Genomic DNA, 57671 nt, shown 5'->3' with positions numbered 1-57671 from the left:
CTAATATGAAACAAAATAATCCTGAAAATCTTTTGACCGATTATTTCAGTTCAGTAGTATTCTATGATGATAAGGAGAGTAAAGATGGTTTGCATCATAAAGAACCAGAGAAATACATAGCCGATAATAAAGAGGAATTAGATACACTAGTTAGCTTTCATAGGTAAATTAGGAGATTCTATAGTTTTTGTGCGGTTAAACGATTTTTTCATACGTTTGGTCGACCAAAATGACTACTTGTTTCGTATATAGGCTCGAACCTATCTATGAAAAATAAATTTCCCCAGATTACTTATGAACATTAGCCCCAAACGAACGTTCGCTTATATTTCTTTTTGTGCAGTCTTTACTTTTTTGTTAAACCTTGCCTGTAGTAAAGACGTAGAAACTTTAAGAGAAGCTGTAATTAGCAAAGATATCAGTCCTGTTGTAGATCAAGGAACACCTTCCGGTAGTCAGCAAGATAGTCTTGAGGTAGAAGTTGAAGAACCACAGGTTAAGGACTCGGTTATAGTTGAAACCGAAATTAGGACATTTGTTTTTTATCCAATAAACGATGCATATCTACAGAATGGTAAGGGGTATAATGAGCCAATTGTTAGGCTCGAAGAGGAGCGAAGAACAAGCTATCTAATGTTTGATTTTAGCCCAATAGATTCTATTGGGGGTACTATTAATGCGGCAACCTTGATGTTCACGATTAATACGGATGATGGAAATGGCGAAGTAGATGTTTATAGGGGTGAGTCGAGTAATTGGTCGGAAACTGATCTTAGTGAAAAATCTGCTCCCGAGACAGGAGGTTTGTTAGGGGTTGCCAAGCAAGAATATAGAATAGGAACGGAAGTTTCAATTGATTTGGAAGTTGGGGAACTTCAGTTGGAACCTGTTACTTTTATATTAGATCATAAGGACGGTGATGATTTGGCATTTGCTTCAAAAGAACATGAAAGTCAAGCAGGAAGTAGTTTAGTAGTTGAATATGAAGTGCCAATTGATGCAGATGATATTGCATTATTTGTAACGTCTCCGAAGGAGGTTGACGATGAGACTCAAAATCCGAATAACATAGAAGAAGATAATACTACTGTAGAAGAGGCCCCAAAAGAGGTTCCTGCCGAAGAGGAGGAAGATAGTTCAGAGCAAAATGAGCCTACAACAGAAGAGGAGGAGGAAGTAGATGTTGACGAGGAAACTCCACAGGAGGTTCCTACCGATGCCTCTGAAAACGAGCCGGACCAAGATACGACGACAGACAATAAGGGAGAGGACAATACAGATTCTAATATTGATGCGCTTCCAAACACTCCATTTCCAAAAAATGAACCTCCTGTGGCAATAGCTAACGCTTCTCCGGTAAATGGGCAAGCTCCTTTAAAAGTTTCTTTTTCAGGTATTGATTCTTCAGATGATAAAGCTATTGTTTCTTACAAATGGAATTTTGAGGATGGCCAGACAGGTAATACAGCGGAAATTGAACACACTTTTGATAAAGCCGGCTCTTATGAGGTTACTTTGGTAACAAAGGATAAAGAGGGAATCTCTGCTTCAGATGTAGTAATGATAACCGTAGAAAAATCAAAGGAAAATACAGCTCCTGTAGCTAAGTTAAGTGCAAGCAAAACCTCTGGAGTACTTCCTCTAACGGTGGACTTTACGGGAAGCGGATCAACCGATGATACTGGCGTTACCGCTTATTCCTGGGATTTCAAGGAAGGGAATAGTTCGGATAAGCCAGACCCTTCGCACACTTTTGAATCTGCTGGCTCATATGAGGTAGAGCTAACGGTTACGGATGCAGAAGGCCTTAAGAATAAGGAAACTGTTTCCATTACTGTAGAATCAAAGGAGAATACAGCTCCTGTAGCTAAGCTAAGTGCAAGCAAAACCTCTGGAATACTTCCTCTAATGGTGGACTTTACGGGAAGCGGATCAACCGATGATACTGGCGTCACGGCTTATTCCTGGGATTTCAAGGACGGGAATAGTTCGGATAAGCCCGATCCTTCGCACACTTTTGAATCTGCTGGCTCATATGAGGTAGAGCTAACGGTTACGGATGAAGAGGGCCTTAAGAATAAGGAAACTGTTTCCATTACTGTAGAATCAAAGGAGAATACAGCTCCTGTAGCTAAGCTAAGTGCAAGCAAAACCTCTGGAACACTTCCTTTGACGGTGAACTTTACGGGAAGTGGGTCAACCGATGATACTGACGTTACCGCTTATTCTTGGGACTTCAAGGATGGGAATAGTTCTGATAAGTCCGATCCTTCACATACTTTTAAATCTGCTGGCTCATATGAAGTAGAGCTAACGGTTACGGATGCAGAAGGCCTTAAGGACACGAAAACTGTTTCTATTAGGGTTGATGCTCCTGCAAATCAACCACCTATGGCAAAAGTTGGGGCAAGTACGCAATCGGGTCAGGCACCTTTAACAATTAATTTTACTGGAAGTAACTCAAGCGATGATATAGGGGTTACAGCATATATGTGGGATTTTAAGGATGGTTCAACATCTAATAAATCCAATCCGTCACATACGTTTGATTCAGCCGGTACATACGAAGTAGAACTAACAGTTGCTGATGTTGACGGACTTCAAAATAAGGAAACCATAACTGTTAATGTTCAGGCACCAGTCAATAACCCTCCGGTTGCTGTAGCACATGTAAACACCCTTTCAGGTGAAGCACCGTTAACAGTAAGTTTTACAGGTAGAGACTCGTCAGATGATAAAGGAGTTACTCGTTATGATTGGAATATTTCAGGAAATTATTCTAATGAAGTAAACCCATCACATGTCTTTACCACTCCTGGGTTTTATGATGTTTCACTAACTGTAACTGATGAAGAAGGGCTTACGAATACTACCTCTTTAGGCGTGAATGTAACTCAAGCGCTTCAGAGTAAAATTGAATGCAGTGTTGGAGGTGGGTTTGCAAATGAAACGGGAGAGAAGATATGGTGTTGGGGTAATGTTAATGTTCCTACTTATTCAGGAGGGAAAGGAATTGCATTTAGTAATGGGGAGCTACATATTGACTCGGAGTGTTATGAAAGACAAGTAACTAAAAGTGGCAACCGAATAAGGTTTAAAGTTGACCCAACAGTTCCGGAAACTAAAAGTTGGTGTTCTAGAGATTATAATTTAAGAGCAGAAATTAGAACGGGTCCATGGGATGTTCATCATCAAAGTGGAACAGAAGAATGGTTTGGTTGGAGCTACACTTTTGGAAATAATTACATTATTGATAAAGATTCGCAATGGAAATTTTTTCAAGTCCATAATGGTGTTGTAGGTAAAGCTCCTCAGATTGGTTTGGAAATTATACACGAAGGGCAATTTATAGGTCATGAAGGTGGTGAGATTTATGTTACTAATGCTGCGGGAGGGGAGAAATTTAATCCAACCGGAATTGTGCCTCGAGCAGGACAAACAATTGATGTGGTCGTTCACGTAATATGGGGGAACTCTTCAAATGGTCTTCTAGAAGTGTGGATTGATGGCAAAAAAGTTTATGATCAACGTGTGTCTACAATGCTATCAGGCTATCCTTGGGCCGGAAATGCTAAGTGGGGCATATACAAGTGGCCTTGGGCAAACAGTGAAAACGTCCAGTCTTCTAAAAACCAGGGAATTGGGTATTTAGAAACTTTTATGGGCGATTTAAGAATAATCACTAGAAATCCGGGAGATAATAACTACGGAGTTGATTCATATGAAAAAGTCGCGCCAAATTAATATTTGTTTTCCCTATAATTTGGCTTCGGTTTTTAAAAGAATTAGATTGAAACTTATAGTGAATCGGTATTACTGTATTAAATTCGCTCTAAAATTAGATTAATTTGAACCGAAGGATTTCTTCATGCGAGTAGATTTTGTAATTAGCAATTTAGGTAGTGATGGGGCTCAAAGGGTAGTTGCTACTTTGGCAAATTATCTGTCCGAAAATAATTATAAAGTAAGAATAATAACCTTTAGAGAAGGCGATCGTTACAGTTTGAATCCCTCTGTAGAGCGTATTAGATTACACAAGCACCTTCGTTTGTTTGATTCTAATTTAGCTAGAGCTGCTTGGCACTTGGCAAGATTTTATAAGAAAAAGACGAATAGACCCGATATAATAAGTTCGCATATTCATACGATGGGTTTAGTGACTATACCTATCTCTAGACTATATGGTATAAAGTTGGTTGTTTCGGAGCATAACAATTATTTAGCAACGAAAATGACTCCTAAGAAGTGGTTTTTATGGAACTTTTTATATCGGTTTCCGGAAAAGGTTACAATCCTGACATCATTTGATAAAGTCTATTTTGATAAAAAAAGCGAAAATGTTGAAATTATGCCAAACCCTTTGTCTTTTGAACCAAATCTTGGCCTGCGAAATAGAACGGATAAAACGATAGTGTTAGCAGGTAATCTTGATAGGTATCACCACAAAGGTTTTGATAATTTAATGCATATAATAGCGGGTGTAAGGGAAAGACATAAAGATTGGCAGTTTAAGATTGTGGGAGATGGGAATAAAGGTCTCCCGATATTAAAAACAAAAGCAGAGAAATTAGGAGTTTTAGACGCAATTGAATTCGCGGGATATAGACCTGACATAAAAGAAATTTTACAGACTTCAGAAATCTTTATGTTATGTTCTAGGTATGAAGGGTTGCCAATGGTTTTGTTAGAAGCGGCGTCCCAAGGGATTACTTGTATAGCTTATAATTGTATATCAGGGCCATCTGAGATAATTGAGGACGGGGTGTCAGGTATATTGGTAGAAAATCAGAATATTAGTGATATGGTCGGTAAAACTATTGGTTTAATAGAGGATAAGGAACTCAGAGAAAGACTTTCAAACAATGCCGTAAAATACATTGAAAAATTTTCAATTGAAACAATTGGAAATAGATGGCACGAAATTTTCAAGGAACTACGTTCAAATTAAAAAATCACAACTTTTTTTCAGGTTTATAGATTTTTATTTTAATTGAATTTATAAAAATATATCCGAAAAAAAGTATAAGTACCGGTGCCATTACTACAAAATTTCGGCCTCTCCCATCCAACAATATGATGCCTCCGGCATAAATTAGGCTAAAGACCATTAAGGCCTGTATTGAATAGGGAAATGTTTTCCTGACTAAAAAAAACGGGTATAAGCTAAGCCCCCAAAGCATCAGTAAAAAAGCATTGGGAATCATAAAGCCATAGGTGTTAAAATTCTGTGGCCGGTACGAAAAGGGATAATGAAACGCAAAGCGTCCTGCACTGGCTATGGTGTTTTTTAAATACTTAATTGGGTACATTTTCATATTCTCAATAGCGGCAGATTTAAAAGCACTATCTCGCTCAATATGACTCATATTTTCGATTGACATATAAAATTCGCGATGGTTTTTAGAGAGTTCAGTCAAATCTTCGTAAACGCCAGAGGAAGGTATGTATTCTGGGTTCTGCCCTTTAAGTATATCTTCTCTAGAGAACCAGCTGCCAAATTCGTTTTCAAATGGAGTAGATCTATGATAAAGTATCTCTCCACCACCAGTGCCCACATAGAGCGGTTTTCCTGTTAGAGTGTAAGCATAGAACAAATAGGGGGTAATAAACAAAAAACCACTAACCAGAACCAAAAGTGATACTTTGACCTCAATGTTTCGTCTCCAAATAGAAAGAATTCCTAAAAAGAAAAGACTTGCCAAGATAACTTGAAGGTATATTATTTTAGTGAGCACCAACAGACCTAGATATGCTGCGGCTATGAGTATGTTATGCCAATCATAATGTTTTTCAATTGTAGCCTTACAGTAATGATAGGCCATTCCACAAAGAGTTAAATAAGTTAAAGGTTCTGAGTACAATAAAGGGGTATATCGTATAATTGGGGGATAAAGCCCAAGCATATACACAAAAAGGAGTGCCAGGTTGTTTTTGGTAAAGAGGTCTATCGTTTTTTTAAAATAGACAAGAGCTAAAAAGAGTAAGAGTGCGTTTAAAAGTTTTGGTAAAATAAGGTCTGTGCCAATTGCAATGAATGGAGCAAGAATCATAGGGTAACCCGGTCCATTTCTGAAACTGGGATTGTCGGAACTCTCATAGAACCCGTTAGTAATATTTTGGGCATAATGGTAATGTCTACTTTCATCACCAAAAAAATCGTTTTTGGAAAATAAAAGAACCACTATGATATAAACTCCTAATAAAGGAAGTAGTTGAATTATGTTTTTGGGGAACAATATTTTAAGCATAGAATATGGTGCCTAGATTTTTTTTGTTTTTTTAAGGATTTCAGAGTTTAGATGAAACAATTCATCAAAATACCTTTTCTTTTGGAGGGATATAAACCCAAGCCCTAATAGTTGAATAGAAATTATCATTGCGGTACCGCCTACAATAAATGAGTATGGCCTTTGGCGAAACACCTCAGAAATAGCAGCAGCAAATCTATGTCCGAAACCTTTGGTTAGCTCGGCCGTCATTGGATAAAGTTGAATTGCATCAATAACAATCCATAAAATCATGTAAAAGGAAGGGAGAAAGATAAGTAGCCCCAATATCCAAAAGAACATATAAGGCCTGAACATAAAACTGTTGGCCAAACCATTAAATATGCCCATAACAATACGTAAACTTGAGGTACGTATCTTACCAATTTTTTGTTGTTCGGACCAATCTAGATGCGCAGGTATTTCTATAACTCGGGCTCTTAAAATATATGCTTTCAATAAAATCTCAGTATTTATATCAAAAGTACTGGATTTTGTGTTTAACGAACGTATAAAATCGCCATTATAGGCTCTTACCATACCTGTAAAAGTGTAGATGTTAAGCCGTGAAGCTTTTCGCATCATAAAGTTTACCGTCTTGCTTAACAATAATCTCAATTTTGGAACAGCGGTGTTCTTGCCCCCTTTCATATAAGGAGAGGCAATAACCATATCAGCCTGAGTGGTCTTTATTTCAGATAATAATTTTTCTATATGGTCTGGAGAATAACTTAGGTCAATATCCAGAACAATAACATATTCGCCGTTGCTATGCTTGAAACCGGTTCTCAACGCAGTTCCTAAATTTCTATTTACGATATGGTGATAAGCGCTTAAATTGGGTTTTGATTCCGCTAAAGCATCGGCTATGGATTGCGTGCTGTCCGTGCTACCATCATTTACGATAATAATTTCCCATGCGTATAGACCCTCAAGAGTTTCTAAATAGTCATAAAGGAGGGATACGTTATTTTCAAGTATTGCTTCTTCGTTAAAAGCAGGCAATATGATAGAAACAAGAGGTTGTTTTAAATCGATTTTATTGATGGTGGTAGACATATTGGTATCTAGTTTTCAGGTAGGTACAGGCACACAATAGTATAGGTTTTACGTATGTGATAATGGTAACAAGTTCAAAATTATGAAAAATTACTAGGGAAAGTGTACGAACACCGACAAAGAGGGGTCTCAACACGGTAAATTCCCATTATTGCTTAGAAAGAGTTATGATATTTTTTTTTCACTTGTTAATCAGGTACTCGCTCTGTTTTTAACCCCTTTTTATCGAGTATGCTATTTACATGCCCGTTCATATCTGTCAGGGTAAAGTGTTTGCCCAATTTTTTCATTACTTTCTTAAATAAGAACACCTTTCTTTCGCTAGAAACATTCATTCCGGGGAAAAAAGCCAAACTGGTTATTTGATCACCTCCTATTAAATCTAACGGGTGCAATAAAAAGCTAGGTTGAGTCTTAGTTATCTTACAAAGGAAAATAGCTATATTCAGGTAAAGCGACATCAAATGGATTGAGATATTGCTTATGTAAATAAGATAGCTTAGGTGAAAGGGAATTCTAAATATAGGCATGGTCGTTACCGGTAATTCCAACAACCGTTGGTTTTTTTTGGTCTTCCAGTAATAAGGCTTCAGCTTTTTAAATCCATCGGAAAATTTGCCAAAAATTTCTTTCCTATCCTCTTTTTCTTCCTTGGAAAGATTAGATGTGCTAAAATAGTACAGTCTGGCTAAAGGGCCTATGACGGTTGGTAATGTGGATGCATCGTATACATAACCTTTATCTGCGAGAACTTCCAGCAAAGTGGGACTCCAACTAAATCCAGGCCCTCTAAAACCCGTTGGGGCTTTTCCTGTTACTTGTTCAATAATATCGTGGGCTGTATCTATTTCGGTGGTCATTTCTTCTCTAGAGTAGAGATGAAGCCATGTTTCATGTACAAAAGAATGGTTTCCTATGTCATGACCGGCATCTGCAATATCTCTTAAGTACTTATGATTCTTTTCAAAAGCAGCATCTTGGCCCACAATAAAAAAAGTAATCTTCAGATTTAATTCGTCCAAGACTTTTAAAACATGTGGTACAAAGATATCCAAGTATGAAGGGTAGCTTTCCCAACCCTCTTCACCATGTATCTTCATATAGGACCATTGGTTGTCCATGTCCAAAGAAAGACTCGCAAAAGGTTTACTCATTTTATTGGGCTATACTTTTTTCTGAATACGATTCTATGTCGCTTTTGAAATTCTTCATGAATTTCTCCACGTGTGTAACTACCGAATTGTTGTTGACGGACTCACTTACAAACTGTGAGGTGTTAAGAACATAAAAATCTGGATGAGGTGTATTCACCTTGGGAACAATTTCAGAGTAATTAAGCACCTGCATGGGCTGAACTTTAAAAGCTCTGTGTACATGGGAGGAAATCATATCGGCTTCATCAAAATCAGGATATAGATATTTAACCCCATCTAGGAAGTCGGCTGTAATTTCTTCATCTGATTTTGACCAAAGTTCGTTATCCTGGCCCACATATTTTGGAAAATAAGTAATATGTTGGTTTGCGGTCTCTTCTAAATCTACCAAAGAACTCATACCGATTACGCCCGTAAAAGGAGTGTCATTATCTCCAATATTCAGCACGTAAAATGGTGTAATGGGTTTTTTGGTAACTAAAATAAGACAAACTACACCAAGATAATCTATAGGTTTCGTGCTTTTTGAGATGTTATAGAGCTCAGGAGAGGTTACCTTTTCCATCACATTAAGTGGGGAAGTAAAAACTACTTTATCAAAATGTTCAGTAGTGCCGTTATAGCTTATATTCATTCCTCCGTCTGGATCTGGAGAGATGTTTTCAACTTTGCTGTCTAAAAGCAGATTAGAACCTTTTTGCTTTAAATTTTCTTCAAGACGGTCAAAAATAGTCTTGTATCCACCGTTAACATAGGCCATGTGCTCTTTTTTGGCTGCAGAGCTTCTGGCTTTGAACAATCTTTTAATGTAAGTCCAGATAAAAACGGCTGAAACTTTCTTGTGGTTTTCTCCTAATTTGGCGTGTAACATGGGAGCCCAGAACTTGTCATAAGTCTTTTTGCCACCCAATTTAATTAGCCAATCGGTTACGTGAATTTTTTCAAGGGCTTTCCAATCATCAGTTCTGGAGCCTTTTAGAATCGTATACCCTAACCTCATTTTATCAATAGGGCCAAGAAGGGGAAATAGTAGAAATTCAAACGAACTACTTACGGAATGAAACTTTTTGTTTTCGTAAAATCCAGTAAGTGAACGGCGCCATTGTATTTGGTCCTCCAAACCTATCTCGTTTAGAAAGTCAATTAAATCTGTATCCGTTGGTGTAATGGCATGATAAAACTTATCCCAAGTAAAATCTCCATAATTGTGATATGTAGAGAGTCCGCCTGGTAAATTATCCTGTTCTAGTACTTTAACGGTTGCTTTGGTTGAGGAAGATATTTTCTGGGCCAATACTAGTCCCATTAACCCTCCTCCAACTATTGCTATTTTCATAAAATTTATGCTTTTTGCAAAGAAACATTTTTCTGCCAATTAAACGTAATCCGTAGCCCTTCTTCTAACGAAGTCTTTGCTTTTATGCCAAGAATCCTTTCCGCTTTGGAATTGTCGGGTACACGTCTCATGACGTCTTGATATTTTCTGCCGGCAGATATTTCGTTATATGGAATCAACTTTACCTCAGAAGTTGTTGGTTCATCAGAAATTTCTTTTAACAATTTTGCAAGGTCTAGAATGGTAATTTCTTCGTTTGCACCAATGTTAAAAATTTCGCCGTTTGCTTCGGGCTTAATGGTTGCGGCGTAAATGCCTTCAACGGTATCGTTTACAAAAGTGAATGTCCGGGTTTGCTGCCCGTCCCCATGAATAGGGATTTCTTTATTGTTCAAAATACAATCAATGAAAACAGATTGTGGGCCTCCCCACCATGATAGATTTTGATTTGGTCCGTAAGAACCAAAAAATCTAAGGATAACTACAGGAAAATCGTAATCTTCCATATAGGCCAAGGCTAAGTGCTCATCAAAAAGCTTTGAAACAGCATAGGCCCAACGGGGCACTTTTGAATCGCCTATAAGACAGTTGCCGTCTTCTTTAAACGGAATATCCGGGCTCATGCCGTAAACGTCTGAAGTGGAGGCAAGAACAAATTTGCATTTCAGTTTTCGGGCAAATTCCAACATGTTTTCACTGCCCTTGGAGTTGATTTTCAGTGTGTCAACAGCGTTACCGTATCTTGGTATTTTAAATGCCGCTAAATGAACGATAACGTCAAAGTCATCGTCCAATCGGTTTATTAGTGTGGTGTCTAAAACATCGCCCTTGATAAAGTCAAAATTTTTGTGATCAAGGCTAGCTTCAATATTTTTTAGAGAACCCATAGAGAGATTATCTATCCCTACAACACGGTGTCCTTCGTTTAACGACTTAACTAAAAAATTTGAGCCCAAAAAGCCGGCAACGCCGGTAATAAGAATTTTTTTGCTCTCAGTAATCATATGGTTAGGTTTGATTTTGTACTGTACAATCGTTTGGGGGCGCAAGATACCGTAATAAAAGAGTTTTATAAAATGGAAACTAGGCGTTTGGTAGAGAAAAAGCGGGTCCATGTCGAAAATTCACGGATAGCTAATTTCTAAAAGGCTGTTTTATGAATAATTGATTGAAAGTAGAATATTTTGACATTTTTAAAGGAATTGTATAAAAACGCTATAATGTTGATTTTCAGAACTTGATATTTTTTCTCTTTTGGTTCGTATTTGAGGAGATATTGAAGGTTTTCAAGAGGATTTTTTCAGCGGAGACCCCTTAAAAATGTCTCAGATACACTTATACAAGGATTCTTTGCGTATTTTTGGAGGAACCATTAACAATAGTTTAGAATAAGATGGATAGAACATATAAGGATATACAACAAATTACATTGGCCGTAGATTGTATCATATTCGGTTTTAATGATAATAGGCTGGAGGTACTTTTGGTGCACAGAGGTTTTGAACCTGAAAAGGACAGGTGGTCCCTTATGGGCGGTTTTGTAGGAAACCATGAAGATTTGGATGATGCGGCGCACCGGGTTTTAAAAGACCTGTCCGGTTTAGAGGATGTGTACATGGAGCAGGTGCGTACTTTTGGCAAAGCCAACCGCGACCCCTATGAGCGTGTGGTTTCCACTACCTATAGTGCATTAATTCTTAAAGAAAAATATAACCAGGAGTTGATAGAGGAGTACCGTGCAGAATGGTTCCCTATAGATGAGTTGCCAGATTTGATTTTTGACCATAAGGATATGGTAGAATCGGCCATTAGGCGTCTTCAAAGAAGAGTGCGTACATTCCCGATAGTGTTTAATCTACTCCCTGAGAAATTTACCTTACCACAGTTGCAGAAGCTATATGAAGGTATTTTTCAAGTGGAAATGGATAAGCGCAACTTTAGAAAGAAACTTGCTACAATGGACTTTTTAGTGAAATTGAACGAAAAGGACATGTCGGAGTCTAAAAAGGGGGCTTTTTTATATCGTTTTGACGAAAAAAAGTACAATAAAACAAAAAACTTTACAATTTAGTTATTAAGTGTTTTTGAAACACTTGTAAAAAGTTCTATATTAGTCTCTTTTACAAGGTGGCCTATTCTAAAATGCTATCTGAATTTTAAAGTTAATACACATGAGGTCACAAATCGCCTATAGCTTAGGCTTGGATTTTGGTTCGGATTCTGTCCGTGCGCTATTGGTCAACACCCAAACGGGCGAAGAACTTACTACTGCCGTACATTATTATAAACGTTGGAAAGAGGGTAAATACTGCAATCCTTCCGAGAACAGTTTCCGTCAGCACCCGCTAGATTATATTGAAGGAATAGAATCTACCATAAAATCCGTGGTTGGCGCTGTAGGGCCTGAAATTGCTGCTCAAATCGTTAGTATAGGTGTAGATACAACGGGAAGTACTCCTGTGGCGGTAAACCGTAATGGTACCCCTTTAGCTTTGCTAGATGAATTTAAAGAGAACCCTAATGCTATGTTCGTGCTTTGGAAAGACCATACGGGTATTAGGGAGGCAAACGAAATCAATGAACTTTGTGAGAAATGGGATATAGACTATTCACAATACGAAGGAGGAATCTATTCTTCCGAATGGTTCTGGAGCAAGATATTACACGTATCTAGAACAGATACTGCGGTGCATAAAGCTGCCTATTCATGGGTGGAGCATTGTGATTGGATACCCTTTTTGCTGACCGGAGGTAAAGATGTTCGGGAAATGAAACGCAGTAGATGCGCCGCAGGACACAAGGCTCTTTGGCATGAAAGTTATGACGGACTGCCACCAAATGAATTTTTTGTGGCATTAGACCCGCTTTTAGACGGGTTAAGGGAACGGCTTTTTAATAAAACATATACTTCAGATATTCCTGTAGGTACCTTAAGTCCCGAATGGGCAGAACGATTGGGCATTCCCGAGAATACAGTGGTTTCCGTGGGGGCTTTTGATGCCCATATGGGCGCTGTTGGTGCAAAAATAGAACCATATTACCTAACGAAAATTATGGGTACCTCTACCTGCGATGTTTTGGTAGCTTCTATGGAAGGCGAGGAAAAATTGGTCAAGGGTATTTGCGGGCAAGTAGATGGTTCCGTCATTCCAAATATGTTGGGCCTAGAAGCTGGCCAGTCTGCTTTTGGCGATATTTACGCTTGGTATAGTAGGGTATTGGCATGGCCAATTGAAGAATTGATATCCAAGTCGTCCTTAATTGATGAGGATACCAAACAAAAACTGATTAAAGAGGCACTCAACAACCTTATTCCTGAACTTAGTGATGCAGCCAGTAAAGAACCTATTGGAGCTTCGGGCGAGTTGGCATTGGATTGGATGAACGGAAGGCGTACCCCGGATGCCAATCAGAATTTAAAAGGGGTCATTGCAGGTATTAACTTGGGTAGTACATCACCTAAAATATTCAGGGCTTTAGTAGAGGCTTCTTGTTTTGGAGCAAAGAAAATAGTGGACCGGTTCCTTTCCGAAGGTATTCCCATAAAAGGGATTATAGCGCTGGGAGGCGTGGCAAAGAAATCGCCATTTATCATGCAAATGATGGCCAATGTGCTAAACATGCCTATTAAAGTAGTGGCTTCCGAACAGGCTTGTGCATTAGGTGCGGCTGTTTTTGGTGCTGTAGCTGCCAAGGTGTACAACAGCGTTCCCGAAGCCATGGAGCAAATGGGAAGTCCTTTTGAGACGATATATGAACCTGACCCTACCGATGCACGAGCATATTTAGAGGTGTATGGCGACTACAGTAGACTGTGCGAGACTATGGAACAACATATTATGAACGAAACCAATAGAAATGGGTAAGTATACAGCGTTAAAAGAGGAGGCCTTTGAGGCAAATATGCAACTTCCGGAATTAGGGTTGGTCCTGTTCACGTTTGGTAATGCAAGTGCCGTAGATAGAGATAAAGGGGTTTTTGCCATTAAACCAAGTGGTGTGCCTTACGCTTCGTTAAAAGTGGAGGATATCGTTATTTGTGATTTTGATGCTAAAATTGTGGAAGGTAAAATGAGACCTTCTTCCGACACAAAAACGCATGCCGTTCTTTACAAAGAATGGGATAAGATTGGAGGAGTGGTGCATACGCACTCAACTTATGGTACGGCATGGGCACAAGCAATTAAAGATATTCCTATCTTCGGAACCACTCATGCCGATCATTTAATTGTTGATATTCCGTGTGCTCCTCCTATGAAAGATGAGTATATTCAAGGCGATTATGAGCATATGACGGGTTATCAAATAATTGATTGTCTAAAAGACAGAGGCTTGGATTATAATGATATAGGCATGATACTGGTTGGTAGTCACGCTCCATTTACCTGGGGAGCAACGGCAGCCAAGGCAGTTTATAATAGCGCAGTTTGTGAGGAAGTGGCTAAAATGGCACATCTAACTTTACAGATAAATCCCAATGCTGCAACGCTAAAGAAAGCTTTGAAGAAAAAGCATTTTGAGCGCAAGCACGGTAAAGACGCTTATTACGGGCAAGGATGTTAAGTTTTAATTGAAATATAGTTTATGGGAATAGCAACGTTCATCGGGTTTACACTTTTAGTGGCAATTATTGCCTATTTATCAACCCGAAAAACAGATGAGACCTCTTCAGACGGTTATTTTCTGGGTGGTCGTAGTCTTACCGGTCCGGTAATTGCAGGATCATTACTTCTAACAAATCTCTCTACGGAGCAGATTGTAGGTATGAACGGTATCGCATATAGCGAGGGGATTCTCATTATGGCTTACGAGGTTTTGGCCGCTATAGCTATGGTGTTTACCGCTTTGGTATTGTTGCCAAGATATTTAAAAGGGGGAATTGCTACCATTCCACAATTTCTTGAAAAACGATATGGTAAATCAACAAAGACATTGGTGTCTCTTCTGTTTTTAGGAGGTTATGCCATTTCAATGCTTCCTACCGTTCTTTATTCAGGTGCTTTGGCAATCAACACTATGTTTGATTTGCCGCAGGCAATGGGTATGGGCGAAGAAGGAGCTCTTTGGGTTACCGTCTGGGGAATAGGCTTAATTGGAAGTATCTACGCCATTTTCGGTGGATTGAAAGCGGTTGCTGTATCCGATTCTATAAATGCAATAGGCTTGATTATTGGAGGCTCCCTTATACCAATTTTTGGATTGTTGTATGTAGGTGACGGAAGTCTTTTTGCCGGAATGGACGTGCTTACGACTAATTTCCCTGAAAAATTCGACATTTTAGGAGGACCCGATTCTTCGGTGCCTTTTTGGACGCTTTTCACCGGTATGGTCATTGTAAACTTTTATTATTGGGGAACCAACCAAGCGATTATTCAAAGAGCACTTGGTGCCAAGAACTTACGTGAAGGTCAAATAGGACTAAGCCTTGCCGCATTCGTAAAGATTTTAGGCCCTTTCATTGTAGTATTGCCGGGTATTATTGCTTTTCAGATTTTTAATGGCGAATTGACCAATGCGGATCAAGCGTATCCTATGGTGGTTAAAAAGGTGTTGCCAACGGCTTTTATCGGTTTCTTTGCAGCTGTCCTTTTTGGAGCTATACTTAGTTCTTTCAATAGTGCCCTAAACAGTTCTGTTACCCTTTTTGGTCTCGATTTTTATAAAGAATACATCAATAAAGAGGCTACGGAGAAACAAGTGGTAAAAGCAGGAAAGATATTCGGAATGTTCTTGGCCATAATTTCTATGATTATTGCTCCATTATTATTTGGAGTTGAAGGTGGTATTTTTAACTATCTGCAAGAATTGAACGGTTCGTACAGTGTGCCAATTTTAGCTATAATCTTAGTAGGGTATTTAACTAAAAAGGTACCGGGTATTGCTGCCAACATTGGTATTGTTTTCGCCGTTGTTACGTATTTGGTAACCCTTTATATTGTTAAGCCGGATATTAGCTTCCTGCATGTTATGGGCATATTGTTCGTTTTGGTAGTGCTTTTAATGTTCGTAATTGGCAAGTTTTGGCCAAGAGAGAATGAGTATGTTCAGGTGTATACGGAGCAAGTAGATATTACTCCATGGAAATTTGCCAAGCCCGTTGGCTTTGTAATATGTTCTATTGTAGTGGGCATGTACGTGTATTTTTCTTAAGAATTAAAGTTTAAAAAATAATGATCGATTTAAGCAAGAACGAAATTTGGTTCGTAACGGGTAGTCAACATCTATACGGGCCGGAAACTTTGGCCCAAGTAGCGGAACATTCTTCTGAAATCGCCAAATATTATAATGCAAACCCAACAATCCCTGTTAAAGTCGTTTTTAAGCCTGTGGTAAAAACCCCAGGTGAAATTAGTGCTTTGTGCAAGGAAGCGAACAATACGGATACTTGTGTGGGATTGGTTATGTGGATGCATACCTTTTCTCCAGCAAAAATGTGGATTGCTGGTCTGCAAGCACTTCAGAAACCCTTTTTGCATTTGCATACCCAATATAACCGTGATATTCCGTGGAACGCCATAGATATGGATTTTATGAATCTGAACCAGTCGGCTCACGGAGGCCGAGAATTTGGTTTCTTGGCTTCAAGGATGCGTTTGAACCGTAAGGTAATAGTTGGATATTGGAAAAGTGAGTCCGTTTTGCTAAAAGTTGGTAACTGGTGCCGTGTAGCTTGTGCCGTTGCCGATTCAAAAAATATGAAGGTGGCCCGTTTTGGTGATAATATGCGCCAGGTAGCGGTCACGGAAGGCAATAAGGTCTCTGCTCAGTTAAAATTCGGTTACGAAGTAAACGGGTACGGCGTAGGTGATTTGGTTAAATATATAGACGGAGTTGCTGAGGGCGAAATTAATGCATTGATTCAGGACTATGAAGATTTGTATATCATTGCATCTAAAATAAAGCTTGATGGAAGCATGCGTAATTCTTTAAAGGATGCGGCCAAAATAGAATTGGGTATGCGCGCTTTTCTAGAGGAGGGCGGTTATACCGCTTTTACGGACACCTTTGAGGATTTACACGGAATGAAACAATTACCGGGTATAGCAACACAAAGACTAATGGCCAGCGGTTATGGTTTTGGTGGCGAGGGCGATTGGAAGACTGCCGCATTGGTACGTACAATGAAAGTTATGGGTTCTGGCCTTGAAGGAGGAAACAGCTTTATGGAGGATTATACCTATCATTTTGATCCTAGTAACACTACTGTTTTGGGTTCCCATATGCTGGAGATATGTCCGTCCATTGCTAAAGGAGATGTTTCTTGCGAAATCCATCCTTTGGGAATCGGAGGAAAAGAAGACCCCGTACGCTTGGTTTTTAATGCAGGCGCGGGTAATGCTTTAAATGCATCCATTGTAGATATGGGCAACCGTTTTAGAATGTTGGTTAATAAAGTAGAGGCTCTAGAAATTAAAAATGATATGCCAAACCTTCCCGTTGCTAGAGTGCTTTGGGATGCCAAACCTGACCTTCAAACGGCCGCAGCTGCTTGGATTTATGGTGGCGGGGCTCATCATACTTGTTATAGTCAGAATATCTCCGCAGAATCACTTGAGGACTTCGCCGAAATTATGGATATAGAGTTTTTATTGATTGATGAAAAAACAGACCTCCATCGCTTTAAACAAGAACTACGCTGGAACGATGCTGCGTATGGCCTAAAAGGGATTTAAAAACTCCTAATCCAGTTCCAGTTCCTTTACGTGAATTATTTTAGAGCTAAGCTCCATTCGGTCAATGCCGTTTACTTCCATGAAGACCTCAAAGAACTGGGGTATTTTCCCTAAGTCGGTTTTCATGCGGGATTCCAATTGCTTTACTAAAACAGGGTTGGTGAAGTTTTTTAGACTTTGTGATGCTCCCGTATCCCATAATCCGGCAAAAACATAGATGGCATTGTTGTTAGGGCCTGGCGCTTTAATAATTATGGCGTAATCTTTATGGTACGCTTCTGCATCTCCACTGGGGCGGTAAATAGTGTCCCCTTTGGGTGAAAAAGTATCGCCAAGAGGATTGTATTTCACACTACTCTTCTCAATATAGTCTTTAAATATTCCAAGGGTCTTCGCCATTCCTACAACCATAAAATCGTTTTCCGGAAGCTCTTTTGGACCAAAACGTAAAACCGTACGTACGTTAAAATCTTTGTTCTTAGAAGTAAGAACTTTGCTAATATCCTTTACCCATTCCGTACTATTTCTAATTAGAAAACTGTATTCCATAGGCTCGTATATATAACCTTCACTACCAATTTTAGGAAGTGAATCGTAAAGTTGGTTCTCTGAGTTTATGAGCGAATTCCTAATCACTTTCTCGCGATGGGAAGAAGTATCTATTTCTCTGTAAATAAAAAGGTCTCCTAAGACCAGGATCATCGGCTTTTTTGAATTGAAAATACCGTTCCAAATTACAGAATCGGAAAATTGGTCCACAGTTTTATTGTTTCTATATAGTATCCAATTTCCAATAACGGAGGTCAATAAGAGAAAGCCAAGTAGAAGTAGTATCTGTTTTCTAGATAGAAGTCCGTTGGATTCTTTCGGTGTCTTTTTTTTAGTTTCAAATTCTACTTTGTAGCTCCCTTTTGGTACACGCAACAAGATGGGGTCGTTTAACCCTTCATTTTGATAATAGGCCTTGAGTTTTTTCCTTAGGTTATAGACATAGACTCGAATAAGTGTACTTTGTGAGGGGTCAAATTCTTTCTTAGCAAATATTTCTGTGGCAATGGTAGTTTCCTTGGGTACATCATCTTCCAAAGTACACTGTACAAGGTATCGCAACAGGTTGGCGTAGGTAGTGGAATTGCCAAAAGACTTGCTTGAAATTATCTTGTTGACATAAAAAGTGTAATCCTTGGAATTCATTGCTTCAAAGAAGGAATTTTTTAAAGATAATTAAAATTATTAACAGTTAACGAAACAGTTTTTTAACGCATTAACAGTTAAAATGCGGTTGTATATTGATAAAAATTCCAAAACCAATGCGATTTTTATCGAGACTATTTTTAGTTATCTGTTGCCTGTGTTTGAGCAGTTGCGGATGGAACGCACCCGAAGAAATTGAGGAAGCAATGGCCAAACTACCGGAACGGGTAGATTTCAATTATCACGTAAAACCTATATTATCGGATAAGTGTTTTGCTTGCCACGGTCCAGATATGGCCAACCAAAAAGCTGGACTTCGTTTGGATATTGCCGAGAGTGCTTACGAAGCATTGGAAAGCTCAGGGAAGCATCCTATTGTACCCAAAAAACCCGGAGAGAGCGAGGTGGTAACTCGAATTTTATCCGATGACCCAGAACTGAAGATGCCACCTGTAGAGTTTAATGTGGCTTTGAGCAAAAGTGAAATTGCAACGATTACCAAATGGATCGAGCAAGGTGCCGAGTACAAACCCCATTGGTCGTTTATAAAGCCCAAAAAAGAAGAAGCTCCAAAAGTGACCCTCGCTGAATGGCCTAAGAATACTATTGACCAATTTGTTTTGTCCAAGTTGGAGCGTAAAAGTTTAAGCCCTTCTGAAAGGGCTACAAAAGAGCATCTTATTCGCCGGCTAAGTTTCGATATTGTAGGATTACCACCAACCTTGTTACAGATTGAGGATTTTGTAAACGACACATCGCCGGATGCGTATGAAAAAGTAGTGGACCGCCTTTTAGCCTCTCCGGCATATGGTGAGCGTATGGCTGCCGAATGGATGGATGTGGCCCGTTATGCGGATAGCGATGGCTATTTGGATGATAAACATCGCGATTTTAGTCCGTATAGGGATTGGGTGATAAAAGCCTTTAACGAGAACATGTCCTACGAGCAATTTGTAACATGGCAGTTGGCGGGAGACCTTGTTAAAAACCCATCGCAAGAAAGTATTTTGGCAACCGCCTTTAATCGCTTGCACAAAAAGAACTCTGAGGCGGGAATTGTTTTTGAAGAATATCGGGTGGAGTATGTGGCGGATCGTACCTTGTCTGTTGGTAAAGCATTTTTAGGATTGAGTGTGGAATGTGCCAGATGCCATGACCATAAGTATGACCCTATCAGCCAAAAAGACCATTATGAGCTTTTTGCCTTCTTCAATAGTACAAATGAAATTGGGACGCCAGTATACGGACCAGGTCAAGTGCCCGGACCATCACTTTTGCTGACAAATGATGAGCAGAAAGAAGTGTTGGAGTTCATGGATAGAAATATCGATTTAACACATAAACAATTGATTTCGGTTGAAAAAGAAACACCGGATGAGTTACACAATTGGTCAAGAAATCCTAAGGTTCTAGAGACTTCGCTGCAGAAAAGTTTAAAAAAGGGGTTGCAGGCCAGTTTAAATTTTGATTCGTTTTTACCTCGGGATAAGAAATCGTTCAGCACTCAAAACAACGGGGGAGACAGGCAGTCGGTAACCGTCAGGGAACCAATTATAGACAAGGGTCTAAACGGAAAAGCAGTTTTTTTTGGAGATTATACCACTATGAGAATGCCCGGAAAAGTAGGGTGGTTTGATCAATCTGATCCATTTACCATTTCCATTGCCGTAAAACCGGATAGAAACTATGAAGAGGCCGCAATTTTCACGCATTCCGAAGAAGTTAGGCAAGGATTAAAAGGCTATTCTATGCACCTAGAGGATAACAAGCTTAAGTTTATAATTGCGCGTTCCTGGCCATCCAATGCCATTCAGGTAAAAACAAAGGAATCTATTCCTGAGAAAGAGTGGAGCTCCGTAACCGTGTCCTATAATGGGTTGGGCAAAGCGGATGGAGTTCATATGTATTTGAATGGAAAAGAGGTGCCGGTAGAAATTGAAATAGACAACCTTTATAAGTCAATCTTATTCAAGAAAAATGCACATAATTATGCCTTTACCGGTTTTACTGTTGGCGTAAGTGGCAAGTTTAAATCCTTTAAGGACGGTGGGGTGGATAATCTCAAGATTTATAACAGACAGCTGTCCCCTTTGGAAGTGCTTTACAGCATGGCTCCAAAAACGGCAATAGAAGAAGCAGGGCGTAACGGTAAGGAATTATTGACGGATTTCTACTACCTAAGTATAGACAAGGAGGTGGAAAATACAAGAATTAAGTTGAAGGAACAACGAGAAAAACAGCTTAATGAATTAGAGCCTATAAAAGAAATTATGGTATTGGGAGATTTACCAAAGCCCAGACCTACTTATATTCTTGATCGCGGAATGTACGATGCTCCTACGGAAGAGGTGCAGCCCAATGTGCCGGAAGTTGTAATGCCCTTTGGCGATGATTTGCCCAAAAACAGGTTGGGACTTTCACAATGGCTGTTCGATAAAAATAATCCGTTAACAGCAAGGGTATTTGTAAACCGCTTATGGCAAATGCACTTTGGTCAAGGCTTAGTGTCCACTTCGGATGATTTTGGAAACCAAGGCAGCTTGCCGTCCCATCCCGAATTATTGGATTGGCTGGCCGTAGCGTTTATGGAGTCCGGTTGGGATATCAAAAAATTACACAAGCTAATTGTTATGTCCGCCACCTATCAACAAAGCTCGGAACTTACCCCGGAATTATTGGAAATTGATACAGACAATATCTTATTGGCGCGAGGCCCTAGTATGCGAATGACCGCAGAAATGGTAAGGGACAATGCTTTGGCTATCAGTGGGCTTTTGGTTTCTAAAATTGGTGGAGAAAGTGTTTATCCCTATCAACCAGAAGGCTTGTGGGACGAAATCAGCAACAAGCCCTGGCGCTACAGATACAAACAGGAGCATGGGGAGGGTTTGTACCGAAGAAGTCTTTATACCGTTTGGAAACGAACCTCGGCACCGCCGTCTATGCAAATTTTTGATGGTGGAGATCGAAGTGTGTGCACCGTTAAAAGAAGGGAGACCAGTACCCCGTTACAGGCTTTGGTGCTATTGAACGACCCTCAATATATAGAAGCTTCGTACGTCCTTGCCGAAAGTTTGATTGAGGAAACCGCCTATAACCCGGAACTACTATTGCAAAAGGCGTTTCAACTAAGCACGGGTAGAAAAGCCAAAAAGGAGGAAATGGGTGTTTTGAAGAAGTTTCTTGATGATGAACTCCACCGGTTTTTGGAGCATGAAGAGGATGCCATTGCCTATTTGAATATGGGCGAAACCAAAATAAAAAACACCTCGGACCCAGTGAAGGTGGCGGCATTGGCAACGGTTATTAACGGAATTATGAATACTACCGAAGGATTCACCATACGATAAGAAGAAGATTATGAGAGATATTCATGAACAAAAGAAGTTTGAAGATACCCGTAGGGGCTTTTTAAAGAAAGCGTCCTTGGGGTTTGGGTCCATTGCACTGTCCAGTCTTTTGGGTCCAACAGAATCTTTTGCCAATGATTTGCTGGTTTCTAAAAGGCCTTCGTTGGTAAACGCTCATGGAGGCGCATTGGGCGGAACCCATTTTCCCGCCAAAGCCAAGCGGATTATTTATTTGTTTCAGAGTGGTGGTCCGTCTCAAATAGAAACGTTCGATTATAAGCCTTCCTTGGCCAAATGGCATGGTCAAGAAATACCTGATTCGGTTAGGGGAACACAGCGTAATTCTGGAATGGTGACTTCACAAAGCACTTTTCCCTTAGTACAGTCCATTTTCGATTTTAAACAACACGGTCAATCCGGTGCTTGGGTGAGTGAGCTTTTTCCGCATACCGCTGGTGTTGTGGATGACCTTTGTATTATAAAGTCAATGTATACCGAAGCTATTAACCATGAACCAGCGGTTATGTTTATGCAAACGGGCTCTCAATTAAGTGGTAGGCCTTCAATTGGGTCATGGTTAAGTTATGGCCTTGGGAGCGATAATAAGGATCTGCCCAATTTTGTAGTGATGCTTTCCAAAGGAGGAGGTGCCCAACCCTTGAGTTCGGCGGCCTGGGGGAATGGGTTTTTGCCTTCCCACCATCAGGGAGTTCAATTTCGCTCGGGCAAAGATCCGGTGTTGTATTTGAATAATCCGCATGGGGTACACGATCACGACCGTAGGCGGGCGCTGGACTATATTTCGGATTTGAACAATCAGCAGTACGATATCTGGAAAGATCCGGAAATTCAATCTAAAATAAATCAATATGAAATGGCATATCGCATGCAGAATTCGGTACCGGATGCGGTAGATACTTCCAATGAGCCGGACCATGTGTATGAATTATATGGTGAGGATGCCAAAATTCCGGGCACCTATGCTGCCAATTGCTTACAGGCAAGGCGCCTAGCGGAAAAAGATGTAAAATTTATACAGCTATACCATATGGGGTGGGACCAACATGGTGGGCTCCCCAATGGAATTAAAAGACAGGCATTGAGCACAGACCAAGCTACTGCTGGGCTTATTACGGACTTAAAACAACGCGGACTTTTAGAGGATACTTTAGTAGTTTGGGGCGGAGAGTTCGGGCGCACCAGTTTCTCGCAAGGTAGACTAACTGCTGAAAGTTATGGGAGAGACCATCACCCGGGTTGTTTTACCATGTGGATGGCAGGTGCGGGCGTCAAGGCGGGAATGGTCTATGGTGAAACTGATGATTTTAGCTACAATGTTGCCCGGAACGGGGTACATGTTCATGATTTCCAAGCCACCATAATGTATTTGTTGGGTATAGATCATGAAAAGCTTACCTTTAAACACCAAGGTAGAAGATACCGTTTGACCGATGTTCACGGTCATGTAGTAAAAGATATTTTAGCTTAATGCGCATGCCAACAAGAAGAGAATTCATGAAAAAAACAACCATGGGTACGGGAGGTATTTTAGCCATGACCACTGTGCCGTTCTATATTAATAATTTAAAAGTTAACCTCAGCGAAGAGATAATTGGTCATGGTGATTTTAAATACCGGGTTGAAATGGGTTGGGGAGATTTGGACCCTAAGAAACACCCTGTAAATAATTGCCATGAAATGGTGATGGATAAAAAGGGTAGGTTGTTTATGCTTACAGATCATGCCAAGAACAATATGTTGGTATATGATAAATCTGGGGTATTGCTACACAGCTGGACATTAAACTTGCCAGGGGCACATGGCCTTACAATTCATGAAGAAGGAGGCGCAGAGTTTCTGTACATTACCGATCCGTCTTTGGGAAGGGTAATAAAGACCGACCTAGATGGAGGTGTGATACTAGAGATAGCATCACCCGCTTCAAAGGGTATATATGAACAAAATGCACCATTCAAACCCACAGAAACCGCAATAGGGCCCAATGGTAATATTTATATTGCCGATGGATATGGGTCACAGTTCATTCTGCAATACGACCCCAAGGGTAATTTTATTAGAAAATTTGGGGGAGACAGTTTTCTTTCACCCGAAAAATTTAAACAGGCACATGGTGTTGCTATTGATAATAGGGATCCTTCAAACCCAACGCTACTTTGCACCGCACGTATAAAAAATTCATTCAAGAGGTTTTCCTTGGAAGGGGAGTATATAGAAGATTACTACATGCCCGGTTTGTTTGTGAGTAGACCTGTCATAGATGGTGAAAATGTATACTCGGGAGTTTGTTTTGGTATGGAAGAAGGCAATTATAATATGCAGGCCAACAAGGGTTTTGTAACCATTTTGGATAAGGATAATGAGGTAGTGTCCAACCCAGGTGGCACGGAACCTACATATGAAAACGGGAAATTGAAATTAATGCTCCAAGAAAAACCGATTTTCAAACACTGTCATGATGTATGTGTAGATAACGATAAAAACCTATACGTATGTCAATGGAATGCGGGTGGAATCTACCCATATAAGCTCCATAGAGTTTGAAACTAGTTTCATATTTGAAACAAATTATTTTTTGTTTGTTGGCTATTTTCTGTTATTCAAGGTTTTAATGAAAGTTGTAAATGTGTATCTTGGGCATTCAACAGCGAATTGAAACTTTATGAAAATCTTCTTTGTAGTTGTAGCCATTGCCCTAATTATACCTTTTATGGGTAATGCTCAAAATGATGCCGAATATAATCCAGAAGCTAAACTTGCAGAACTTGGAATTGAACTTGTAGAGCCCTCCGCTCCAATGGCCAATTATGTAAATGCGGTACGTACCGGCAATCTTATTTTTCTTGCCGGTAAAGGACCAACAAAGGCAAATGGTGAGAATATTACAGGTAAGTTGGGGCAAGACCTTACTATTAAAGAGGGTTATGAGGCTGCAAGGATAACGGGCATCAATCAAATTTCGGTCTTAAAATCGGAATTAGGTGATCTTAAAAAGGTAAAGCGTATTGTAAAAGTACGCGGTATGGTAAATGCCGTTCCGGATTTTACCGATCAACCCAAAGTTATTAATGGATATTCGGATCTAATGGTCCAAGTTTTTGGCGAACGTGGCAAACATGCACGTGCTGCAGTTGGCATGGGTTCGTTACCCGGCAATATTGCCGTGGAAATAGAAATGGTGGTTGAGGTAGAAGATTAGATTATGCGCAATCAAGGAGTGTTAAGTTGTATTTTAAAGAAGGCAGTGCTATGTCTTTTTGCCCTGTTATGTTTCAATAGCTGTAAACCGGATAAACCTGAACCGGAATTTTTGTTGCGAACGGCCCTTTTGGTAAACGAAGAACATACCTGGTATAAGGCTTTTGTATATTTTGGGCAGATTCTAGAAGAACGAACCGAAGGACGAATAAAGGTAGAGATATACCCTTCCGAGCAGTTGGCCAAGGAGGTTGAGGCCATTAGGCTCATTCAGGCCGATGTGATAGATATGACTACCACGGGTTCTATCTTAACCAATTGGTTTGAGGTGGCCACTTTCTGTGAGCTTCCTTTTTTAATGCAGGATTCAACGGATATGAATAGGTATATTAATGGACCAATTGGTAAGTTGATGGAAGAAGAAATGATAAACAAGGCCGGCCTACGGTCATTGGGTCATTTTGAACGTGGCCCTAGGCATTTAACGTCAAACCGTCCTATCCGGCATCCGGATGATTTAAACGGGCTCATCGTAAGAATTCCCAATGTTCCTTCTTTTGTTACGCTATGGAAAGCCCTTGGAGCAAAACCCACGCCCATGGCTTTTTCCGAAGTTTTTACCTCTTTACAGCAAGGTACTATAGAAGCACAGGAAAATCCGTTTGCATTAATCAACAATGCGGGCTTTTCCGAAGTACAGCAGTACCTGAACTTAACGAGCCATGTTGTAAGTTGGGTGTACCCCGTAGTGGGTGAAAAGCAGTTTCAAAGATTACCTCCGGACTTAAAGAAAATTTTTATGGAAGCCGCCAAAGATATGCAGGCCTATGAACACCATCTTTTTTTGGAGAACGAAAAAAGTGTTCAGGAAGAACTAAAGGCCAAGGGTATGGAATTTATAGAGGTGGATAAAGATGCTTTTCAACAAAAATGTGAGGAAGCTATTTACAAAAGCCTTTCGCCTGAAATGCAAAAAATTTACAATCAACTGAAAATAGAGAAAGATGCTTCATAAAGCTATTGGACGTATTCTAAAAGTGGGTGCGTTACTAAGTACGTGGGGGCTGATTGCCACGGTGTTATTACAAATTTTTTGCAGGTTTACTCCGCTTGCAACTCCTTCTTGGACGGAAGAAGCCTCAAGGCTCTTTTTTATCTATGCTACATCTTTTGGTGCCGGTCTGGCCATGAAGAGCGAATATTACGTGCATTTAGATATGTTCTTTAGCAGGTTTCCTGTGCGTATGCAGCGTACGTTGGTTAAGGTTATTCCGGTAATAGTCTTGCTTTTGTTTGTGCTCATGGCTATTTATTCTATACAATTTGTAGTGTTGGGTATTCCTGAGAAGTCCCCCAGTATGGGTTTTAATATGGGCATTGCGTTTTTTAGTATGTTCATTATGTCTGCTTCTATTAGTTATTATCTGTGGAAAAGGATTCAAAGAAATTATAAAAATTCTAAAGTATGATTTGGGTTCTTGTTATTGTATTTATCGTGTGTCTTGTGCTGCGTTTTCCAATAGCCTTTGCGCTGGGACTTTCTTGTTTGAGCTATATTTTGATGAAAGGTATTCCGTTGATTATCGTACCTATGAAAATGTATGCAGGCATAGATGTGTTCGTGCTTTTAAGTGTTCCCGGTTTTATTATGGCAGGAAATCTTATGAACCAAGGCGGACTAACGGAAAAAATCATCACGTTTTGTAACCATTTGTTGGGGCATATTAGAGGAGGACTTTCTTTAGTGAACATTGGGGCGTCAATGCTGTTTGCCGGTATTTCCGGTACGGCTATTTCAGATACGGCAAGCATGGGGTCTATTATGATTCCTGCAATGAAAAAGGAAGGTTACGATACTGGCTTTTCATGTGCGGTTACTGCGGCTTCCTCTACTATAGGGCCTATAATACCACCAAGTGTGCCTATGATTATTGCGGCTACTTTAAGTGGACTTTCCGTGGGTAAATTGTTTCTTGCCGGTGCGTTGCCAGGATTACTTTTAGGAATAGGGTTATTGTTGACGGCTTATTTCATATCAAAAAAGAAAAATTACCCCAAACATGCCCGTAGCAGTTTTAAGCAAGTGGCACGTGGTTTTGTAGATACGTTTTGGTCGCTTTTAATGACTTTTATTATTCTATACGGTATTATCGGCGGAATTTTCACTCCTACCGAGGCTTCTATTATTGCCGTGGTGTACGCTTTAGTAATAGGTAAATTTGTTTATAAACGCTTGAATTTCAAGAACATTCAAGTGGTTTTTTTAGACAGCATGAAAACTTCGGCATCGCTTATGGTGCTGGTTGGTTTTGCCAATCTATTCGGTTATATATTGATTACGGAGCAGATTCCACAAAGTATCTCCAATGAGATTTTAGGTTTTACGGACAATAAATACGTAGTGCTATTGCTCATAAATTTGCTACTTATAGTGGTCGGGACTTTTATGGAAACTATTGCGGCATTACTTATTCTTTTTCCCATTTTGTTAAAGGTTGCTTTGGCAGTAGATGTTGACCCTATTCATTTTGCGGTAATAGCCGTATTGAATCTAATTATTGGTTTAACCACTCCACCTGTAGGTGTTTGTCTTTTTGTGGCATCTAGTATCGGTAAAATATCTATTGGGGAAGTAAGTAAGGCGGGTATGCCGTTTTTATTGGTCAGTTTTTTGGTACTCATTCTGGTAACCTTGTTTCCTTGGTTTTCGTTAGCTTTACCTAATCTGTTTATAGATTAAAGCTAGAGCGTATGATATTTAGTGTAAGGGTTGTTTTTTTTAGTTTGTTAATGGTGGTTACTACCGCCTTTGGTCAAGAGGGGTATATCCTAAAGGAGAATATTCCCTATTACCCGGAAACCGTCCAATCCCAAAATCAATACTTAAAAGAACGTTGCAAGTTAGATGTTTACTATCCCAAAGATAGTATTAGTGCTCCCGTTGTGGTTTGGTTTCATGGTGGCGGGCTGGAAAATGGACAGAAGAATATTCCGGAGGGACTGGAGGAAAAAGGTATTATAGTGGTGGCCGTTAATTATAGGATGCATCCCAAAGTAAAACACCCCGTCTATATAGAAGATGCGGCAGCGGCAGTAGCTTGGGTTTTTAAGAATATCTCTGAGTATAATGGTAGTTCTGATAAGATTTTTGTTTCCGGTCATTCTGCCGGTGGATATTTGGCAAGTATGGTTGGGTTGGATAAATCCTACTTGGAAAAACATGGTATAGATGCCAATAAAATTGCAGGCCTGGCTCCGTTAAGCGGGCATACCATAACGCATATGACCGTTCGTAAAGAAATGGGAATAGAAGGAACCCAGCCTATTGTAGATAAATATGCGCCCCTATTCCATGTTCGTAAAGATGCGCCACCTATGTTGTTGGTAACCGGCAATCGTGAGTTGGAGCTGTTAGGACGTTATGAAGAGGTAGCTTATTTTTATAGGATGATGAAGGTTTTGGGCCACCCAAATGTACAGCTCATGGAACTTGATGGTTATGGCCATATCATGGTCTATCCGGCCTTACCGTTGATTGTTAATTTTGTAAAAGAAATAACAGAGTAAGCGTCAAAGACTTTTTACCTGAAACGGTCTAAAATTAGTTGTCCGGTTGTTTCTGCACTTCTAAAAAAACTTTATTTTTGCCCTCTGGATTAATTGGCCCCGTAGTTCAATGGATAGAATAGAAGTTTCCTAAACTTTAGATGCAAGTTCGATTCTTGCCGGGGTCACTTTTCTTGGAAATGGTTTACTAGATCTTATAGACGTCAAATTTTTTCACCAATTCGTCTATCCTTTTTTTGTTTTCCTCTAGCTTTTCCTCAAGTTCCTTTATCTGTTCTTTCGTAAGGGGGTTCATACCATCATTATTATGATTGTCCGTTTATAACGGCGCATGAAGGCTTACATTGTGTTTTATTTTTATGAATTATGATATTTTTATCATAAGAATTGTTGATAACTTGTTTTAAGACCGAATAATTTCAATTTTTTCTCTTGGCCCAAATCTCATACATAGGTTCTCCTTTGCTGTTCTTTCCGGTATGGTGCCAGTCCGCATTCTTTAGCTCATAATTAAAATTTAGGGTAGCACCAACACGGGAATTATCTTTTGAGAAAAATTCAATATGCTCAACATACTTTCCGTTTTTAGAAGAAAAACTTCCGCCGCCGGTGCCAAAAAATTTCATGGTATCCGTATTGTAGGCTATCCATTGAAAACGACCGTTCTTTAGAAATTTCAGTGTTTTTCTGGGGTTTTCCTCACCCCTTCGTTCTTGTCCCGTATCTGGGCCACGGGTAACGAAAAGCCACTTGCCGTCCAGCTCTTGTTCTGACGGGGCAATGGGTTTAAAGGTTTGTTTGGATTTCATTTCAAGGATGAGATTTTCACCTTCGGTTTTAAAGGGAATATTGAGCGTTTTTAATTGGTCCTTTTCATAATTAGAGTTGAATTCCAATTGTAATACAAGTTCGTTATCTTTTACTTGAACAAAACCACCGCGCGTCATGATAAATTGGGCCGGTTTCTTTTCGTAGACGGTATGTGTAAAATAATCACCATCAATTTTGAGTTCATGGGTGATGTTTTTTGCATCAACTTCTTCCTCAAAAAAGTAAGTGTTTGAAGGTATTTGCGCATATAATATGTTTGTAAGGGCCAAGAGCAAGCATAAACTGATGCTTTTGAGATGGGGTATGCTGTTTTTTTTCATTTGTCAAGGGTGTTTTAATGTCTTAAAAATAAGATAATTAGATGATATTTTTTGATATAGTTGTAGTTGTAAAAACTTTTTTTCGCGTTTTATCGTAAATTTTTTGAAAACGCTTGTTTTTACAATTTTTTTGTTTTCATTTGTCCTGTCTTTAGCGACGTAAAACTGAAGGCATTATGAGCTTTTAGCTGAACAACATGCAGTGTGTTTCTATGTTCGGGCTATGGGAGATTAGGAAGTCAAATCTCATAGCAACCCATAAGATGGGCGACCGGATTTTAAAGCTAACTTCCGATTTTTTCACTTCTATTGTGCAAAGCCAGCACAACTACTTCTTTATTCCTACTACCCAGGAACAAATTCTTATATGATACCATCGGTAACAATTTCATAACGCGTACAAACGCATTACTTAAAAAAATATACCGATTTTCATTCACAAGAATTAACAATGAATAATAAATATATCGATCTAATCGATCAGACTTACTTTTTCCCTCAAGAAGAGTTTACGCTTGAGAACGAGCATTTAAAATTTCACGATATTCCGCTTAAAGAGCTGGTAGAGAAATATGGTAGCCCGTTAAAATTCACTTATTTGCCTAAGATATCTGACAATATTAATAAGGCAAAAAACTGGTTTGCAAATTCTATTGAGAAGAACGCCTACAAGGGTAAATACCATTATTGCTACTGTACTAAAAGTTCGCATTTTCAACATATTCTACACGAGGCTTTAAAGAACGATATCCATATTGAAACGTCTTCCGCTTTTGATATTAATATTGTAGAGCAGTTAAAAAGGGATGGTAAATTAAAGGACAATGCCTATGTAATCTGTAACGGTTTTAAACGTGAGCAGTACATAGAAAATATTGCTAGACTTATTAATAACGGTCATAGGAACTGTATACCCATTATTGATAATTATGAGGAGATTGACCTGCTGTCCGAAGTAATTGATGATACCTACAAAATAGGCATCCGTATAGCTTCTGAGGAAGAACCAAAATTTGAGTTCTATACCTCTAGACTGGGCATCGGCTATAAGAATATTGTACCCTTTTACGAGAACCAGATTAAGGATAATGAAAAGGTAGAGCTAAAAATGCTTCACTTTTTTATAAACACCGGAATTCGTGATAATGCTTACTATTGGAACGAACTGCTAAAGTGTCTTAAGGTCTATACACGTCTAAAAAAGATGTGCCCGTCTTTGGATAGTTTAAATATTGGAGGTGGTTTTCCTATAAAGAACTCTTTGGCCTTTGAGTACGATTATCAATATATGATCGATGAGATTCTAAATCAGATCAATATTACATGCCAAGAGGCAGATGTACCCGTGCCTCACATTTTTACTGAGTTCGGAAGTTTTACCGTAGGCGAAAGCGGTGGTGCCATTTACGAGATTCTGTACCAAAAGCAGCAGAACGATCGTGAAAAATGGAACATGATAGATTCTTCTTTCATTACCACTTTACCGGATACTTGGGCCATTAACAAACGTTTTATCATGTTGCCTATAAACCGCTGGAACGATGAGTATGAGCGTGTTTTATTGGGTGGTTTAACGTGTGATAGCGATGATTATTACAATAGCGAACAAAACATGAACGCCATTTATCTACCTAAATACAGGCGGGACAAGCCCTTGTATATAGGGTTCTTTAACACTGGGGCTTACCAAGAGACCATTGGTGGTTACGGCGGGTTACAGCATTGTTTGATTCCGCAACCCAAACACATATTGATAGATAAGGATGCCAATGGCAACTTTATCTATGAACAGTTCAGTCCGCAACAAAAAGCAGAAGACTTGCTTAGTATATTGGGTTACGAAACCGAAAAAACCGCTAAGAACGGTAGTGTTAAGACCATTTCACAAAAAATTACATCAAACCTATAAACTTCATTTAATCAAGATGAGCACAACAAAGAATTATGCGGGAATTCCCGATAAATTCGCACAATTAGAGACGGCCAAGGTAGTTTTAATACCTGTGCCTTACGATGGAACAAGTACTTGGGGAAAAGGAGCCGATAAAGGCCCTCAAGCATTTTTAGAAGCTTCTGAGAATATGGAGCTGTATGATATTGAGACCAATACAGAGGTTTATGAGCAGGGTATTCATTTAGCCGAAGCCATTACGGAAAACAGTTCTCCAGAAGCTGTGGTAAACGCTGTGCACAAGAGAACCAAAAAATACATTAAACGCAACAAGTTCGTTACCCTTTTTGGAGGAGAGCATTCTATTTCAATAGGTACAATACGAGCATTTAACGAGTGTTTTGATAATTTAACCGTTTTGCAGATAGATGCCCACGCAGACTTACGTGAGTCTTATGGGGGTACAAAGTATAACCATGCTTGTGCGGTACATGAAGCTAGCCAGACCACGAATTTAATTCAGGTGGGTATCCGTTCTATGGATGCCATTGAGAAAACATTCATGGATGAGGAAAAAACGTTCTTCGCACATGACATGGCCCAAGATGAATACTGGATGGACAAGGTTATTGAAGCAATGACCGATAATGTTCTAATTACTTTTGATCTTGATGCGTTTGACCCTTCCATTATGCCGTCTACCGGTACTCCGGAACCAGGCGGTTTGTTTTGGTATGAAACATTGGAGTTCTTAAAACAGGTGTTTGAGGAAAAGAATGTGGTAGGTTTTGATATTGTTGAACTTTGCCCTAACCCAGCCGAAAAATCTTCGGATTTCCTTGCCGCAAAATTGTATTATAAAATGCTTAGCTATAAATTTATGGGTGAGGCGGTAGATGATGAATATGATAACACCTATGATGTTGATAGCAAATCTGGCAATAACGGTTTAAAATTTGAAGATGACGAAGACTAAGGGAGCAATCTCAGAATTTATAGAAAAATACTATTTGCACTTTAATGCGGCTGCTTTGGTAGACGCAGCTAAAGGGTACGAAGCTCAACTGGAGCAAGGCTCAAAGATGCTCGTTTCTTTGGCAGGTGCTATGAGTACCGCAGAATTAGGTAAAATATTTGCCGAAATGATCCGTCAGGACAAGGTGCAAATTATATCATGTACCGGTGCCAATCTTGAAGAGGATATCATGAATCTGGTAGCACACTCACATTACAAGCGTGTACCTAATTATAGAGATCTAACTCCAAAAGAGGAATGGGAATTATTGGAAAAGGGCCTGAACCGCGTAACGGATACTTGTATCCCGGAAGAGGAAGCTTTCAGAAGGTTGCAAGAGCATATTGTTAAGATTTGGAAAGATGCAGAAGCTAAAGGGGAACGCTACTTACCGCATGAATATATGTACAAAATGTTGCTTTCCGGTGTTCTTGAAGAGCATTATGAGATTGATTTAAAAGATTCATGGATGTACGCTGCCGCGGAGAAAAACCTACCTATTGTTTGTCCAGGTTGGGAAGACAGTACTATGGGTAACATCTTTGCATCATACGTGCTAAAAGGCGAATTGAAGGCAAATACCGTAAAATCAGGAATTGAGTACATGACCTTTTTGGCAGATTGGTACACTGACAATTCCGAAAACGGAATCGGGTTTTTCCAAATTGGAGGTGGTATAGCAGGAGATTTTCCTATTTGCGTAGTGCCTATGCTTTATCAAGATATGGAAAGAACGGATACACCTTTCTGGAGCTATTTCTGCCAGATTAGTGATTCTACAACAAGTTATGGGTCGTACTCCGGTGCGGTTCCCAATGAAAAAATCACTTGGGGTAAATTAGATATAGATACCCCTAAGTTTATTATTGAGAGCGATGCAACCATTGTTGCGCCATTAATTTTTGCTTATCTTCTTGACCTATGAGTAACAGAAAAGAAAATACAAATTTAAAGCGCGTTATAGTAGACTTTAAAAAGTTGACGCCTGAAGTCCTTAAGCTGTTGGTAGAAGCATATCCAGATGGGTATGATGATAGAAATATAATATCGTTCAAAAATGCCAGTGGAGAGCGTATTGAGGCGGTTGAGGTTTTAACGGAGGATACTAAGTATTTGGTTAAGATCAGTGCCAAGCTTGAGTATACGATGGAGAATTATGATGAGGATGATTATGAAGATTTTGATGATGATGATCCAGAAGCGGTAGTGGAGCCTGACCCAGAAGACATGGCTCAAGACGATGAAGACTAATATCGTTAATAGGTTTATGAACCCCCTTGTTCTATTCCAAGGTTTTGTTGATAGAGATAGTAATTATATAATGTCCGTTCAATGAAAATAGAAGAAATAGAGAATATAGAGTTAAAGTTTTTGGACCTTGATGATTATCAAGAGCTTAAAACTGCAATGATATCCGCATATACCAATATGCCCGGCTCATACTGGAAAGAGAAGCACATTAAATCGCTGATCGATAAATTTCCGGAAGGTCAGGTTGTTATAAAAATTAATGGACAGTTGGCCGGTGTGGCCCTGTCCATTATTGTAGACTATGATAATTTTGATGATGAGCATACCTATGATCAGATTACGGGTAACTATACTTTTGCCACACATGAAGACAATGGTGATGTTCTTTACGGAATAGAGGTTTTTATAAAGCCGCAGTTTCGTGGACTTAGGTTAGGGCGTAGATTATATGACTATCGTAAGGAACTGTGCGAAAAACTCAATCTTAAGAGCATAGCTTTTGGAGGTAGAATGCCCAATTACCATAAATATAAAGATGAGCTTACTCCAAAAGAATATATTGCCAAGGTACGTAGAAAGGAAATTGCAGATCCGGTACTAAATTTCCAGATCAGTAATGATTTTCATCCAGCCAAGGTTATGAAAGGCTATTTGGAAGGAGATAAGGCATCCAGTGATTTTGCCATTTTAATGGAATGGGACAATATTTATTATCAAAAGCCTTCCAAAAAAGCATCGGCAAAGAAAACTGTTATTCGTCTTGGGCTTATCCAGTGGCAGATGCGTCCGTATAAAGATTTAGAGGAATTATTACAGCAGGCAGAGTATTTTATTGATGCCGTTTCTGGCTATAGGTCGGATTTTGCGCTGTTCCCCGAGTTTTTCAATGCACCTTTAATGGCCAAGGATAACCATTTGTCCACACCTGATGCCATTAGGGAGTTGGCAAAACATACCGGTGCTATAGTAAAGAAGTTCTCGGAATTTTCCATTTCGTACAACATCAATATCATTACAGGAAGTATGCCCGAAATGATTGATGGCCGCTTGTACAACGTTGGTTACTTGTGCAGACGTGATGGGAGTATGGAGCGCTATGAAAAGTTACACGTAACTCCAGATGAAGCCAAAGTTTGGGGTATGCAAGGGGGTAACCAGTTAAAGGCTTTTGATACGGATTGTGGAAAAATCGGAATTTTAATCTGTTATGATTCGGAATTTCCGGAGTTAAGCCGTTTATTGGCCGAAGAGGGAATGGATATTTTGTTCGTTCCGTTTTTAACGGATACCCAGAACGGATACTCAAGAGTGCGGCACTGTGCGCAGGCAAGAGCAATAGAAAACGAGTGCTATGTAGCTATTGCAGGTAGCGTAGGCAACTTGCCCAATGTTCAGAATATGGACATACAGTTTGCTCAATCCATGGTATTTACACCTTGTGATTTTTCATTCCCAACAAATGGAATAAAAGCAGAGGCCACTCCTAATACCGAAATGATTTTGATTGCTGATGTAGATATAGATTTACTTCGCGAACTCAATCAATTTGGAGCCGTACGCAATTTAAAAGATAGGAGAAAAGATATTTTTGAACTTAGAAAAAAAGTATAGTTTGACTGATTTAAAGATTATAGGTAGTGAAGAATGGTGTGTGTTTGAAAACTTGGGTATTCCTGCCATTAAGGCAAGGGTAGATTCAGGGGCAAAAACATCGTCAATACAAGCAACCAACCTCAAGATAATTATGAAGGGTACTCAAGAATGGGTAAAGTTCGAGGTAAGCCCTTTGCAAGAGAACCGGAGTATAGCTATTCCTTGTCAGGCCAGATTGGTGGACCGTAGGATGGTTAAGAGTTCTTCCGGTATCTCCGAAGAGCGTTTGGTGGTACGCACACCTGTAACCATAGGAGAGGATACTTTTGAGATTGAACTTACTTTGGCCAACCGGGATACTATGGAGTTTCGTATGCTTTTGGGTAGGGAAGCCATTAATGAAAGGTATATTGTAAATCCGGCTATAAACTATCAAGTACAGGACTTTAATGATGAGGCGGTAAACAAAATGTACGCTCCTTACTTTAAAGAAAAGTCAGGTCTTAAAATAGCTTTGTTGGCAAGCAATCCTCAGTTGTATAGCAATAAGCGCATTATAGAAGCCGCGGAAGCACGTGGCCATGAAATTGTTTTTCTTAATGTAGAGCATGCTTACATGAAGTTGGATGCCCGATCACCCGAAATACGGTATAGGGGAGGAAATATTCTTAACGCTTTTGATGCGGTCATCCCTAGAATAAAACCATCGGTTACCTTCTATGGTTGCGCCTTAATCAGGCAGTTTGATAATCTTGGGGTATACTGCCAGAATTCGGCGGAAGCCATTACCCAATCTAGGGACAAGCTTTTTGCCTCTCAGTTGTTCTCCAAGAACGATATTCATATTCCTATTACTGGTTTTGCAAAATCGCCAATGGATACCAAGGACCTTATTAAAATGGTTAACGGTGCCCCGTTGATCATAAAGTTGTTGGAAAGCACACAAGGTAAAGGAGTGGTGCTTGCCGAGACCAATAAGGCGGCGGAGAGTGTTATAAACGCCTTTAAAAGTGTAAACACTAATATCTTGGTGCAAGAGTTCATTAAAGAGGCCAATGGGCAGGATATTCGCTGTTTCGTAGTAAACGGAAAAGTGGTAGCTTCCATGCAACGTCAGGCAGAGAAAGGAGAGTTTAGGGCTAACATTCACCAAGGAGGAAAAGCCTCTATTATTAAAATTACATCGGAAGAGCGTAAACTTGCTCAAAAAGCAGCCAAGGTTTTGAACCTTGCCGTTGCGGGTGTGGATATTATCCGTTCAAACAAAGGACCATTATTGTTGGAAGTTAATTCTTCTCCGGGTCTTGAAGGTATTGAGAATGCTACCGGTAAGGATATAGCCAATGAAATGATTGTGGCTATTGAAAAGAAGCTGAGGTTTAGTATGTAGCGTTCTAATAGTTCAAAAAACAACCTTTTTATAAATGCGATTGTCTCTAGATTATGTAGATGTCAATCGCATTTTATATTTACGATAGACAGCAGAGTGAAATTTGCATCTATTGGCGGTTTCGTGATTTCAAGAGACTTTCTTTCCTATAAGTTTAAAATGCGCTATTTTTTTGTCTAATGCGCTTTTCATCCTCATTTCCTAATACTTCGTCGGGTTTGCTAAAATTAGCCTATCGGTCAAGTAATTTCTTTTTACGATTAAGTGTTAAATCATCGGCGTAGCACATGTTTTTTCCGATATAAAACACACTTTATTTGAGTGTAACTATTTGATTAGTAGTTTTTTACACTTTAACGAGTAAAACGTACCACTTAAGAGAATTTCGTCAAGTATCCTGCAATGTGCCGTTCATAAATAGAGGAAACGAATTACAAAAATTAATTCTCTTAAGTTATGATCAGATTCAATATTTTACTTCTTATCGCTCTTGCAACTTTAATGACTTCATGTTCTACTTCTACTACAGAAGAGGATGAATTGTACAAGGTGGTTGCAACAACAAATGAAGAAGTAGAAATATCTATTATAGAGCAGGAGGTTATTGATGTTGTTAACGAGTATAGAGTTTCTGTTGGTTTAAACGAAGTAGAGTTTAACAGTGTGGCATATGGTTACGCAAATGCACACAACGAGTATATGATTTCCGAAGGAGTTATCAGTCATGATAATTTTGATAAAAGGGCTTCTAAATTATCAGTAGAAGCTAATGCGGATTTTGTTTCTGAGAACTTAGGTATGGATTTTACAAATGCTGATGATATTATTGAAGCGTGGAAAAATAGCCCAACACATAAGAAAGTAATGGAAGGTGATTTTAATTATACAGCGGTTAGTGTTACTGCAGATGAGAATGGTATTCTTTATTTTACACAGTTGTTTTTTAAATAGAACAAGAGAGTTGAATTAATCTTTAGTTACCTTATAATATAAGGCCTCCTATTTCGCATGAAGTAGGGGGCTTTTTTTATGCATTAATTATGGGGAAATCATATTGTCCTTTTTATTAGCATTGAATAGTATTGAGGCTATTCTCTTTACAAACATTGTAAAGTGTTGTTTATCAGTAAATAAAATATTTGTAGGTTTTGGAACTCGATAAATGACACTTTTAAACTACATTTTATCGATAAGAAATCCTTTCATCGAATAAATACGCATTTCACCGAGGGTATATAATAGCATAAACAATAATGTTTCTCGTATTTGAGTTTTTTATAAGACTTAACCTACACAGTTTGCCTATGATACGTAAAACTACGCTGAAGCAAAACTTTTTAATCTGGCTATTTTTTGTTTGTTCGGTCTCCTATGCACAGGATAGGGTTTATGCCGACGCCATTTCAAACCAAAGTTCAGTTACCCAACCAAATAACGCCATAGATTCGGATTTAGCAACCAATGCAATTGTACGGGCCGGTTCCGGAATTGTATTGGGTATTGGTAATTATAACGGTCTTTTGGAACTTAATTACCCTACTACGGTACCAGCAAACACTACCAGTTTTATAAAAATTGCTACTGAAGATGATATACTATCCAGTCTATTGGGTGGTAGCCTAGGTGGTCTACTTTCTGATATTGTTGGAACATTACTTGTTGGTAATCAAGAATTTTCTGTAGAGGCGTTCAATATTGATGATAGTGTACTTCAGACTAATTCAGGACTTGTTAATGCGTTTTCATCAGATGAAGCGCGTGTGGTAACGGATAAGAACGGAGATTATTTTCTGGCTCTTACGCCATCTAGTCCTTATGATAGGGTTAGTATAACAAATAGTGTTGGGTCCTTAATAGGACTGGGCCAAGAACGAGACCTTAATGTGTATGGGGCCTATTATGGAGAAGGAGACACTACATGTGGTGCACCTAATTATACTTCTTTTAGTGGAGAAGGCCTAACTCTAGATCTTTTAGGTTTAGGCGGGGCCGGAGTTGCTAACCCCGAGTTTGCCATAGATGGTGATGATACTACCTTTTCTGAATTAAGTTTAGGCCTTGTTGATGTTCTAGCCGGTATTGAGCAGACTTTTTATTTTGATAGTCCGGAAGATACAGGTGATAATTATTATATAAAGATGGCAATGAACCCGTCTTTGCTACAATTGGGTATAGCTAATTCAATTGAAGTAATTGGTCAAGATGGCGCAGGCCAATCTATATACTCAGATAATTTATCAAGTTTATTGGATCTAGATGTATTGGGTCTGTTAGAAAGTGGCCAGGCGGCAGTAATAGGTTTTGACCCTACAACTCCTATTGATCGGGTAACTGTACGTTTATCATCCTTACTAGGTGTCAGCATTGATCAAGAACTTTCACTTTTTGATGTATTTAGGGCTCCTGCAAGACCAGTAATAACTTCTACTTCAGATGACCTAAATATCTGTGCCGGTTTTAGCACTAGCGTTGTTGCGGAAGTTGAGAACGACGATAATGTTGAGCTAAGGTGGTACGATGCAGAAGAAGACGGAAACCTACTGGCAACCTTAGATTCAGGTGAAGCATTTACTACACCAATACTTAGCTCAGATACTACCTATTATGTAGCAGCTGCGGAAATAGGTTGTCTCAAAGAATCGCCTAGAACTGAGGTCACGATAAATGTAGAGTCTGTTCCAACGGCAGGTGATATAACTGTTGTAGGAAATGAAAACCCTATTTGTTTTTCGGATAACGTGGTATTGGTTCCAACCAGTTCGGTAGATGGTACGTATTCATGGTATTTTGATGTAAACAAAACCAATGAGATTACGGACGGTCTGGTTTCTGGAGGAGTTACTTATGAAATAGATTCCAATGGTGTGTTTACCATTACAGGATTAACGGAAGCAGGTGGCCCATACATGTATTTTGTATCCGTTAAACATGATTTGGCGGGTTGTGAAAACGCTCCGGGAGATTTACAATCGGTTCAGGTTAATGTAGTTGATTTTACTAAAATCGTATCTATTGATTCCAACCCAATGATTAGCCTAGATGGTCTAATTGATATCTTTAACGGCAATAATTCGGTAAATGTAACCGGAACCGTCTCTGGTGATGTTATGGTTGGTGAAACTATATCCTTAAGTATAAACGGCAACCTTTTTGATGGTGTCGTAGCGGCAGATTCATCGTTCAGCATCCCAGTAGATGCAATTGATCTAGTTTCAGATATAGATAATACGCTTGAAGCTTTTGTACAAGGTGTTTTGTGTACCGTGTCCGAAGAAATTCCTGTAGACCTTCCAGATTTAATTGTAGATGATATTTTCCAAGTGTTTTGTGCCTCTGATTTTGCTACTGTAGCAGATTTAGAAGTGGGCCTAAACGATATTGCACTTTTTAATGACCTCACGGCAGGATTGCAGTTAAATGCTAATACACCTCTGGTTGATGGTGAGGTTTATTTTGCAGGAATTGCGGGTATACCGGCATCCGTGTTGGCTAGAGTACAGATAACGGTACAAGTAAATGATGTTCCTAGACCTACGACAAATTCTAGTAGTCAAGTCTTTTGTGAAAGTGATGGTCCTACGGTTGGGGATATTCAAGTTGATCAAACCAATGTTGTGTTTTATGATAGCCGTTTACGTGGAAACGCAATCGACCCTTCTACACCTATAGAAGATGGCCGTTGGTATTATGTAGCCGCTGTCGAAAATGGTTGCGAAAGTAGTGAGCGATTAAGAATTATGGCAAATATATTTGCTGACGGTATCTCTCCTATTACTATAACCGGCGAATCTGAGGAAATATGCCGTGGGCGTTCGTACACGTATGAAACTAATGCTGACAAAGAAGATTATGTTTGGACTGTATCTGGTGGTACCATTACGGAAGGAGGGACTTCTACAGATAACTTTGTAACTGTTCGTTGGACAGAGTTAAGTGCCACCCAAATTAGCGTTTCCTATTCAGATGATTCAATATGTAGCCCAAGTAAAATGATGTCCTTAGATGTTGAGACAATCTCTTGTGGAATGGTCCTGGGTGAAGAATTTTGTTTGAAAGTCTTCAATGAATTCACTCCTAACAATGATGGATTCAATGACTTCTTCACGGTTCAATGTATTGAAGATTACTCAAATACTATAGAAATTTATAATCGTAACGGAAACCTTGTTTATAAAATGGCAGACTACCGCAATACTTGGAACGGTCTAGCTAATGTAAAAGGTGTTTTGAACAATGGAGATCATTTACCGTCAGGAACATACTACTATTCCATTAAGATTCCTGAATTAGAGAGAAACCTTGTCGGCTGGCTTCAATTGGCTAGATAATAAGTAGTTCTTTAAACAATTCACACCAAACCTTTACCAGTTATGAAATCACTTTGCACCACTATAAAGATAGTTATGCTCTGCTATCTTGTTTTTAATATGAGCAGAATATATGGCCAACAACCGCCTCAATATACCCAATACATGTATAATACAGCGGCCTTAAATTCCGGATACTCGTCTAGAGGTATTCTAGAGGCTACGCTTTTGCATCGTTCGCAATGGGTTGGTATAGATGGAGCCCCAGAGACACAATCCTTTTCTGTTCAGGGTAGATTGCGAGAAAGAGTAGGAGTAGGTCTTACAGCTATCAATGATAACATTGGGGCAGCTAATAATTTAGATGTAAACGGAACCTTTTCTTATGAGATTCCTACGGGCTATTTTACAAAGTTGTCTTTGGGAATCAATGCAGGTATAGATGTTTTAAAAGTAGACTGGTCCAAAGGAAGCTACCAGGACGGACTAGACCCTATTTTTGCCGAAAACGTAAATAAATTACGACCTGTATTTGGTGCAGGAGCATACTTTCATAGTGATAGGTGGTATGTTGGGGTTTCTACGCACAACTTTTTAAATTCTCAAATCTACAATGACAATGAGATAGAGGTGACTGATCGGAAAAGTCAGTATTATGTCATGGCAGGTTATGTTATGGACCTCTCGGATAATTTAAAATTCAAGCCGGCTATTCTAACAAAACATGTGGCCGGAGCGCCTATAACCGTAGATGTGTCCGGTAATTTCTTGATAAAGGAAACCTTGGCTTTGGGTTTGGCGTACCGCTATGATGATGCGGTGAGTGCATTAGTTGGGTTGCATATTTCTAAAAGCTTCTTCTTAGGATATGCCTATGATTATTCCATAACTGGTTTAGAAAGTTATAATGATGGTTCGCATGAGATTATTCTCAAATACAACTTATTTGATGCTAAGAAAAGAGCATTGTCACCCAGATTTTTCTAAAAACCGACAACCATGAAAAAAATAATACTATACCTATTTTTGGGCGCATACCTTAGCGTTTCCGCCCAAAGCAAAGAAGAAAGGGCCAATGCCTATTTTGCCGATTTCAAATTTGATAAGGCAATTGAACTATACAGCGATCTGGTAACGGAAAAAAAGAGACCTACTTTGGAAGTTATACAACATCTTGCCGATAGTTATTTTAATATGAATAGATATCAAGAAGCTGTAAAATGGTATGAGAAGTTGTACTTGATTAAAGGCAAGAATGTTGGTGAGAGCAACATTATTAAATTGGTGCAAAGCCTTAAGGCGAGTATGAAAATAGAAAAGGCAGATCAATTGCTGAGGGATTTTTATACGGATGAAAATAGATTGAACATGATGTTGTCACAAAAAAAACATTTGGACAGCACACTTGCAGAGAAAGAGAAATACGAAACCACGAACTTGGCTTTCAATAGTAGAAAATCTGATTTTGGCCCCATGTTTTTTAATGACGGATTAATTTTTGCTTCAGCCAGGGACACCATAAAATCTAATGGGGAATTGTATCCTTGGAACAAACAGCCTTATTTGGATCTCTATATTACAAGACCTGATGACGCGAGCTATATCCCAGAAAAATATTTGGAGAATTTAGAGTCTTCTTACCATGATGCAACTTTGACGTTTTCTTGGGATGGCCAGACCGTATATTTTACAAGGAACTATCTTAAAAAGAAAAATAAGTTGAGTGCCAATGAAGATGGCCTCTCCAATATGCAGATTTTAAGGGGAACGATACGTAACAATGAGCTGGTCAATGTAACTTCATTAAGCTTTAATAGTAAAGATTACTCTTGTGGACACCCAGCATTGAGTCCGGATGGGAGACATTTATATTTTACTTCTAATATGCCCGGTGGGTTTGGCGAGACGGATATTTATGTGGTTGATCTAAACAATGATGGCGATGTGCTTTCGGACCCTATGAATTTGGGTCCGGCAATAAATACAAGGGGTAGGGAGATGTTTCCGTTCGTAAGTAATGAAGTATTGTATTTTTCTTCGGACAGCCATTATGGATTGGGAGGACTGGACATTTTTGGTTCTGTAATCTCTTCAAAAACCGAGTATTCCCTTCCGCTTAATATGGGTAAACCTTTGAACAGTAATATGGATGATTTTTCGTTCATTAGAGCAGATAAAAAGGGCAATGGTTATTTTGCTTCTAATCGGTCAGGAGGTAAGGGTGATGATGATATTTACCGCTTTGAGAAGGTGAAACCTGTAGATTGTTTGGAATATTCAGGTTATGTAATGAACAAGCAAACGGGCGAACCCATTGCAAATGCCAATGTAGAACTGAAAAATGCGGCAGATGAACTTGTTTCTGTCCATAGAACGGATGAATTGGGTTATTACAACGTAATACTTCCTTGTAATAAGAAAAATACGTTGGTTTTTTCTAAGGCAGGGTTTTCCAAAGAAATAATCGTAATTGAAACGGGAGAAAACCCGGAAGCACCTTCTAAGGATAATAAGGTATACTTAACTCCTTTTGATAGTTTGGTTGAAAAAGATGGAGATGTAGAGAAGATAAAGGTAGATCCAATATATTTTGAGTATGATAAATTTGATATAACAGTTAGGGCAGAAATAGAACTGGAAAAAGTGCTTTTTGCCATGACTAAATTCCCTGAAATCAAAATTAAAATTGAGTCACATACGGATGCTAGGGGTACGGATGACTATAATTTGGAGTTGTCCGATAATCGTGCAAAATCTACCAGACGCTACCTGATTTCAAAAGGTATTGATGCCGATAGGATTGAGAGCGCTCATGGCTATGGTGAATATCGTTTAAAAAATGAATGTGCCAATGGCGTAAAATGTAGTGCCGAAAAACATCTTGAAAACCGGAGGTCCAATTTCATCATTGTTTCCAAACAAAGTAACGAAATCCGTAATTCTAAAAAATAAACTTGGGCTTTTGGTCTAGATTTAAGTGTACGGTCAAATGTTGGAGAATTTGGTTTTCTAAGCCAAATTTTCCAACATTTCTTTTGTGGTTTTTTCTAGGTCAAATTCTGCTTTCCAGCCCCAGTCAAGTCTAGCTTCTTTATCATCAATGCTTCCGGGCCAAGAGTCCGCAATGGCTTGTCTAAAATCCGGTTCGTAAGAAATTTTAAAATCGGGAATATGTTTTTGGATGCAATTTGCCATTTGGGCAGGGGTGAAGCTCATGGCCGACAAATTGTAAGAAGAGCGCACCTTTACTTTTTCCGGTTCGGCATCCATAAGCTGTAGTGTAGCTTTAATGGCGTCCTCCATAAACATCATAGGAAGTTCCGTGTCTTCTTTTAAAAAGCAGGTATAGGTGCCTTCGGATAATGCTTTGTGGTAGATTTCTACGGCATAGTCCGTTGTGCCACCACCTGGCATTGTTTTCCAACTTATTAGTCCTGGATAACGAATGCTCCGTACATCCACACCATATTTATGAAAATAATAATCGCACCAGCGCTCGCCGGATTGTTTACTTATGCCGTACACCGTGCTGGGTTCCATAATGGTGCTTTGTAAAGTACCTTCTTTTGGAGTGTTAGGTCCAAAGACTGCGATACTGGAAGGCCAGAATATCTTATCTATTTTTTTCTCCTTTCCTAGGTTAAGTACATTAAAGAGCGAATTCATATTTAGGTTCCACGCCCGCATCGGAAATTTTTCCGCAGTTGCACTCAACATGGCTGCCATGAGGTAAACTTCGGTAATTTCATAATAGGCCACAACCTCTTCAAGAGCATCGTAATCCGTAGCGTCTAAAATCTCGAACGGACCTGAATTCATTAAACTTTCGTTTCCTTCTCTAATATCACTGGCAATTACACTTTCATTGCCATAAGTATCGCGTAAGGACAACGTTAGCTCCGTGCCTATTTGACCGCAAGCACCTATAATCAGAATCGATTTTTCCATTAATGTCTCGTTAAATGAATTGGGAATAAAGATAGCGTTTCTTAAAATTTGTACATTCGCTTTATGAAAAGAATCTTCTTCTTTGGTTTAGCGTTGTTGACCATAATGGCGTGTAAAGAACAGAAACAGGAATTGGTTGTTGAGGATACGGCAACTTATGAAATAGGTAATGAAAAATGGCCCAAGAAGCTGCCTATAAAGCCAGAAGCGCAGGCCATTTTGAAAGACTGGATAGAGTTCGCGTCTTTTGAAACCAGTTTTGACGCCTTGCAAACGGTTGCCAATAAGGAAGATTTAAGTTTAGTGATCGAAGATATGATTACGAAACAAAACCAATTGGCGGAATCTACTTACCCTAAAGAATTTGATATTCCACAAGTAAAGAGTCGCCAGAAAATATTCAAAACCTATATGCTAAAGGTTAAGGGCGATTTGTACTATAGAACGGACCCCAATGAGTCGCTTTTACAAATGATAGAAGCTTATAATGCGTTCAGGAACCAGTTTAATGTAGTGGTAAATAATAAGCTGGATACAAATTTGATTTTGGATTTCTAAATAAAAAGCGGCCTGTCTATTATAGACAGGCCGCTTAGTATAAGAATGGTATAAGGATAGGTCTATTTAAAATTTGTCTTTACCATGTAGAGTGAGCTAGCGTCTATATCTGTAGTTCCTGGCAGTATTTTTTGCTCAATAACACCGTCTCCATCATTGTCTGATACCGCAAAGTCATCATCGTTAATAAAAGCAAGGGTGTTACTGTTCATAACCCAGATGCCCTCAAGTTTATCATGGGCATAACCAAATTCCGCTACAAGGTCTACTACTAGTTCCTTTTGAACGGGAACAATTTTTGCAGCTGCCAATTCCTGAACGGTTAATTGCTCAATGGTCTTATCTCCTATCATGAGGCCGTTTTCATCTTTTGGGTTGTTGCCGCTTATATCAGTAGCCCCGTTAAGATTTATTTTGTAGATATGTTTTTGGGCCGGTCCTTCACCAGCAAATTTGCCATCGCGTTCTACCACCAAAAACTCGGTGTTGGAAATTGCGGTAATTTCTGAGTTGGAAAGATTGGCTTTTTTCTGAACGTATACATATTGCCTGGTGTAGCCCGTTTCCAAATCAAATGTTACGATGCGTGTAATATTGGACTGAATTTTTTCTGGGTTGTACATTGTAGATTGCATAATACCCACAAGGGTCTTTTCATCTGGAGTAATAGCAAGACCTTCCATTCCCCGGTTGGCACGTCTTTTGGCAAAGACAGCAGGTAATTTTCGGTCTCCCGTACCTTCATTGACACCCATTGGGGATATGCGCTCTATTTGAACCCCATTGGCCGAATAGTGTACGATGTGTGGCCCGTATTCATCGGATACCCAAAACGTACCGTCTTTTAATGCTACGATACCTTCGGAATCCAGACCAAAATCATCAAAAGGAATTGCATTTCCAGCGGCATCATAAGGTATTTCACCGGTAGCTCCCTTTCCTTCGGGATTGGGTATTCCGGTTATAGTTTTACCTCTTGGGTCTTTTAAAAGAATTTCATCAAGAAGTTCTATTTTTCCAGAAGAGGTAACGGTAAAGTGACCAATGCGCGGCGTGTATTCTGCAACAGGGAATTTCTTTCCATCCAAGTAGTTGGTATTCGGTCCACGGTCGGTAATGGCATAAAAATCGGCTTCTTCGGTAGGGTGAGCGGTAGCACCTGAGCCAAAACCGCCATTTCTAACTTCAACATCTCCGTTTATAGTGTTCAGGACCGTATGGGGCAATAGATATTGCGTGTTGGTTTTTAAAACTTCAGTAGGAGATACTGATTTGGGCGCGGGACCCTCACCAACAAAATCATCAATATAATCGCAAGAATTTAGCATGCAGAGACCTGCACCCAGGAGCACTAATTTTTTCATCTTTAAATATGGAATTTAGGGTTATATAGTTGGTGCTAAAGTTCCAATATTTAATAGGCCACATTGTTAAGTCAAAATGAAGAGATGGTTATCAAAAAAATACCGCACAATAGGAAAAACCTAAGTGCGGTATTGCAATGTTGTACAGTAAAGAGGAAAAACCTATTGCTTGTTTTTCGCTTCTTCCGCTGGGGGAGGATTTTTTCTAGACTGCAAGGCTTGTTTGCTTAAGCTTGCTAAATTAAAGTTAGGGTCTATGGCAAGAGCTTCATCTATTTTGGCTATTGCGGCATCAATATCGCCTTTATTGTTGTCATATATGGTAAGTGCCCTTAAATGAAGAAAAGCCGCTTTTAAAGGAACTTCGTAAGGTTGTTGTCTTTCATAAAAAGCATATTTCATATCATCTTTTGCGTTGGCAATACCATACTCAATATTGGCAACGGCATCAGAATTGGCTCCCGTCTGGATTTTTAGATCGGCAAGTTCGTACGCCAAATAAGGGTTTGGTGTTCTTTTAAAAAGTTCTTCAAACTGCTCTAACGCACGTTTAGGCTGGTTCAAAGCCTTTAATGAAATAGCTTTTACCTGAACGGCCATATCTGAATCCGTTGGTTCTTTCTCAATACCAATGGTGTTCAGTGCCTGCATGTGCTGGTTGTTGTTGGCATAAACGAACGCCAAGGTGTCTTTGCGCTGTTTAGACGGAGAAATAACATTAAGGTGGGTAAGAGCGCTTATTACTCCATTAACATCTCCTTGAAGTCTCATTTCATCATAAAAGGCTTCATAGTGCTTTTGCAAATCGCTTTTGGTTTGTGCGGTGGCTGAAAAACTGATGCTCAAAAGCAATACGACAATTAATTTTTTCATGTATAACTATGTTTACGATTCTATCGTTTAGGTTGCGGTTGGCAAAATTAACAATATTATCGGTATGTAGCTGTGAATAAAAGCATAATGAAAAAGGATAAATGAAAAAAGGATGCCGTTGGGCATCCTTTTTTATGTCGGTTTGGTTGTTTGTACTAGGCAACAAGTGAAATCTCGTTGTTTTGATACGATTTTAAAAGCATGGAATAAAAAGCCACGCTTTTAGGGTCTTGATCAATACATGATACTAAAAAATCATATAAGTTTCTAAACCATAGGTTGGTGTGCAACGTTGGGATAGAGAGATTTACCTTTTTAGGGTCATAATCCTTGTCATCCATAACGATGTCCATTTCAACCCTTCGTCTATGATAATCTATAGACACTTTTGCTGCATTATAATGATTTTTTAAAATCGCAATATGCAACTTTTTCATTGATGGGGGAACTTTTTGCTCGGTACAGCTTGAAGCGATCAGATTCTCGATTTCTATCAGAATCCGGCTTCTTAAACCTGAATTTTCCATGGCAAATAGTTTTAAATTACAGACCAAAGTTACTTTTAAATCGATGAAATACAGGGTATATTAACAACTATCCCGCCAGTTTGTTGTGAAATGATACCTAGCTGTGGTGAAAATGAACTACAACGATGTAGTAAACTCAAATTTCTTAACGTTTGTAAGGGTGTAGGACTGTATTTGCTTGCCTTTTACGGCTGTGGCGTTATCATAATCAGGTAACTGTAGGCCTAGTTTTTGAGCCTGTAACGTGTAATATTCCTGCTTACTTGGGTGATATGGGAAGACGGCATTAAACAGTTCTGGTGCCCAACCTTCATGAACGGACTTAAAGAGGATTCTTATACAATCGTTTAGATGAATTAGATTGATGGGGGCATTACCGTTTTTAAGGTTTTTTTTCTTTGATAACATTGTAACCGGATTCCTATTTGGCCCGATTAATCCACCGAATCGAACAACGGTAGTTTCAAATCCGGATTCGTTTTGAAACAGTTGTTCGCATTCCAAAAGTTGTTTCCCCGATTCAGTTGAGGGCTGTGGAGTAGTTTTTTCCGTAACCTCTCCATCTATAGCGCCATACACAGAAGTGCTACTTACGAATATCACTTTTTTTACGGACGAGGATTGCAGCGCAGTCCGAATCAGTTTCATTTTCTGAACGTAGTTTTCTTTGTTCTCTCCCCGTAATTTTGGAGGTACGTTTATAATAAGAACATCGGCATTGCTTAGAAATAAATTGATGTCTCCGATTATTTGGGTTTCGGAAAGTGAAATAAGGAAGGGTTGAATACCAGCAGCGGAAAGGGAGGGGAGTTTATCCGTTGATGTTGTGCTTCCGTTTATGGCATACCCATTTTCTATAAATTTTTTGGCTAACGGAAGGCCTAACCAACCGCAGCCTATAATAGCTATTGTCTTATTCAAATTTGATGGTTTTGGTAGTGATAATTGCATCGTTGAGCACAAATGGCATAGGAATGCTGTTTTCCGGTCTTTTTGGGACGCTAAAAAGCGGATGGTCCAAAAGATTGTTTGAAGCTTCTTGAAAGGTGAGTTCAAGAATACTGTCTTTGGGTATGGTTATCTCAATTTCGGTATAGGCGTTGTCCGTAATGTAATGGGTAACCAATTTGGAAGCTTTTCTACTTTCTAAATAATATGGGGAAAGCTCAAGTTGATTAATTTTTACTTTTTCAACATTCATATTTTTGGTAAAGATATCCAGTCGGTTTACATCGCGTTGTGGCGTTATGCATAACTCTATGATACGGTTATTTTCAATAATCGTATCTCTTACGGTTTCAACTTTGGGGCCATCAATTGCCTTTAGCGGAGCTTTGTCGGAACGTTTAAACAAAGTATTGTATTTACTGCTGATGAGGTGTTCGTTCAGCTTTTCGTCAATTTTATCTTCCTTTCCTAAAAAGGCCCCGTTCCATTCAATAGGTACTTGGTCGTAACTCGCCCATTGAGCCGTATTTTTATCCTCATTTAGAATGTATACGAGGCTGCTGGGTTTGCCATTTTCGGCGTCAAATCCTGAGTGTATATGGGCATACGCCATAGTACCTATAAAACCGAACAAACCTAGATAGGCCCACTTTTTTTTTTGTGTGTACATACCAAATAGAGGCAACAAAAGCACAAATGTAAGTGTAACCAACAAAGTGCAACCAATCATCATTTTTAGGCCAAGACCCACAGGAAAACCTTTAATCAACGGGGTATAGAGCCATACAGCTGGTAGGCCTAAAAATACCATTAGTAGTACATTGGGCATTTTTTGATTCTGAATCACGTACCAAGCCGCAAGAAGAGCAAATATGGGTACAATAAAGAAACTTGCGCCCGGCAAATATTTTGCTAGTATGCCACAGATAAATAACCATAATAATAGGGGTGCTACCACCAAATCTGCTGGGGCCATTTTTCTGAACTTATGGTATACCCCAAAACAAATTGCCAAGGAAAGACAGGCAAAGGCAAATATATAGGCGTAGCCATTATACGAAAAACCGTGCAGGATATCATTGTAATTTGGGTAGGCCCATTTAAGAGCGGGCCAACTAAAATATCCTATGGCTCCATTTAGGGCTATAACAAGCAACAGCGGAACAAATCCTGTTAGAGTAGCTTTAATGCTCAGTCTTTTTTTTCTGATTCCAGAGATAAAAATCAAGAGAAACAGGAAAATGGCAAGCCCTAACATGGGCCAAATCCAATCAAACGGATAAGAAATAACCCCGAACAAGGGTATGTTGAAGTACACATAGTCATTTAGACTTGGTAGTTGATCAAGTGCAATAGAACTAAAATGGACTAAAAGCGGAGCTAAATAACTGCCTTGGTGTGCCAAGGTGTTTTTATCCAAGCGCTCATAGGAATCTTGTGCTGTGTGGTAGTCAAAATGGTCGTCAATAAAAGCAAAATTGAATCCTTGAATATCCCGAGATTCCCTAAATACGGTAAGGTCCGTATCATTAGGAAGCATTTTGTAGATGCTGTAGTAAAGGGAGTTGGCCATAGGGAATTTGGGGTTGGCCTTTATAAATTCGCTCACCAGATGTTGATTGCCCCTATTGGTTTCCATAAAGGTATAACTGGGGCCTCCGCTTCCTCTGGCCTCAAAATTAAGAACCAATCCTACATCTTTGGCCCAGTTGTGTTCGTTTACAAAAAGGTCTGCCCCGTTAAGACCAAGCTCTTCCCCATCTGTAAATAAAATAATGATGTCATTTATGGGCTCTTTACCTCTGGATAAAAAGGCCCGTACACTTTCTAAAATTGTAGCAACCCCGCTGCCTGCATCGCTGGCACCTAAAGAAGAATGGGGGTGACTGTCATAATGGGACAATAGTAGCAAAGCTTTACCGTTGCCGCTCCCCTGTATCCTGGCCAAAATATTTATAGGTTTGCTCATGTTCCCCCAATCACCTACCGAATATCCACTTTGAAGCGAAGTCTCAAGTCCCATTTCTTCTAATTGGGAGATAATATAATCCTGTACCTTTTTATGTCCCGGAAAACCAATGGCATGTGGTTCTTGGGATAACGCCTTTACGTGTTCTAATGCTCGGTCTGTAGAAAAAGAGCTTTCAGGAGCGGAGATATCTTCTTCGTAAACGGGCATTGAGGTGTGAAACCCCCAATAAATGGCAAATACTAAAAGCAGAAAGGAAAGTAAGGAGGAAAATCTTTTCATAGGTTAAAGTTCTCAATTAAAAACATTAGATTCTAATAGATGATAGCTTTTCTCGTTTGTGTATTTTGAATGAAAATTAACATTATTTTTATTAATTAGGTGAGAATATGATGGGTGATTCATCGAATAATTGGATATTTCATTAAAAAATTCCTTATCTTTAGTAATTAACCTAATCTGCCGCTAGGCAATAAAAGCTAAACTATATGGGAATAAAAAGTTTTCAAGGCCCACGGGCAAAAGTAGATGTAAAGAAAGAATATGACGCGCCCATTCTAGTATCTGACTACATGACCAAAAAGTTGGTGACCTTTACACCGGACCAGTCTATTTTGGAGGTTATGGAGCAGTTTACCAAGTACAATATTTCAGGTGGACCCGTCATGGATGACAACGGTTTTTTAGTAGGAATTATTTCTGAGGCCGATTGTATGAAACAGATTTCTGAAAGTAGGTATTTTAATCAGCCTATTTTGGATAAAAGTGTAGAGAAGTTCATGACCAAGGAAGTTGAGACCATTCCTCACGATATCTCAATTTTTGATGCCGCAGGTATTTTTGACAGGCACAATAGAAGAAGGCTTCCGGTTATGAAAGACGGTATTCTAGTAGGCCAGATCAGTAGAAAGGATATTGTAGTGGCCGCACTAAAATTATCCGGGCATAGTTGGTAATGTCATTTTATCCCCAAACGCATTACTTAAAAAAATGAACATAAGATGTCTTCCTGAATAGGGAGGCATTTTTTTTATGGTAAGCGTATTAATTACTCCCGCTTTACAATCATGTAGAAGTCATTATCCAATGGCAAATAACCTAAATCATATACAAAAAAGTACACCGTGCCCTTTTTGGTGGTGTAGAGACTAGTTATAAAATCAAAATCAAACCCTTTGTCTAATAACTTGGCTTTTGGAGTAGTGGTTTTTCCATCCTTTAGCGTAAAACTATCCAGTATTCTATAGTTCTTTCGTAAGCGGTTGTTGGTATTACGAATGAGGTTGTTACTATCCTTATTGGCTTGGTTGTGATACGCATTTCGGCAATAATCTGAGCAGAATTTTTTGTCTGCTCTGCCTTTGATCTCGCTGCCACAGTCTAAACATTTTTTCTTCAACCTATTACTTTTTAAAATTGAATATGACTTCTTGAGCAGACCCATCTTCATTACCTATCTGCGCATAGATGTTAATTTCATTGTCGCTTACTTTTTCAAAAGTAAAGCCTTCAAAATATACTCGGTTTGCTTCAACTTTAACCAACTTAAAAGATTGTACATCATCTTTTTCTTCCCATCCTTTTAAATCGGCATTAAAATGTTTAAGCTCGTATACCAAGGTTTTATTAAGTTCTCGAATATGTCCCAGTTCATAAAATGAAACTTTGCCATCTGCCACCAGTTTAAAGGAGAACATCATGGAGCCTCCGGAAGGTGGTCCCCATATTTCTTCCGTAATTCCACCAAAGGCCTCGCCTGACCAATTGCCTTGCATCCATGAAATATCGGACAGCGTAGCGTTGGGCGATTTTGTATTTTCCGGTAATGTTGTGGTGTTTTGAGCTTTAATGCTCAAGGAAAGGAAAAGGAAAACAAAAAGAAATCGGTTCATGGTTTACAAGTTTAAATGTCAGTAAGATACTGATTTATCCGTTTGTAAACGCATTTGCCCGCTTAGGGTTCTATATTAAGGTTGTATTTCTTTAAGAGACCTATAATCCCGTTTTTTGAAAAGCGAGCCTTTTTAAGGTTTGTTGTTTCCGGATCTATGACATAGTTAATGGCGGTTCTAAAATCTGTGTTTTCAAGATCGGTACGTGCAAAAATAGCGGCTTGCAAATCACAATCATCAAAAAATGCACTCTTTAAAGTTGCTTCGGTAAAATCGGCCTCAATCAACTTACACGAAATAAATTGTTGCTTAAGAAGCGTTAGCCCGTAAAAAGACGAATAGTTTAAATTGCAATTGTTAAAACTAAAGTTCATTAAGAACGTATTGCAATCTTCAAATTTTAATCCCATCATTTTACAATGGGAAAATGAAATTTCGTTAAAGGTGGTATGCCTAATATTGGCATTACTTAAATTACAATCTATAAACTCACAGTCCATAAAATTCTGGTTGTCCAGATAGGCATCGGCAAAATTACATCCTTCAAAAACGCAGTTTTCATAATCTCCTTTTGCTAATTTACTGCCCGTAAAATCCTGTGATGTATAAGTCTCGTCTGTAATAAAGGGCTTGCTCATAGGAGGAAAACGAATTGGTGGAATGTTACAATTTCTTGAATGGAGTTTGCAAAATCCTAAATTAAGAAAACGCTTTCACCTAACAAATTAATCTGCACGCTCAACTTCACTTTCAAGCTTTAAGACCTTGCTCCCGTCTTCTTGTTTAATGTAGAGTGCCTTATTGTCTTTTGATCCGTTACGGGTAACTTCATTACCGTCAATTTTTCGGGTTACGGACTCCTCATAGGTGTTTTCTACTTTTCCCGTGGCGCTTCCTGAGCCCCATTTCCATTTTACTTCTGTTCCTTTTCTTATCATAGCTTTTTTGTATAAATGTTTTAAAGCAAGTAATAAAAAAGCGAACACATCTATAGAAGCAAAAAGAAAAAAACATGCCTCAATCCATAAATATTCTATAAATGATTTTTATTGGAGCCTGAATGTAACTTATCAAGTACGGATAAATTGGTGTAATTCTCTACAATTTACCGTAAATTTTAAAAAAGTAAAGAGTTTTTGTTTGATTATGTTGTATTTAAATATTTCCAAAAGTAATTATTCAGCGTAGCGAATAGTATTTCAGGAGTCTTGTCTCTAATTTTCTTTGCTTAGTGCTAGTTCTACTCGCAAAAAGAATCTAAAGGAAATGTTAAAATTAATGGCAAAAACTTTATATTTATCCCGATGGCCTAACCATTATATCTCACACATTATGAAAATATTTAAAATGAAACAACTAAGTATACAGTTTGCATTACTAATAGGAATGCTCTTTTTTTCAATAGATACATCTGCCCAGGTCACGGATATTGCCGTAAAGGACAGTATGGATGTTGTAGATAAACGCCTGAGGTTTGGCTGCGGATTTGGTTTAAGTTTTGTGGGTGGAACAAACATAGCCCTATCTCCAAATTTAATTTATAGCGTTAGCAACAAAGTAAGTATAGGTGCAGGTATTCAAGGAAGTTATACTTCTATCAAAGATTTGCAGAATACCACAACTTTTGGGGGTAATGTGCTCACGCAATATCGTCCTGTTGAGAGATTTACTATGCTCTTGGAGTTTGCTCAACTTAAGGTAAACACTAAAACAGAGGCGGTAACGGGAGACATAAAACAAGATTATTGGGACTCTGCACTGTTCATTGGCGCAGGATTGAATATTACCGATAAAATTGCTATTGGTGCAAAGTATAATGTTTTGTATGACAAAGACGAGAGTGTTTATACAAGTCCCATACTCCCTTTTGTGAATATTGTGTTTTAATAAGCAAGACTTCCGCTTACATTAATTTTTGGAGTTCTTCCATAAATTGCCCTACATGATAACCGTCTACCAAGGCATGGTGTACATGAACGGAAACGGGCATGAACAACCTGTCACCTTCAGATGTCATTTTTCCAAAGGCAAACTTGGGGCAACTGTCAGGGCGTGCATAATGCCTAGCATGGGATATGGAAGTAAAATCTATCCAAGGAATAGCAGAACAATGTATCACGTTTTCGCCGGATTCCGAAGGCATAAGTCGGTTAGAATTACGCACTTTTTCTATGGCGGGAAGCGCTAAGTCAAGAAAGTCTTCAAAGTTTTCGCGGTACTTTAAATGAGAAAAACCAAACGTACCGTTTGCCCTGTTTATGGTGGGAGAGGCGTCAGTAGTTTCGTATTCGTACAACTTGCCATCAACAATTCTATACCTAAACTGAACCGTTCTGTTTGCGGCCACCAAAGATTTATGCAGATAGGACAGGAAAAAAGAATGGCCTTTCTCTTTTGCGGTGGTGTAGGTTTGGGTGCAATCTACTTTAGCGGTTATACCATAGAAGGGTTCATCAAACTTAGAAAAGAATTCAAAATGGTCTTTTCTGTACCAAGTTTCAATGGCTATTTCTTTACGCATAATTGGTGTTTACTGAGCGGAAATATTCGGTTTGGAAAAATAATCAATACAAAGGAAAATGGAGTACCCGGATATATTATTTTTTAGCTTAGGTATGACTAAGTTCAATAGTGTTATAAGTAAGCGTGTTAGTTATACAGGGTGTTTTCATGGGATATTACATGCTCCTTTACCTTGTTCTGAAACTCTTGGGGAGTTTGCTCTGCGTGTAGTTTAAAAAACCTACTAAAATAGGAATGATCCTTAAAATCCAGATTGTAAGCTATTTCCTTAATAGTATTCTCACTATGTATAATTTGCCTTTTCGCTTCCAGTATAAGTCGGTCGTGAATAAGCTGTACCCCGGTTTTATCCAGCTTTTCCTTTAAAATCTGATTCAGGCGTTTTGCACTTATACCCAATTTTTCTGCGTAGAACTGAGCATTTCTTTGGTTCTTGTAATTTGCTTCAAGTAAGAGCATGAATTCGTAAACACGCTTTTCATTAATATCCTGTAAGGTAAAATGTTGTTCTTTTAAGTGAATCAATTTTAAGAGAAATACCTTTAAAACAGCTTTTATCATTACCAGGTTAATGGCTTCTTGGTTATACTCTTCTTCTAAAAGCTGGAGTACGGATGCCAAGCCCTTAGAACTCTCAGTGTTAACTTGCAGGCAGGAGAATTCGCCCTGTATGTTGAACATTCGGAAAACGTCCAGTAAAAATTCCTTTAAATCACCTTCCAAGAGCTCTTGTTTAAATGAGATAAGGACCCCATTTTTTCCGGCCTTATTAAGTTGATGTACACGATAGGGCGGAATTAAATAAATCCAATCTCCTCTTAGCGTCTGAAAATCATGTTGTGGTTCATGAAGGGCGTCTTCATTTTGCAACCAAACAATTTCATAAAAATCCCGTCTTGCCGGATCGTTCAAGTATGCAGGAGGACAATTTCCCAAATCTCGGATGTACAATACTTTATCACTGAGCATAGCTGTGCTTTTTTTTAAAGGTTGAAAGGGGCGCGGTTTAAAGGCGAAAAATCGGCCGCAAAATTTCCCATTTCCAAAATGTACCACAAAAATAGCGAATAACACCACACATAAAATGCATATGGGCAGATTGTACCAGTCATCTGTCAAATAGTATCAGTGTAGAGGCTGTTTGCTAGGATAACTTTGTACTCGTTAATGAATAGAAATAGTTAGAGCTGATCGAGTTATGGAAAATATACTGGAAAAAAAAGACGCAGAATTGGTTGAAAGTGCTTTGAATACCATCATAAATGAGCATATAAAACTAATTCATACCATCTCGTATTCCGAGATAGCAAAGTTGATTCCCACAATTACCAATGCAGAACACATTTTTATAATGGGAGCGGGGCGTACGGGGCTCATGATGAAGGCTGCGGCCATGCGTTTAATGCATTTGGGGTATAAAGTGCATGTAGTTGGAGAAACTACGGCACCGGCTATTGAAAAGGGAGATGTCCTTATAGCAGGTTCAGGTTCGGGTACTACAAGCGGAATTGTTAGGGCTGCGGAAACTGCTGAAAAAGTGGGTGCGGGTGTCCTATGTTTTACCACTAATGCAGATTCTCGTTTAGCGTTTTTGGCAGACCATACGGTAGCCATACCTGCCGCGCAGAAACAGGAGCGCAATGAAACTATTTCCAA

49 protein-coding genes and 1 tRNA gene (2 of these 50 cut by a window edge) are annotated in these 57671 nt (G+C 39.1%); 31 read left to right on the top strand and 19 right to left on the bottom strand.

The features are described from left to right. The 3 genes from H9565_RS00550 to H9565_RS00540 all read left to right on the top strand — a co-directional run. A protein-coding gene (locus H9565_RS00550) for a hypothetical protein (RefSeq protein WP_215436152.1) crosses the window boundary here: on the top strand, positions 1 to 167 show its 3' portion. Its footprint begins 610 nt before the window's first position; the window shows 167 of its 777 coding nt (coding positions 611-777); its start codon lies off the left edge, out of view; its stop codon occupies positions 165 to 167. 127 nt (positions 168 to 294) lie between these two features. Beyond that, positions 295 to 3744 carry a PKD domain-containing protein gene (locus H9565_RS00545; protein ID WP_215436149.1) on the top strand — a complete coding sequence of 1150 codons (3450 nt, stop codon included), beginning with the start codon at positions 295 to 297 and terminating at the stop codon, positions 3742 to 3744. 124 nt (positions 3745 to 3868) lie between these two features. Then, complete coding sequence (locus H9565_RS00540) at positions 3869 to 4948, top strand: glycosyltransferase family 4 protein (RefSeq protein WP_215436146.1); 1080 nt, start codon at positions 3869 to 3871, stop codon at positions 4946 to 4948. Between the two features lie 4 nt (positions 4949 to 4952). On the opposite strand, the gene H9565_RS00535 is transcribed toward H9565_RS00540, so the two are convergent. The 5 genes from H9565_RS00535 to H9565_RS00515 form a co-directional block, all read right to left on the bottom strand. After that, positions 4953 to 6248: a hypothetical protein gene (locus H9565_RS00535; protein WP_215436143.1), complete on the bottom strand. Its 1296-nt coding sequence runs from the start codon at positions 6246 to 6248 to the stop codon at positions 4953 to 4955. A gap of 12 nt (positions 6249 to 6260) precedes the next feature. Continuing rightward, the gene (locus H9565_RS00530; protein ID WP_215436141.1) at positions 6261 to 7325 is read right to left on the bottom strand and encodes a glycosyltransferase family 2 protein; all 1065 of its coding nucleotides are present in this window, start codon (positions 7323 to 7325) and stop codon (positions 6261 to 6263) included. A gap of 188 nt (positions 7326 to 7513) precedes the next feature. Continuing rightward, the gene (locus H9565_RS00525; RefSeq protein WP_215436138.1) at positions 7514 to 8479 is read right to left on the bottom strand and encodes a polysaccharide deacetylase family protein; all 966 of its coding nucleotides are present in this window, start codon (positions 8477 to 8479) and stop codon (positions 7514 to 7516) included. A gap of 1 nt (position 8480) precedes the next feature. Then, complete coding sequence (locus tag H9565_RS00520; protein ID WP_215436135.1) at positions 8481 to 9815, bottom strand: NAD(P)/FAD-dependent oxidoreductase; 1335 nt, start codon at positions 9813 to 9815, stop codon at positions 8481 to 8483. 5 nt (positions 9816 to 9820) lie between these two features. After that, the gene (locus tag H9565_RS00515; RefSeq protein ID WP_215436132.1) at positions 9821 to 10819 is read right to left on the bottom strand and encodes an NAD-dependent epimerase/dehydratase family protein; all 999 of its coding nucleotides are present in this window, start codon (positions 10817 to 10819) and stop codon (positions 9821 to 9823) included. Between the two features lie 389 nt (positions 10820 to 11208). Here H9565_RS00515 and H9565_RS00510 point away from each other — a divergent pair, with 389 nt between their 5' ends. The 5 genes from H9565_RS00510 (at position 11209) to araA (ending at position 17488) form a co-directional block, all read left to right on the top strand. Next, on the top strand, positions 11209 to 11886 hold the full coding sequence (locus H9565_RS00510) for an NUDIX hydrolase (protein ID WP_215436129.1): 678 nt from the start codon (positions 11209 to 11211) through the stop codon (positions 11884 to 11886). A 100-nt stretch (positions 11887 to 11986) separates the two neighbouring features. Next, the gene (locus H9565_RS00505) at positions 11987 to 13681 is read left to right on the top strand and encodes a ribulokinase (RefSeq protein WP_215436126.1); all 1695 of its coding nucleotides are present in this window, start codon (positions 11987 to 11989) and stop codon (positions 13679 to 13681) included. After that, entirely contained in the window at positions 13674 to 14378 is a 705-nt protein-coding gene (araD, locus tag H9565_RS00500; RefSeq protein WP_215436123.1) for an L-ribulose-5-phosphate 4-epimerase AraD, read from the top strand. The genes H9565_RS00505 and araD overlap by 8 nt, the downstream gene beginning before the upstream one ends. 21 nt (positions 14379 to 14399) lie before the next feature. Further along, the gene (locus tag H9565_RS00495; protein ID WP_215436121.1) at positions 14400 to 15965 is read left to right on the top strand and encodes a solute:sodium symporter family transporter; all 1566 of its coding nucleotides are present in this window, start codon (positions 14400 to 14402) and stop codon (positions 15963 to 15965) included. Positions 15966 to 15985: 20 nt separating this feature from the next. After that, positions 15986 to 17488 carry an L-arabinose isomerase gene (gene araA / locus H9565_RS00490; protein WP_215436120.1) on the top strand — a complete coding sequence of 501 codons (1503 nt, stop codon included), beginning with the start codon at positions 15986 to 15988 and terminating at the stop codon, positions 17486 to 17488. A 6-nt stretch (positions 17489 to 17494) separates the two neighbouring features. Here the strand turns inward: araA and H9565_RS00485 are convergent, their stop codons facing one another. After that, positions 17495 to 18682: a hypothetical protein gene (locus tag H9565_RS00485; protein WP_215436119.1), complete on the bottom strand. Its 1188-nt coding sequence runs from the start codon at positions 18680 to 18682 to the stop codon at positions 17495 to 17497. 116 nt (positions 18683 to 18798) lie between these two features. Between H9565_RS00485 and H9565_RS00480 the strand changes: the two genes are divergently transcribed. The 9 genes from H9565_RS00480 to H9565_RS00440 all read left to right on the top strand — a co-directional run bounded on the left by H9565_RS00480 (position 18799) and on the right by H9565_RS00440 (position 28982). Then, a complete protein-coding gene (locus tag H9565_RS00480; protein WP_215436118.1) occupies positions 18799 to 22032 on the top strand; it encodes a DUF1553 domain-containing protein in 3234 nt (1077 codons plus the stop codon). Between the two features lie 10 nt (positions 22033 to 22042). Beyond that, the gene (locus tag H9565_RS00475; protein ID WP_215436117.1) at positions 22043 to 23521 is read left to right on the top strand and encodes a DUF1501 domain-containing protein; all 1479 of its coding nucleotides are present in this window, start codon (positions 22043 to 22045) and stop codon (positions 23519 to 23521) included. 26 nt (positions 23522 to 23547) lie between these two features. Next, the gene (locus H9565_RS00470) at positions 23548 to 24594 is read left to right on the top strand and encodes an NHL repeat-containing protein (RefSeq protein ID WP_246560123.1); all 1047 of its coding nucleotides are present in this window, start codon (positions 23548 to 23550) and stop codon (positions 24592 to 24594) included. Between the two features lie 118 nt (positions 24595 to 24712). Next, complete coding sequence (locus tag H9565_RS00465; protein ID WP_215436115.1) at positions 24713 to 25249, top strand: RidA family protein; 537 nt, start codon at positions 24713 to 24715, stop codon at positions 25247 to 25249. Between the two features lie 3 nt (positions 25250 to 25252). Beyond that, positions 25253 to 26263 (top strand): TRAP transporter substrate-binding protein, encoded by a 1011-nt coding sequence (locus H9565_RS00460; RefSeq protein ID WP_215436113.1) that lies wholly within the window; start codon positions 25253 to 25255, stop codon positions 26261 to 26263. Further along, complete coding sequence (locus H9565_RS00455; RefSeq protein WP_215436111.1) at positions 26253 to 26717, top strand: TRAP transporter small permease; 465 nt, start codon at positions 26253 to 26255, stop codon at positions 26715 to 26717. Before H9565_RS00460 ends, H9565_RS00455 begins: the two co-directional genes overlap by 11 nt. After that, positions 26714 to 27988 carry a TRAP transporter large permease gene (locus tag H9565_RS00450; RefSeq protein WP_215436109.1) on the top strand — a complete coding sequence of 425 codons (1275 nt, stop codon included), beginning with the start codon at positions 26714 to 26716 and terminating at the stop codon, positions 27986 to 27988. Before H9565_RS00455 ends, H9565_RS00450 begins: the two co-directional genes overlap by 4 nt. A gap of 11 nt (positions 27989 to 27999) precedes the next feature. Continuing rightward, positions 28000 to 28815 (top strand): alpha/beta hydrolase, encoded by an 816-nt coding sequence (locus tag H9565_RS00445; protein ID WP_246560120.1) that lies wholly within the window; start codon positions 28000 to 28002, stop codon positions 28813 to 28815. A 95-nt stretch (positions 28816 to 28910) separates the two neighbouring features. Then, a tRNA-Arg gene (locus H9565_RS00440) sits at positions 28911 to 28982 on the top strand. Positions 28983 to 29234: 252 nt separating this feature from the next. Here the strand turns inward: H9565_RS00440 and H9565_RS00435 are convergent. Further along, complete coding sequence (locus H9565_RS00435) at positions 29235 to 29966, bottom strand: hypothetical protein (protein ID WP_246560117.1); 732 nt, start codon at positions 29964 to 29966, stop codon at positions 29235 to 29237. Positions 29967 to 30417: 451 nt separating this feature from the next. On the opposite strand from H9565_RS00435, the gene H9565_RS00430 reads away from it, so the two are divergent. The 10 genes from H9565_RS00430 (at position 30418) to H9565_RS00385 (ending at position 44365) form a co-directional block, all read left to right on the top strand. After that, on the top strand, positions 30418 to 31875 hold the full coding sequence (locus tag H9565_RS00430; protein WP_215436106.1) for an arginine decarboxylase: 1458 nt from the start codon (positions 30418 to 30420) through the stop codon (positions 31873 to 31875). Between the two features lie 16 nt (positions 31876 to 31891). After that, positions 31892 to 32833, top strand: a complete 942-nt coding sequence (gene speB, locus H9565_RS00425; protein WP_215436104.1) for an agmatinase — start codon at positions 31892 to 31894, stop codon at positions 32831 to 32833. Beyond that, entirely contained in the window at positions 32820 to 33797 is a 978-nt protein-coding gene (locus H9565_RS00420) for a deoxyhypusine synthase family protein (RefSeq protein WP_215436101.1), read from the top strand. The genes speB and H9565_RS00420 overlap by 14 nt, the downstream gene beginning before the upstream one ends. Further along, positions 33794 to 34123 (top strand): hypothetical protein, encoded by a 330-nt coding sequence (locus H9565_RS00415; RefSeq protein ID WP_215436098.1) that lies wholly within the window; start codon positions 33794 to 33796, stop codon positions 34121 to 34123. The genes H9565_RS00420 and H9565_RS00415 overlap by 4 nt, the downstream gene beginning before the upstream one ends. A gap of 81 nt (positions 34124 to 34204) precedes the next feature. Next, complete coding sequence (locus tag H9565_RS00410) at positions 34205 to 35734, top strand: bifunctional GNAT family N-acetyltransferase/carbon-nitrogen hydrolase family protein (protein ID WP_215436095.1); 1530 nt, start codon at positions 34205 to 34207, stop codon at positions 35732 to 35734. 1 nt (position 35735) lies between these two features. Further along, the gene (gene rimK, locus H9565_RS00405; RefSeq protein WP_215436091.1) at positions 35736 to 37106 is read left to right on the top strand and encodes a 30S ribosomal protein S6--L-glutamate ligase; all 1371 of its coding nucleotides are present in this window, start codon (positions 35736 to 35738) and stop codon (positions 37104 to 37106) included. 456 nt (positions 37107 to 37562) lie between these two features. After that, the gene (locus tag H9565_RS00400) at positions 37563 to 38057 is read left to right on the top strand and encodes a CAP domain-containing protein (protein WP_215436088.1); all 495 of its coding nucleotides are present in this window, start codon (positions 37563 to 37565) and stop codon (positions 38055 to 38057) included. A 353-nt stretch (positions 38058 to 38410) separates the two neighbouring features. Continuing rightward, positions 38411 to 41434 (top strand): Ig-like domain-containing protein, encoded by a 3024-nt coding sequence (locus tag H9565_RS00395; RefSeq protein ID WP_215436085.1) that lies wholly within the window; start codon positions 38411 to 38413, stop codon positions 41432 to 41434. A 42-nt stretch (positions 41435 to 41476) separates the two neighbouring features. Further along, the gene (locus H9565_RS00390) at positions 41477 to 42400 is read left to right on the top strand and encodes a PorP/SprF family type IX secretion system membrane protein (RefSeq protein ID WP_215436082.1); all 924 of its coding nucleotides are present in this window, start codon (positions 41477 to 41479) and stop codon (positions 42398 to 42400) included. 12 nt (positions 42401 to 42412) lie between these two features. Continuing rightward, positions 42413 to 44365, top strand: a complete 1953-nt coding sequence (locus H9565_RS00385; RefSeq protein ID WP_215436079.1) for an OmpA family protein — start codon at positions 42413 to 42415, stop codon at positions 44363 to 44365. A 57-nt stretch (positions 44366 to 44422) separates the two neighbouring features. Here H9565_RS00385 and H9565_RS00380 read toward each other — a convergent pair whose 3' ends face one another. Then, on the bottom strand, positions 44423 to 45361 hold the full coding sequence (locus H9565_RS00380) for an NAD-dependent epimerase/dehydratase family protein (RefSeq protein ID WP_215436076.1): 939 nt from the start codon (positions 45359 to 45361) through the stop codon (positions 44423 to 44425). 63 nt (positions 45362 to 45424) lie between these two features. On the opposite strand from H9565_RS00380, the gene H9565_RS00375 reads away from it, so the two are divergent. Then, positions 45425 to 45919 carry a hypothetical protein gene (locus H9565_RS00375; protein ID WP_215436073.1) on the top strand — a complete coding sequence of 165 codons (495 nt, stop codon included), beginning with the start codon at positions 45425 to 45427 and terminating at the stop codon, positions 45917 to 45919. 62 nt (positions 45920 to 45981) lie between these two features. On the opposite strand, the gene H9565_RS00370 is transcribed toward H9565_RS00375, so the two are convergent. The 5 genes from H9565_RS00370 to H9565_RS00350 form a co-directional block, all read right to left on the bottom strand. Beyond that, positions 45982 to 47283 carry an esterase-like activity of phytase family protein gene (locus H9565_RS00370; RefSeq protein ID WP_246560114.1) on the bottom strand — a complete coding sequence of 434 codons (1302 nt, stop codon included), beginning with the start codon at positions 47281 to 47283 and terminating at the stop codon, positions 45982 to 45984. A 162-nt stretch (positions 47284 to 47445) separates the two neighbouring features. Beyond that, positions 47446 to 48156, bottom strand: a complete 711-nt coding sequence (locus H9565_RS00365; protein WP_215436071.1) for a hypothetical protein — start codon at positions 48154 to 48156, stop codon at positions 47446 to 47448. Between the two features lie 155 nt (positions 48157 to 48311). After that, positions 48312 to 48683 carry a hypothetical protein gene (locus H9565_RS00360; protein ID WP_215436070.1) on the bottom strand — a complete coding sequence of 124 codons (372 nt, stop codon included), beginning with the start codon at positions 48681 to 48683 and terminating at the stop codon, positions 48312 to 48314. A 117-nt stretch (positions 48684 to 48800) separates the two neighbouring features. After that, entirely contained in the window at positions 48801 to 49604 is an 804-nt protein-coding gene (locus H9565_RS00355) for an SDR family oxidoreductase (protein ID WP_215436069.1), read from the bottom strand. Beyond that, positions 49597 to 51882, bottom strand: coding sequence for a M28 family peptidase (locus H9565_RS00350; RefSeq protein WP_215436067.1), 2286 nt, complete (start codon positions 51880 to 51882; stop codon positions 49597 to 49599). Before H9565_RS00350 ends, H9565_RS00355 begins: the two co-directional genes overlap by 8 nt. A gap of 206 nt (positions 51883 to 52088) precedes the next feature. Here H9565_RS00350 and H9565_RS00345 point away from each other — a divergent pair, with 206 nt between their 5' ends. Next, positions 52089 to 52556, top strand: a complete 468-nt coding sequence (locus tag H9565_RS00345) for a CBS domain-containing protein (protein ID WP_215436065.1) — start codon at positions 52089 to 52091, stop codon at positions 52554 to 52556. A gap of 92 nt (positions 52557 to 52648) precedes the next feature. Here H9565_RS00345 and H9565_RS00340 read toward each other — a convergent pair whose 3' ends face one another. The 4 genes from H9565_RS00340 to H9565_RS00325 form a co-directional block, all read right to left on the bottom strand. Further along, positions 52649 to 52999 carry a hypothetical protein gene (locus tag H9565_RS00340; RefSeq protein WP_215436062.1) on the bottom strand — a complete coding sequence of 117 codons (351 nt, stop codon included), beginning with the start codon at positions 52997 to 52999 and terminating at the stop codon, positions 52649 to 52651. Positions 53000 to 53003: 4 nt separating this feature from the next. Next, positions 53004 to 53492: a DUF6265 family protein gene (locus tag H9565_RS00335; protein WP_215436058.1), complete on the bottom strand. Its 489-nt coding sequence runs from the start codon at positions 53490 to 53492 to the stop codon at positions 53004 to 53006. Between the two features lie 62 nt (positions 53493 to 53554). After that, positions 53555 to 54130 (bottom strand): pentapeptide repeat-containing protein, encoded by a 576-nt coding sequence (locus tag H9565_RS00330; RefSeq protein ID WP_215436051.1) that lies wholly within the window; start codon positions 54128 to 54130, stop codon positions 53555 to 53557. A gap of 87 nt (positions 54131 to 54217) precedes the next feature. Continuing rightward, entirely contained in the window at positions 54218 to 54430 is a 213-nt protein-coding gene (locus H9565_RS00325) for a hypervirulence associated TUDOR domain-containing protein (RefSeq protein ID WP_215436048.1), read from the bottom strand. A gap of 409 nt (positions 54431 to 54839) precedes the next feature. Here H9565_RS00325 and H9565_RS00320 point away from each other — a divergent pair, with 409 nt between their 5' ends. Then, positions 54840 to 55379, top strand: a complete 540-nt coding sequence (locus H9565_RS00320; protein WP_215436047.1) for an alpha-ketoglutarate decarboxylase — start codon at positions 54840 to 54842, stop codon at positions 55377 to 55379. 16 nt (positions 55380 to 55395) lie between these two features. Here H9565_RS00320 and H9565_RS00315 read toward each other — a convergent pair whose 3' ends face one another. Both H9565_RS00315 and H9565_RS00310 read right to left on the bottom strand, forming a co-directional pair. Then, a complete protein-coding gene (locus H9565_RS00315) occupies positions 55396 to 56013 on the bottom strand; it encodes a chloramphenicol acetyltransferase (RefSeq protein WP_215436045.1) in 618 nt (205 codons plus the stop codon). Between the two features lie 128 nt (positions 56014 to 56141). After that, positions 56142 to 56984, bottom strand: coding sequence for a helix-turn-helix domain-containing protein (locus H9565_RS00310; protein WP_215436042.1), 843 nt, complete (start codon positions 56982 to 56984; stop codon positions 56142 to 56144). A 229-nt stretch (positions 56985 to 57213) separates the two neighbouring features. On the opposite strand from H9565_RS00310, the gene hxlB reads away from it, so the two are divergent. Beyond that, positions 57214 to 57671, top strand: the 5' portion of a protein-coding gene (gene hxlB, locus H9565_RS00305) for a 6-phospho-3-hexuloisomerase (protein ID WP_215436037.1). 127 nt of this gene lie beyond the right edge of the window; the window shows 458 of its 585 coding nt (coding positions 1-458); its start codon is at positions 57214 to 57216; the stop codon falls past the right edge of the window.

The sequence above is a fragment of the Zobellia russellii genome (assembly GCF_018728565.1).
Classification (GTDB): domain Bacteria; phylum Bacteroidota; class Bacteroidia; order Flavobacteriales; family Flavobacteriaceae; genus Zobellia; species Zobellia russellii.
The sequence above is the reverse complement of the archived record's forward strand: the minus strand, read 5'-3'. Positions and strand labels throughout refer to the sequence as shown.

Coding starts and splice junctions, on each gene's coding strand:
- H9565_RS00400 (WP_215436088.1), top strand. CDS start 37,563: ATGATCAGATTCAATATTTTACTTCTTATCGCTCTTGCAACTTTAATG.
- H9565_RS00520 (WP_215436135.1), bottom strand. CDS start 9,815: ATGAAAATAGCAATAGTTGGAGGAGGGTTAATGGGACTAGTATTGGCC.
- H9565_RS00320 (WP_215436047.1), top strand. CDS start 54,840: ATGAAACAACTAAGTATACAGTTTGCATTACTAATAGGAATGCTCTTT.
- H9565_RS00395 (WP_215436085.1), top strand. CDS start 38,411: ATGATACGTAAAACTACGCTGAAGCAAAACTTTTTAATCTGGCTATTT.
- H9565_RS00530 (WP_215436141.1), bottom strand. CDS start 7,325: ATGTCTACCACCATCAATAAAATCGATTTAAAACAACCTCTTGTTTCT.
- speB (WP_215436104.1), top strand. CDS start 31,892: ATGAGCACAACAAAGAATTATGCGGGAATTCCCGATAAATTCGCACAA.
- H9565_RS00470 (WP_246560123.1), top strand. CDS start 23,548: ATGAAAAAAACAACCATGGGTACGGGAGGTATTTTAGCCATGACCACT.
- H9565_RS00365 (WP_215436071.1), bottom strand. CDS start 48,156: ATGAAAAAATTAATTGTCGTATTGCTTTTGAGCATCAGTTTTTCAGCC.
- araD (WP_215436123.1), top strand. CDS start 13,674: ATGGGTAAGTATACAGCGTTAAAAGAGGAGGCCTTTGAGGCAAATATG.
- H9565_RS00330 (WP_215436051.1), bottom strand. CDS start 54,130: ATGAGCAAGCCCTTTATTACAGACGAGACTTATACATCACAGGATTTT.
- araA (WP_215436120.1), top strand. CDS start 15,986: ATGATCGATTTAAGCAAGAACGAAATTTGGTTCGTAACGGGTAGTCAA.
- H9565_RS00380 (WP_215436076.1), bottom strand. CDS start 45,361: ATGGAAAAATCGATTCTGATTATAGGTGCTTGCGGTCAAATAGGCACG.
- H9565_RS00485 (WP_215436119.1), bottom strand. CDS start 18,682: ATGAATTCCAAGGATTACACTTTTTATGTCAACAAGATAATTTCAAGC.
- H9565_RS00360 (WP_215436070.1), bottom strand. CDS start 48,683: ATGGAAAATTCAGGTTTAAGAAGCCGGATTCTGATAGAAATCGAGAAT.
- H9565_RS00415 (WP_215436098.1), top strand. CDS start 33,794: ATGAGTAACAGAAAAGAAAATACAAATTTAAAGCGCGTTATAGTAGAC.
- H9565_RS00480 (WP_215436118.1), top strand. CDS start 18,799: ATGCGATTTTTATCGAGACTATTTTTAGTTATCTGTTGCCTGTGTTTG.
- H9565_RS00465 (WP_215436115.1), top strand. CDS start 24,713: ATGAAAATCTTCTTTGTAGTTGTAGCCATTGCCCTAATTATACCTTTT.
- H9565_RS00540 (WP_215436146.1), top strand. CDS start 3,869: ATGCGAGTAGATTTTGTAATTAGCAATTTAGGTAGTGATGGGGCTCAA.
- H9565_RS00345 (WP_215436065.1), top strand. CDS start 52,089: ATGGGAATAAAAAGTTTTCAAGGCCCACGGGCAAAAGTAGATGTAAAG.
- H9565_RS00310 (WP_215436042.1), bottom strand. CDS start 56,984: ATGCTCAGTGATAAAGTATTGTACATCCGAGATTTGGGAAATTGTCCT.
- H9565_RS00455 (WP_215436111.1), top strand. CDS start 26,253: ATGCTTCATAAAGCTATTGGACGTATTCTAAAAGTGGGTGCGTTACTA.
- H9565_RS00450 (WP_215436109.1), top strand. CDS start 26,714: ATGATTTGGGTTCTTGTTATTGTATTTATCGTGTGTCTTGTGCTGCGT.
- H9565_RS00495 (WP_215436121.1), top strand. CDS start 14,400: ATGGGAATAGCAACGTTCATCGGGTTTACACTTTTAGTGGCAATTATT.
- H9565_RS00350 (WP_215436067.1), bottom strand. CDS start 51,882: ATGAAAAGATTTTCCTCCTTACTTTCCTTTCTGCTTTTAGTATTTGCC.
- H9565_RS00475 (WP_215436117.1), top strand. CDS start 22,043: ATGAGAGATATTCATGAACAAAAGAAGTTTGAAGATACCCGTAGGGGC.
- H9565_RS00445 (WP_246560120.1), top strand. CDS start 28,000: ATGATATTTAGTGTAAGGGTTGTTTTTTTTAGTTTGTTAATGGTGGTT.
- H9565_RS00375 (WP_215436073.1), top strand. CDS start 45,425: ATGAAAAGAATCTTCTTCTTTGGTTTAGCGTTGTTGACCATAATGGCG.
- H9565_RS00545 (WP_215436149.1), top strand. CDS start 295: ATGAACATTAGCCCCAAACGAACGTTCGCTTATATTTCTTTTTGTGCA.
- H9565_RS00420 (WP_215436101.1), top strand. CDS start 32,820: ATGACGAAGACTAAGGGAGCAATCTCAGAATTTATAGAAAAATACTAT.
- H9565_RS00525 (WP_215436138.1), bottom strand. CDS start 8,479: ATGAGTAAACCTTTTGCGAGTCTTTCTTTGGACATGGACAACCAATGG.
- H9565_RS00315 (WP_215436045.1), bottom strand. CDS start 56,013: ATGCGTAAAGAAATAGCCATTGAAACTTGGTACAGAAAAGACCATTTT.
- H9565_RS00435 (WP_246560117.1), bottom strand. CDS start 29,966: ATGAAAAAAAACAGCATACCCCATCTCAAAAGCATCAGTTTATGCTTG.
- H9565_RS00335 (WP_215436058.1), bottom strand. CDS start 53,492: ATGAACCGATTTCTTTTTGTTTTCCTTTTCCTTTCCTTGAGCATTAAA.
- H9565_RS00410 (WP_215436095.1), top strand. CDS start 34,205: ATGAAAATAGAAGAAATAGAGAATATAGAGTTAAAGTTTTTGGACCTT.
- H9565_RS00535 (WP_215436143.1), bottom strand. CDS start 6,248: ATGCTTAAAATATTGTTCCCCAAAAACATAATTCAACTACTTCCTTTA.
- H9565_RS00460 (WP_215436113.1), top strand. CDS start 25,253: ATGCGCAATCAAGGAGTGTTAAGTTGTATTTTAAAGAAGGCAGTGCTA.
- H9565_RS00510 (WP_215436129.1), top strand. CDS start 11,209: ATGGATAGAACATATAAGGATATACAACAAATTACATTGGCCGTAGAT.
- H9565_RS00505 (WP_215436126.1), top strand. CDS start 11,987: ATGAGGTCACAAATCGCCTATAGCTTAGGCTTGGATTTTGGTTCGGAT.
- H9565_RS00385 (WP_215436079.1), top strand. CDS start 42,413: ATGAAAAAAATAATACTATACCTATTTTTGGGCGCATACCTTAGCGTT.
- H9565_RS00515 (WP_215436132.1), bottom strand. CDS start 10,819: ATGATTACTGAGAGCAAAAAAATTCTTATTACCGGCGTTGCCGGCTTT.
- H9565_RS00390 (WP_215436082.1), top strand. CDS start 41,477: ATGAAATCACTTTGCACCACTATAAAGATAGTTATGCTCTGCTATCTT.
- H9565_RS00325 (WP_215436048.1), bottom strand. CDS start 54,430: ATGATAAGAAAAGGAACAGAAGTAAAATGGAAATGGGGCTCAGGAAGC.
- H9565_RS00430 (WP_215436106.1), top strand. CDS start 30,418: ATGAATAATAAATATATCGATCTAATCGATCAGACTTACTTTTTCCCT.
- H9565_RS00370 (WP_246560114.1), bottom strand. CDS start 47,283: ATGAAAAAATTAGTGCTCCTGGGTGCAGGTCTCTGCATGCTAAATTCT.